The following is a 57028-nucleotide window of genomic DNA, read 5'->3' as shown; positions in this document are numbered from 1 at the left end:
GCCGGGTTTCCAGGGTCCCGGCGATGGCGGCGATGGTGGCGATGACCACGAGTACGACGACCGCAAGAAAGGGTTTGTCCAAGGAGCCCAGCGTCTGAATCGCCCACTCTTTGACGGGCGCCGGTGTCAGGTCGACGACCACGGCGGAGACGGCATTGCGCGCTTTGGCGCGAGCGTCGAACGGGATGCCCACCAGCTCGGCCACCCCGAGCGAAACGGACGCCGCCGCGATGCCGGCGATCATCCACGCATTCAACGGGGCGGCGGTCATCGAACCACTGTACTCGCGCGCCCTTAAGAACGACCGCAAACGCCTTGCCGTGCAGGCGAACCGGCGTGACTGTCGTCGCCCCGCGGTCCGGGTCCTTCGGAGGTCATCGCATACCCGATGACCGCGTGGTGCCAGCCGTGGCAAAGACCAGGGACTTAAGGCTCCGCGCCGCGGGGCGTTAGGCACTCGTTCCCACCCCGCACAGCGCTTATTCTCCCCAGTCATGGCTCATGCAAAAGATCCGATAGAGCCGCATGTCCCTGCACATCGGACTCTGGCGCGCGACGCGCGGTCGAGCTTGCACGGTGGCGCCGACGGCCAATCCTCGATCCCGGCCCGGACCTAGCTGAATCCATTTGTTGCAGAAGCGCTCTCGGAAGGCGACGTGATGTCAGAACATGGCGTAACGGACCTGGTGTCAGGCACGCCCGAGGCTCCCGTCGGCCCGGTTTTGCCGAAAGCTCCGACCGGAATCCGGGGACTCGACGAGATCACCAAAGGCGGATTGCCGCGGGGTAGGACAACGCTGGTGACCGGGGGGACGGGAACGGGAAAGACGCTGCTCGCCTTGCAGTTCCTCGTTGCGGGTGCTCGGGACTACGGGGAGCCGGGCGTGCTACTGACATTTGAGGAGTCGACGGCGAAGGTCACCGCCAATGTCGCCTCACTGGGCTTCGACCTCGATGGGCTGCAGCGGGATCAGCTGCTCGTTGCGGACTCCTTCCGGGTGGATCCTTCCGATTTCAGCGAGGCGGGGGAGTTTGATTTGGAGCCGTTGTTCATCCTGCTCGCCGACTCGATTGAGCGGATCGGGGCTAAGCGTGTCGTCCTGGACACGATCGAGCTGCTGTTCGGCGCCTTTGAAAAGCAGGCGATCGTGCGGGCGGAGCTCCGTCGGCTGTTCAATTGGCTCGAGGAGCGCTCTGTCACCGCGATCGTGACCGGGGAGCGGGACGCCCAGGGGCTCACGCGCCACGGGATAGAGGAGTACGTCTCGGACTGCGTGATCGTTCTCGATCAGCGGGTGCGGGATGAGATCTCCACCCGCATTCTCAGGATCGTCAAGTACCGCGGGTCGGCGCACGAAACCAACGAGTACCCCTTCTTGATCTCGGCCCGTGGTTTCGTGGTGCTGCCGAGCACGTCGGTCGGTCTGGCCTACAGCGTTTCTGAGGAGCGCGTGTCGACGGGGGTGCCGCGACTCGATCACATGCTGGGCGGCGGTCCGTACAGGGGATCGACCATTCTCGTCAGCGGGGCGGCGGGAACGGGCAAGACCACCCTCGGAGCGCACCTGATCGACGCGGCGTGCACGCGCGGTGAGCGGGCGCTTCTGGTCCTGTTCGAGGAGTCGCCCGACCAGTACATCCGCAACATGCGGTCGGTGGGCCTTGAGCTGCGGCGCTGGGTTGATGCCGGCGTGCTGCGCATCTGGGCGGCGCGCCCGGCCGCCTACGGCCTTGAGGCCCATCTGGCGATCTTGGCCAGCTTGGTCGAGGAGGTGGCGCCGTCCGTGGCCGTTCTTGACGGGATGGCCGGGCTCATGCACGGGGCTTCCAGTTCGGAGGTGACCTCGATGGTGGCCCGTGAGATCGACCTGCTGAAGAGCCGGGGTATCACCGCACTGGCGACGACGCTGGCCCGTGAGGAAGATACGAGCACCGTGAGCGTCTCGTCGCTGGTCGATACCTGGCTGCTGCTGCGCAACGTCGAGTCCAATGGCGAGCGAAATCGGCTGCTGTCCGTGCTGAAGTCGCGGGGCAGCCCGCACTCCAACCAGGTGCGCGAGTTCGTGCTGACCGACCACGGCGTCGAACTCGTCGACGTTTACGTAGGCTCGGCGGGCATTCTGACCGGCTCGGCTCGGCTCGTGCAAGAGGCCGAACAGCGCCTCGCGGCCCGGCAGCAATTGGAAGAGTTGCAGCGTCACCGGCGCGAGCTACAGCGGCGCGTCGTTGAGCGCGAGGCGCAGCTTGGCCTGCTGCAAGACGAGATGTCTGCCGACCGGGCCGAGCTGGAGCGGCTTGATGTGCGCGAAAAGAAACAGGTAACCGACGCCGCGGCGGACGAATCGGCCCTAGCGGCATGGCGCTGGGCCGATCCGGGCCTTCCCGAGGAATGAGGGTCACGATGGCCTCACCTCGCGCGGCCGGTGCTGAGATCTGGGAGTTGCGCCTCTACGTCGCCGATCGATCGCCGAACTGCCTGCTGGCGCTCGCGAACCTGGAGGACGCCTGCGAGAAATACCTGGCGGGGCGCTATCAACTCGAAGTCGTTGACCTGCAAAAGGATCCGCGAAGAGCGGCCGACGACCAGATCCTGGCTGTGCCCACGCTTGTTCGCAGGCTCCCCGAGCCCGTCCGCAAGGTCGTGGGCGATCTCTCGGACACCGACCGGCTGCTCGCCGGCCTACAGCTTCGACGAATCGACGGAGCTACGTGACCGGCGCGACGCCCTTCCCAGTGAGGACGTTCCAGTGACGCCAACGCCCGAGGATCCGGAGGAATTGCGCCGAGAACTCGAGGAGGCACAAGAGACCTTGCGCGCGATCCGGTCGGGGGCATTCGACGCCCTGGTCATCGACATCGGTAGCGGCGACGAGTTGTTCGCGCTCAGCCCCGCGGGGCGGCCCCATCAGCTGGTTGGGGTCACGGCCGCGGGGGCACTCGGCTACTTCCGGGCGGTGGCGGTCGATTTCGATGGCACACTCGCCGACGGCGCTGTCGCGTCCGAAACCTTGGCCGCGCTAACCGACGCGCGCGCCCGGGGGATCCGGATAATCCTGGTCACGGGTCGGATCGTGCAGGAGTTGCGGACGGCGTTCGCGGATGTCGAGGATCACGTCGATGCGCTAGTGGCCGAGAACGGCGCGGTATTGGTGACCTCGCTCGGTGTCCGCCGGTTGGCCGCGCCCGTCGATCGGGCTGTGAGCTGGGAGCTCGCCGCCCGCAATGTGGTCCACCGCAGAGGACAAGTTTTGATCGCGTGTAGCGCTGCTGACGAGCCGGTCGCGCTGGAGGTAGTCCGAGGCTTGGGCCACGACTGCCGCCTGGTACGGAACCGGGATCAGCTGATGATCCTGCCGGCGGGGGTGACCAAGGGCACCGGCTTGCTGGAGGCGCTCGCCGATTTGGGCCTTTCCCAACACAACACGTTGGGAATCGGCGATGCCGAAAACGATCACAGCCTGATGGAGGTGTGCGAGGTCGGCGTCGCCGTCGCCAACGCCGTCGAGGCCATCCGCGCCCACGCCGACGTGACGCTCGACCTGCCCGATGGACAAGGGGTGGTCGACCTGCTCCGCGGCCCTATCCTCGCCGGGCGCACCCACGTCCATCCGCGCCGCTGGCAAATCACGCTGGGCATCGACGACAACGGCGATGCGGTGACCGTCCCCGCCTCCCAACTCAACATCGCCGTGTGCGGTGGCACCGGGACGGGCAAGTCCTACCTGACCGGTCTGATGTGTGAACAACTGGTCCGCTACGGCTACGGCGTGGTCGTCATCGATCCAGAAGGCGACCATATCGGCCTGGGCGACTTACACAACGTCCTTGTGACCGGAGGGCGGGACCGCCGCCTCGCCGGGCCCGGCGAAATCGTTCACCTGTTGCGGAACGTGACGGTGGTCGTCGACCTGTCTCACCTGGACCCTGCCCACCAGGGTAAGTACTTGGCGGGCTTACCCGCCGAGATCGAAGCCCAGCGGGCCGCGACCGGCCTACCCCAATGGGTTGTCGTCGACGAGGCCCACGCCCCGTTGGGGCGGGCGGGGTCCTCGTTGAATGTGTTCAACCCCGCCGCAAAGGGTTACTTGCTCGTCACCTGGCGGCCTGAGGAATTCGCCAATCAGGTCCCGGCGGCCCTGGACGCCGTCATTGCGCTGTGCTCACCACAGCCGTCCAAGCACCTCGTCGACCTCACGGCCGCGGTGGCGGACATGCCGCGCGCACAGATCGCCCGCATGCTGGACGGGCCAACTGGCCGAGCGGTCCTGGCCTGGCGAGCGCTCGCCCACCAAGCCGTGGCGTTCACCCTGGGAGCCCGGAGCACCCCGCATCTGCGTCACGAGCACAAGTACGAATTTTCCGGCGTCGATCGCGACCACCGGTTCTTCTTCCGGACCGACAACGACACGCTCACCGGGGCGGTTGCGGCCAACCTCGGCGAACTCGAAGACGAGCTCATCCGTTGCGAGCGCGGGGTGTTCCGCCACCACTGTCCGCGGCGCGACTTCTCCCATTGGGTCACCGGTGTCTTCCATGACGGTCCGCTCGCCGCCGAACTCGCTGCGGCCGAGGCCCAGCTCTCCGCCCGGAGCCCTGCCGCGATCGTGGAACAAGTTCGCCTGGCACTCGTCGCCGCGCTCCAAGCGCGCCCGAGCAGCTCGGCTTAGTGGGGAAGCACCAAGACCGAACGCCAGTCAGCGACCGAACTGTATTGTGCGACTTGTCATTTCACGCACGAAATGCCGTCGGCGGTCATGCGCGTGAGGTTGGTGGGCGCCGGTTCCCGGGTGCCGGTGCCGGTGGCCGGCACGGTGGTGACGGCGGCTGCGGAGGTCGTGGTCGGTGATTCCGACATGACAGCAGCGAGAGTAACCACGTCGCCGCCGTTTAACCATTGTCTGCCCAGGTGGAGGCCGCTTTGGGGCGACGGTCGATCAGGCCGGGCGGTTATCGGTTGAGCAACAAGTCAATGTTGGCGTGAAAGAGGCCGGGCATTTCCGGTTCCTGGCAGTCCATCTTCCGGTAGTCGTTCAGCGGCGTAGCCGTGCCTTCGGAGTGCGGATAGTCGCTGCAGAACATGAATACGTCGCCGGTCAGTTCGGCCAGCTGCTTGGGGTTCTCGTACGAGAAGGAGGACACCCGAACGTGGTCGAGGAAGTATTGGCTCGGTCGCCGCGACAGGTTCGTCGTGGGCTTGCCGTTGAGCTTGGTGGTGAAGTCAAACGCACCGTCCAACATCAGCAGAAACTGCGGGACCCAGGCGGAGCTGAGCTCGACCACCCCGAAGCGCAGACCAGGATGACGGTCGAAGACGCCGTGCAGGATCAGGTCGGACAACGCCAACGCCGGTGGCACCCAAAGAAATACGGCTTCGGTGGCGGGCACCAGGTCCTGCGCCGGATCGTCGTGGTACCAGCAATCGTCCAAGACGCGCACCTGATCCGCGACGTGGAACACCGGCGTGACCGCGTGATCGACGAATGCGGACCAGATCCGGTCGTGCTCGGGGTGCGAGAGTTCCCGCCCGTCCACCGGCCCCGCGCCGACCATGGCCAGCGTGATGCCGGAGCGCGCCAACATATCGAGCTGGGCCTCGAGCCACTCCGGATCGCGCAGCGTCAGATGTGCCACCGGATGCAGCCGCGCGCCACCATCCGCTCGCACGTGGGCGCACCACCGGTTCCACGCCGCCATGTTGGCGGTCATCGCCGGAAGGGACGGCGACAAGCGGCGCTCCCACAGGAGGCCGAAATTGGGAAACAGGACCGCCTCGTCGAGTCCCGCGTCGTCGAGCCAGCGAAGCCGCGACGCGGGCTCCCAGTAGGCGGCAGGCAACGCTTCGTCGTACCGATAGGCGGCCGGTTCGCCGGCCCGGCGACGGATGCGGTGCTCCCCGCAGGATGCGGTATTGCCTGGCAGGTGAACGTCGGCGAGCGCGAGGTGAGCGCCGTGCCAGCTCAGCCAGGTGTAGCCCAGCTCGTCGTCGACCAGGTTCAACGCGTCGGCGCGCACGGCCGGGTCGATGTATTCGCTCCACAGCGAACGGCTCTCGTAGAGGTGCTGGTCCGAGTCGACGATGCGAGCCATACCGCCAGTTGTCCCACCGCCCTCCGGCCGCGTCAAGGGCCGCGGCCCGTAGCGACGCGGCAAACTGGATTGACGATTCGCGACGCGTCACCGTCGAAAGTGATTAGCATTTGTTTGCTTGGCAACAGCGAAGTGGGCGCGTGGAACGGCGACAAGATGACCGTCGTCGGCGATATCGCCGGCCCTTAACCCATGCGGCCCAAGGACTTCGGATTTGGCCGTCTCCGCAACGCATTACTTGTTCTTGCTGAGGTTGGCTCGTCATCGGGTGTGCGTTCTGTACTTTCAGTGTGAGCCACCGACAGCCGCCAGCGCACGATCGAACGCGCCCTAGCCGGGGGCGGGATGCCGCACGAACGTCCGCGGCTGGGTGAACGCGCGGATACCGTCAACGCCGAGTTCGCGGCCGAGGCCGGACTGGCCGCAGCCGCCGAACGGCAGCCGCGGGTCCTGGGCGGCCAGACCGTGGCAGTTGACGCTGACCGTGCCCGCGACGAGCTGCCCGGTGATCCGATCTGCCAGCTCGTCGTCGCCGGTCCAGACCGACGCGGTGAGGCCGAATTCCGTTGCGTTGGCAGCGGTTACGGCGTCCTCGATGGCGTCGTACCCGAAAAGGGGCAGCACCGGACCGAACTGCTCCTCGGTGGCCAGCCGGGAATCCGGCGCCAGGCCGGTGACCACGGTCGGCAGCGCGAAATACCCACCCGAGGCGGCGTCCTCTTCGCGAATCCGTCCGCCGGTGCGCACCGTCGCGCCCCGCGCCTCGGCCTCACCGACGAGCGCCGCGACCCGGTCGCGGCCGGCGGCCGTGTGCAGCGGGCCGAGCGTGGTCTCGTCGGCGAGGCCGTCGCCGATCACCTCGCGTTCGCAGCGGGCCAGCACCGCCTCGGCCAGCTCGCCGACCCGCTCCGCGGGCGCATACAGCCGCTTGATCGCCATGCAGACCTGGCCGCCGGTGGTGTAGGTCGCGGTCACCAACCGCTCGACCAGCTCTTCAGTGACCTCGATGTCGGAGGCGATGATCGCGGCGTCGTTGCCCCCGAGTTCGAGCAGCACCGGGGTGAGGCGCGCGGCGGCCGCCGCCATGACCGCGCGCCCGGTGGCGACGCCGCCGGTCAGAGAGATGAGGTCGATACCCGGGTGGGTGACCAGCGCCTGGGCGAGCTCGCTGCCGGGCCCGGCCAGCACGTTGACCACGCCCGGCGGCAGCGCCGCGGCCAGCGCCCCGGCCAGCCGCAGCGTCGCCAGCGGGCAACTCGGTGGCACCTTGACGACGGCGGTATTGCCCGCGCTCAGCGCCGACGCCAGCTTCGTCATCGTCAGCGCGAGCGGCCAGTTGAACGGCAGCACCAGCGCGGCCACGCCGAACGGCTCCCGGTGCAGGCGCGGGTAGGGGGCGTTCGGGTCGACCTGCTCGGGCGCCACCGCGGCCGCGGCCATCGACCCGATCAGCGCGGCCAGGCCGGGGGCGGTGCTGATCTCGAAGTTGGCCTCGCTCAGCACCTTTCCGTGCTCGCGGGTGTACAGCCGCGCGCCGCCGGCAGCTGTCAGCTGTTCGGCGGCGGTGGCCGCCGCGGCCGTCAGGGCGGCGACCCGCTCGGCGACGCCCAGCGCCCGCCACCCGGGCACCGCCCGCCGTGCCGCCGCCACGGCGGCGTCGAGCTGGGCGCGGTCGGCGGCGGGGGCATGGTCGACGACTTCGCTCGGCCGCGCGGGGTTGCGCACCGCGTAGCTTCCGGCGGCGCCGGCCTGCGGTTGGCCGCCGATCGTCAAAACCGGCTCGTCACCCGCCGTTTGGCTGCCGCGCGCGATCGTCGTTGATCCCGTCATGACCGTCTCCCTTGACCCCGTGCGGTTGTCCAGCCATCGTAGGTCGCTATGACCTGCATCACAGTGTGGACCTTATGAAAGCCATCGTGCTGCGCGAGGTCGGGCAGCCCACCGCGGTGGAGGAGCTCGCGCTGCGGCCCCTCGGCGCCACCGAGGTACGGGTGCAACTGCGCGCCAGCGGCGTGTGCCACAGCGATCTGTCGCTGCGCGACGGGTCGATACCGACGCTGCTGCCGTCCACGCTCGGCCACGAGGGCGCCGGGATCGTCGCCGAGGTGGGCGACGGCGTCACCACGGTCGGCCCGGGTGACCACGTCGTGTTGACGTGGAACGTGCCATGCCGGTCCTGCCCGCATTGCCTGCGCGGCGAGGCCCAGCTGTGCGTGCACGGCTATGACCACGCCTACGGCGGTCCGTATGCGGAAAGCGCCGGCGGCCCGGTTTGGCCCGGCATGGGGGTCGGGTCGCTGGCCGAGGAGACGCTGCTGCCGGCCGCGGCGGTGGTCCCGGTCGACGAGTCGCTGCCGCTCGAGCACGCCGCCCTGCTGGGCTGCGGCGTCACCACCGGCGTCGGCGCGGTGATGCGGACGGCGGCCGTGCGACCGGGGGACAGCGTGCTCGTGATCGGCTGCGGCGGCGTGGGTTTGGCCGCCATCCAGGGCGCGCGGCTGGCCGGCGCCGCGCGCATCATCGCCGCCGACCGGGTGGCCGGCCAGCTTCCCGCCGCTTCGGCCAACGGGGCGACCGACACCATCGACGCCGGCGAGGCCGACCTCGTCGCTGCGGTGCGTGATGTGACCGGGGGCGCCGGCGTCGACCACGGGATCGAGGTGGTGGGCAAGCCCGCCACGATGCGCCTGGCCTTCGAGGCGACCCGCCGCGGCGGCAAGGTCACCCTGGTGGGCGCCGCCGGGATCGCCGAGGAGGTGACGTTCCCCGCGCTGTCGTTGATGGCCGACGGCAAGACGGTGCAGGGCAGCGTCTACGGCGCCAGCGACCCGGCGCGCGACATCCCGGTGCTCGCCGAACTCGCCCGACGCGGCAGGCTGGACCTCGAGGCGTTGGTCACCCGGCGGATCGGCATCGACGACGTCGAGACCGCGTTCAGCGACATGACCGCAGGCCGGGGAGCGCGCAGCGTGGTCTGCTTCGCCTGAACGTGCGCCGCGCGGCAGTTGTCGCGAACGCCGTAAGGAGGACGCTTGTATGGCGCTAAGCCTCAGCCAGGCTCGTCGGGTCTATAACCGCATCGGCCGCGTCCAGGATTGGCAGGCCTTCTATGAGGACGCGGCGACGGACCTTCTCGTGGCAAACGCGGCACTGGCAGGCGAGCAGAAGATCTTCGAGTTCGGTTGCGGCACAGGCCGATTGGCCGCACGCCTGCTGGAGTCGCTGCCTTCTAGCACCACCTACCTCGGCGTGGACATCAGCCCTGTGATGATCGACCTAGCCACCCGTCGGCTCGCCGCGTGGCCCGCGCGCGCCCGGGTCGTGTTGGTGGACGGCTCGCTCCCACTGCCGGCCAACGACGGGTTCGCCGATCGGGTGTTCTCCACGTTCGTCTTTGACTTGCTCGATCCCGACTACGCGCGGGCTGTAGTCGACGATCTGCGGAGGATTCTCCGTCCGGACGGTCGGCTCTGCATCGCCAGCCTCACATCCGGAGACCGGCCGTTTGAACGGGCCGTCTCGCGAACCTGGATGGGGCTGTGGCGGGTGGCGCCTCAGCTGATGGGCGGGTGCCGGCCCATCACGGCAAGCGCATTGCTGGGCCACGACTGGCAGGTCCTGTACCAGTCGCGGGTGCATCGGCTTGGGCTTGTTATCGACGCCCTGATCGCGGCTCCCGGCACCTGACAGCACCGACGGGGTCCTCAGCGCGACAGCGTGATCGCCTGCTCCGGGCAGTTCTGCTCGCCGGCGACGGCCTGCGCCTCGAGGTCACCCGAGACGTCCTCCACGAGCACGACGCAATGACCCACCTCGTCGGCATCGAAGACGTCGGGCGCCAGGGTGTAGCAGCGCCCGTGGCCGGTGCAGCGGTCGGGGTCGACGGCGACGCGAGTCATGGCGCCGAAAAGACCAGTGGTAGCGACTCCACCGACCGCAGCGCGGCGGTGTAGCTCAGCTGGGTGCCGGGCTTGATCTCGTAATCCGGTATGCGCCGGTGGAATTCGCGCAACGCCACCCGCAGCTCCATGCGGGCGAGGTGGGAGCCGAGGCAACGGTGGGGGCCACCGCCGAACGCGCGGTGCCGGTTCGGGTTGCGGGTGAAGTCCACCAGCTCCGGGTCGGCGAACTCGGCCGGGTCGGTGTTGGCCGCGCCGAGCAGCGGGCTGACCCGTTCGCCCTTGCTGATGGGGCAGCCGCCCACCTCGGTGTCGTGCATGGCGACCCGGGCGACCCCGGGCACCGGCGTCTCCCAGCGCAACAGCTCCTCGATGGCGCTCGGCAGCACGTCGGGCTGCTCGACGAGATGGCGGCGGTGGTCGGGATGGCGGGCCAGGTACACGAAAAAGCAGTCCAGCGAGTCGGTCACCGTGTCCAGCCCCGCGATGAGGAACAGGAAGCAGATGTCGAGCAGCTCCTCGCGCGACAGCGGCTGGCCCTCGATGGTGGCCGCGATCATCGCGGAAAGCACATCATCTCGCGGGCTGGCGATGTGGTCGTCGATGGCGCGGTCGAAGTAGTCGTAAATCTGTTGCGCCACCGCTGCGGAGCTTTCGTGGCGGCGGTCGAACCCGGAGTCGCCCTCGGGGCGGATCACTCCGTCCTTCCATTTCAGAAACTTGTCGAGGTCGTCCAGCGGCAACCCGAGCAATTGCAGAAAGACGGTGCAGGGAAGGGGAACCGCGAACTCGGCGTGGAAGTCGCATTCGCCCCGGTCGGCGAAGCGGTCGATCATCTCGTTCACCAGCTCGGTGACGCGGGGTTCGCGCCGGGCCATCTCTCGCGGGGTGAACAGCGGGTCGAGGATGCGGCGGTACTTCGCGTGCTCGGGCGGGTCGATCTGCAGGGGGATCAGCGGCCGAATGTTGCCGAGGTCGACGGCGTCCATGTTCGACGAGAACAGCTCGGTGTGTTTGAGCGCCATCTCGATGTCGGCGAGGCGGCTGAGGACCACCGCCTGCGGGGAGCGGAACACGGGCGTCGTTTCGCGCAGCGCCTTGTACATCGGTTGTGGCTCCGCGAGACCCGTCACCGTCTGGTCAACGAACCCTTCCGTATCTGTCATCTGGTCAGACTGGCACCAACATCCCCGCTGGGCAATGGTCAATGCTAAGCGGTCGCCCAGCCCGGCCCGACTACCCTCAGGCGGCGTCGTGAAAGATCAGCCCCATGGCGTAGCGCTCACCGGAGCGTACGACCGACACCCCGTGCCGTACGGGCGCCGCGGACCAGCCGCGGCTCGAGGGCACCGGCCGCTCCCGCGTGGTGAACGCGAAGCCGTGGCCCTGCGGCAGTTGCGTTGCCGTGCCGCGGGATTGCGCGCGCGGCCGCTGTTCGACGAGCAGGAATTCGCCGCCGGTGTAGTCGGTGTCGGGTTCGCTCAGGTTGATCACCACCTGGAGCGGAAAAACCAAGTCGCCGTAGAGGTCTCGGTGCAGGGCGTTCCAGTCGCCCGGACCGTACTTGAGCATCAGCGCGGTGGACCTGGTCTGGCCGGCCGCATGGCAGGTGGCCAGCCAGTCGTCGAGGCTGTCCGGCCAGGGGGCATCGCGGCCCAGCCTTGCCCACCAGTCGCGGGCGATCGGCAACAGGCGGGGATACAGCGCCTGTTTGAGCTCCTCGATCGGGTCGGGATACGGCGTGTCGAAGTACCGGTACTGCCCGGCGCCGTACCGCCTGGGCGCCATGTCGATGGTCGAGCGGAACAGCGCGTCGTCGCCGTAGAGCTTGCGGAGCCGGGCCGCCTCGCTGGTGGTGACCAGCCGCGGCAGCAGCGCCCCGCCGTACTCGCCGACCGCGGTGGCGACGGCGTCCCAGTCGCCGGAGTCGACGCGCTTCTTCCACCGCGACATTCGCGTCCTTCCGTGTGGGCTGTCTGCGCGGTCCACGATAGAGCCGCCCCGATCCTTCGATAGTTGCTGGCCCCGGCATCGCGCAGGTAGTACCGTGGATCGTCGCGGACGAGTTGGCCGGGCGGCCGCGGACCGTCGCAAGGCGGTTCGAGGAAAGTCCGGACTTCACAGAGCAGGGTGATTGCTAACGGCAATCCGAGGTGACTCGCGGGACAGTGCCACAGAAAACAGACCGCCACCTTCGCGGTGGTAAGGGTGAAACGGTGCGGTAAGAGCGCACCAGCATCCCGGGTGACCGGGGTGGCTAGGCAAACCCCACCCGAAGCAAGGCCAAGAAGGCCGCACCGAAGGGTGCGGCCGCGCAGGCGTCCGAGGGTTGCTCGCCCGAGCCTGCGGGTAGGCCGCTTGAGGCACCCGGTGACGGTGTGTCCAGATGGATGGCCGCCACTGTGCATCTTCGCTACCGGAGGTGTGCAGAACAGAATCCGGCTTACAGGCCGACTCGTCCGCCCTGCTCAGTGTCGGGCCTTGTGCACCGCCTTGGCGAGTTTGCGCAACGCGTCGTCGAGCTGCTGCTCGCACCGCTCGGCCAGGTCCGCCTCCTGCTGGTACAGCAGGCCGTAGGTGAAGGTGTCCTCGCCGGCGGCGTGCGCGGCTTCGGATTCGTGGCGCAGGTGTTCGCGGCTGACCACGCTGTCCTGGTGGTCGCCCAGCAGCGACTGGACGGCCTTCGACTGCTCGGAAACCCTGTCCTCGCCGGTGGCCGCCGCGGTGTAGCGAAGTCGCTTGGCCCGCTTGCGGATCCGGTGGATCGCCGCGTCGCGCTCGTGTTGGTCGTCCGGGTGGTCCCGGTCAACCTGAGCGGCGGCCTTGGCGGCCTTCCGGACCTTCTTGTACGCGGCGTCGATGGTGACCGGCGCGTGCTCCTCGTCCGAGGCGCTGCCGGGGGACTGCGCCGCTATCGCGTCCAGGGCGTCCAGCAACCGGAAATAGCGCTGCGAACGCATGGCCATCAGCGACCGGCGCAGTCCGGTCTGGTAGCGGCGCTGGGCGCCCCCGACCAGCCGCTCGTGCACCGGCCCGCGCACCAAATCCGGTGTCAGCCCGTCTAATTCACGTTCGTAGCGCTCCGCAAGGACCTCGGCGTCGCGCGCGACGCCGAGGATGCCCGCCAGCTCGCGCAGCTCGTCGAGAACCCAGCCCTCGTCGGGCAGTCCGAACGATTCCTGGTAGTCGCGCAGCAGGCTGCGCAGCTTGCGGGTGGTGACCCGCATCTGGTGAATGGAATCGAAGGCATCGGCCCGCACGGCGCGATCCCACACCAACAGTTCGCGAATCTGCTCGGCCACCGCGCGCTGCAGCGGGTGCTCGGCGGGCTGCGCGCCGTCGGGCTGCGGCGTGGTGCCCAGCACGCGTGCCAGCTTGGAGGCATGACCGGCGGGCGCGGCGCCGGCGTCGAGCAGGCGGTTACCCAAGCGGTTCAACAGCTCGGTATCCGGGGCCCCGTTCTTCTCGGCGAGTTCGAGTTCCCACTCGCGCCATTCCTGCTGGGTGGGCTCCAGGTCGGCGTCCTCGGAAGTACGGGCCGACCACGCGGTGACGTGGTCATTGCTGAACTCCGCCAGCGGCGCGCCGTCGGCGGCGTAGAGCACCTGGCTTTCGCGTTGGGTGGTGATCCGCGCGACCGGTACGAGGGGGCGGTCGCGGACGATCGCCAGCACGACGTCCACCAACTCCTCCGGCACGGTGTCGGCGCCGGATGCGTCCAGCGGCACCCGGACCTCGGTGCGGGCCTCGGGACCGGTCGGCAGCTTGAGGTGCCACCCCGCATCCGAGCCGCCGGTACGGCGGCGCAGCGTGATCTTGTTGCGGGCGAGGTCCTGCCCGGGGGTGTCGAAGTACGTCGCGTCCAGTGTCTGAGTCGGCGACTTGTCGACGTGCGACACCGCGGCGATGCCCTCGAACGAAGGTGACACGGTGGAATCGCCGACGTCGAACTTGCGCTCCACCTCTCGATGGCGTGAGGGTTGCGGCGCTTTTGCAGGCATTTTCGGCTCCGTTGCGGCGCGTCGCCGCGGCCTCGAACGTCGTGGACGGTGTGCTGGGTTCTCATAGCCTGCCATACCGCGGCGACGCGGATGGCGGCGATGGCCGCGCGCTGTCGCCGGCCTACGGCGCTACGGCGGGGGCGGTGGCGGATCTTCGCGGAGGTGCATCGCCAGGCCGCCCAGCTCGCGGATGGTCTGCATCTCGGAATCGCGGAACGGCCGCCCGTCGGGCGCGAGCAGGTCGTGGAACCACTCAGCCGGCATAGCCGGGTAGGGGTGCTCCCAGGAATCCCAGGGAAAGAAGGTCTGCGTTTTCCCGGCGACCAGCCCCCAGTTGAACGCGCCGACGTTGTAGCGCTTCGCGATGGGCAGCACACCCTGGACGGTGCTGCCCAATGGCCGGGCCATGTATTCGGTGCACAGGATCGGGCGCCCCAGGGGTGTGAGCTCGGCGATGCGGCTCTCGAACTGCGCGGGCGGGTCATAGGAGTGGAAGGTGATCACGTCGGAGTTGTCCAGCTGAATGCCGGTGATGGTGCTGCGGCGGGCGGGGTCCGCCCACTCGCCGTCCCAGACGGCGCTCGTCAGCGGTTGGGATGGATCGACCGAACGAGCCCAGCCGAACACCTGCGGCAGCAGGTCGGCGACCAGGTCGAGCTTGTCGGCCCGCTCGACCGAGCGGTAGTACTTCGACGGGTTGTCGGGCTCGTTCCACAGGTCCCAGCCCAAAACGCGGTCGTCGGTGCGGAACTGAGTCAGCACCCCGGTTACGTAGCCGCGCAGGGTCGGGATGTAGGTGGGTTCACCCAGGCGTTGCGCACCCGGGCTCTGCACCCAGCCCGAGTTGTGCACGCCGGGCCGCGGCGGGCGCTGCGGACCGGATTGGGGGTGAGGATCCCAGCAGGAGTCGAACAAGACGAACAGCGGCTTGATGTCGTGGCGCGCCGCGATGTCGACGAACTGGGCGAGGCGGACTTGGAACTCTCGAGGGCCCTGCTCCCACAGCAGGTCGTGCAGGAAGACGCGCACCGCGTTGAGGCCGTTGGTGTGGGCCCAGCCCAGCTCGGTGTCGATCCGTCGGGGGTCGAACGTGTCGGCCTGAAACATCTCGAGTTGGTTGACCGCGTTCGATGTGATGTAGTTCGCGCCGACCAACCACCCCTGCGCCTGATACCAACGGTTCGCGCGCTCGGGGGACCAGCGGCTGCCCTGCGGCGAGGTGCCAGGCGCGGGTTGCGCGGCCGCGCGAGGTGCTCGGCTCAGCGCAGCGCCTCCTGCCAGTAGAAGTGGAATCTTGAGCACCGTTCGACGGTGCACGAAGTCACCGCAAATCCCCCGGTCGATGTGTTCACCCTTGCTCTCGGAGTAGAGACTTTATCCAAGAGTGATCGTACCTGCCTGCCACACAAGGAGTTTCGGAATTGACAGGATTCGTGGGGTTGTGGTGGGCGGAAACCTCTGGTCGCGTCCGTCAGAAGCAGTGCTCGTCGGCCGGGAAGACCCCTTCGGCCACTTCTTGCGCATATTGGATTGCGGCCCGGCGCAATTCCCCGCCGATGTCGCCGAACCGCTTGACGAAGCGGGCGGTCTTGCCACTGCTGACGCCGGCCATGTCCTGCCACACCAGCACCTGGCCGTCGCAGTTCGGGCCGGCCCCGATGCCGATGGTCGGGATGGTGAGCTTGCCGGTGATCTGGGTGGCCAGGTCGGCCGGCACCATCTCCATGACGACCGAGAAGGCGCCGGCTTCGGCGACGGCGATCGCGTCGGCGACGGTCTGTTCCGCGGCGTCGCCGCGGCCCTGCACCCGGAAGCCGCCCAAGCTGTTCACGCTTTGGGGCGTGAACCCGATGTGCGCCATCACGGGGATGCCCGCCGCGGTCAGGCAGGCGACCTGCTCGGCTACCCGCTCGCCGCCCTCGAGCTTGACGGCGTGCGCGCCGCCCTCCTTCATGAATCGGGTGGCCGACGCCAGGGCCGCGGAAGGCCCCGCCTCGTAGCTGCCGAACGGCAGGTCCGCGACGACCAGGGCGTGACGGGCGCCCCGCACGACGCCGCGCACCAGCGGGATCATCTCGTCGATCGAGACCGGCACCGTGGTGTCGTAGCCGTACACGACGTTGGCGGCCGAGTCGCCGACCAGCAGGACCGGAATGCCCGCCTCGTCGAAGATCCGGGCGGTCGAATAGTCGTAGGCCGTGAGCATCGCCCACTTGTGCCCTTCGGCCTTCATTTTCTGCAGGTGGTGCGTGCGGATTTTGGTGAGTGGCTGCGCGTGCTCAGACGTGCCTGCGCCGTAGAGGTTTTGCTCAGACATCATTGTCCCTATGGATGGTCGGGTCGATCCTCGTGGCCCTCAGGTTTGGGAAAATCCTGGGCGGGTCCCCGGGTTCGTCTGACGGTGCCATTCTGCCATTTCTTTTCTTCGGTTGCACCGTCCATGTGACGGCCGCCACACTGCGGCGGGGGCGCGAGGGCCAAGCGATGGCCCGGCCGTTCGCCGCGCCGGCCACCGTGTTCAACGCCCGGATCACCGAACGCCGAAACATCGCGTAGGCAGAATTGAATCTCGCCGACATCAAAAGGGTGAAGAACCGTTTCGGGGTCAAAGTCGAAGACGTGGTGATGGCGTTGGTTTCCGCTGTGCTGCGCCAATTCCTGGCCGATCGAATTGCTTTGCCGGATTCGCCGTTGGTGGCGTCGGTGCGGGTTTCCGGGCATGACAAATCCGACCGGCCCCGGCCGCAACCAAATGTCGGCCGTGTTCTCCAGCCTGCATACCGGCATGGGCTGCCCTCGTGCTCGGACCTGTGGGAGGTGGCCGACGAGTTCGCGGTGGGAATGGAGGAACTGTTCGCTGTCACCCGGTGACCGCCGGTGGTGCCGCTCATGAGGATCTCAGGTTTCCTCTGGCAGCATATGTTGGCATGGGTCTGTCTCGCCGCGACAAGATCGCGCGCACGCTGCTGGTTTGGACAACGGTCGCTGCCGTGGCGCTCCTTCTCGCGGGCTGTGTGCGCGTCGTCGACGGCCGCGCCCTCCTGGCGGAGCCGAAGCTCGGGCAGGCCGTGGAGTGGACCCCCTGTCGGACGGCGAACCCAAAGGTCAAGATTCCCGCCGGAGCACTGTGCGGCAAGCTCGCGGTTCCGGTCGACTACGACCACCTCGACGGTGACGTGGCGACGCTGGCGATGATCCGGTTTCCCGCGACGGGGGACAAGATCGGTTCGTTGGTGATCAACCCCGGCGGTCCGGGCGAGTCCGGTATGGAGGCCGCCCTGGGTGTCGTTCAATCGCTGCCGAAGCGGGTCCGCGAACGGTTCGACCTGGTCGGCTTCGACCCCCGCGGGGTGGGATCGTCGCGGCCGTCCATCTGGTGCAACTCGGACGCCGACAACGACCGGCTGCGCACGGAGCCGAACGTCGACTACAGCCCGGCCGGTGTGGCCCACATCGAGAACGAAACCAAGGAATTCGTCGGCCGCTGCGTCGACAAGATGGGCAAGAACTTTCTGGCCAACGTCGGCACGGTCAACGTCGCCAGGGACCTGGACGCGATCCGCGCGGCGCTGGGCGACGACAAGCTGACGTACCTCGGCTATTCCTACGGCACCCGGATCGGCTCCGCCTACGCCGAGGCCTATCCCGACAAGGTGCGGGCGATGATCCTCGACGGCGCGGTCGACCCCAACGCGGATCCCATCGAGTCAGACCTGCGTCAAGCCAAGGGCTTTCAGGACGCGTTCAACGACTTCGCCACCGATTGCGCGAAGCAATCGAGCTGCCCGTTGGGCACCGACCCGGCCAAGGCCGTCGACGTCTACCACAGCCTGGTCGACCCGCTGGTCGACCCCAACAACCCGATGGTCGGCAGGCCCGCGCCCACGAACGACCCACGCGGACTGAGCTATAGCGACGCCATCGTCGGGACGATCATGGCGCTGTACTCGCCGACGTTGTGGCACCACCTGACCGACGGGCTGAGCGAACTGGTCAACCATCGCGGCGACACCCTGCTGGCCCTGGCCGACATGTACATGCGCCGCGACGCGCACGGTCACTACACCAATGCCACCGACGCGCGGGTGGCGATCAACTGCGTCGACCAGCCACCAATCACCGACCGGGCCAAGGTGATTGACGAAGACCGTCGCTCGCGCGAGATCGCGCCGTTCATGAGCTACGGCACGTTCACCGGCGACGCGCCCCTGGGCACCTGTGCGTTCTGGCCGGTGCCGCCAACGAGCAAGCCGCACACCATCTCCGCGCCCGGCCTGGCGCCGACCGTGGTCGTGTCGACCACCCATGATCCCGCGACGCCGTACAAGGCCGGGGTCGATCTGGCCAACCAGCTGCGCAGTTCGCTGCTGACCTACGACGGAACCCAGCACACGGTGGTGTTCCAGGGCGACGGTTGCATCGACAACTACGTCACGGCGTATCTGGTCGGCGGCGCCACGCCGCCCAGCGGCGCGAAGTGCTAGTGCGCGTACAGGTCTGACGCCGGCCGCACGTCAGAGGCACGCCAGACGAGACCAAGGCGTGACCGTTTCGCGCCGCTTCGGGTACCCGGGGCTGACACGATGACAGCCATGTCGCGCCTGAGATCATTGAGCTCGGCGCTGCTGTCATTCGGGCTGTTGGTCGGGCAATCGGCGTTGGGACTGCCGGCGGCCGGCGCCACCCCGGAAGCCGGTGCGGGGCAGACCCCCGCGCCGAAGCCGTCGGCCGCGACGCCACAGGCGTGGGGTAGCTGCGGTCAATTCGCTACGGACACAAAGGATGTCACTACCGCGCAGTGCACCGCAGTCTCGGTCCCGGTCGACTACGACAACCCGGGGGCCGGCCAAGCGAAGCTGGCGGTGATCCGCGTGCCGGCGACCGGCCAACGGATCGGCGCGCTGCTGGTCAATCCGGGTGGACCCGGCGGGTCCGCGGTGGACATGGTGATCGGGATGGCCTCGGATCTGGACGGCACGCCCATAAGGCAGAACTTCGACCTGGTCGGCTTTGACCCGCGAGGGGTGGGCCACTCGACCCCAACGCTGCGCTGCCGCAACGACGCCGAGTTCGACGCCTACCGGCGCGAGCCGATGGTCGACTACAGCCCGGCCGGAGTGGCCCACATCGAACAGCTCTATCAGCAGTTGGCCCAGCAGTGTGTCTCCCGGATGGGGAGCGGGTTTCTGGCCAACGTCGGCACGGCATCCGTGGCGCGCGACATGGACATGGTCCGTCAGGCGCTGGGCGATGATCAGATCAACTACCTCGGTTACAGCTACGGCACCGAACTGGGCACGGCGTACCTGGAGAAGTTCGGTGCCCACGTCCGGACGATGGTGCTCGACGGCGCGATCGACCCGACCGTCGGCCCGGTCGACGAAAACGTCCAGCAGATGGCGGGATTCCAAACCGCTTTCAACGATTACGCCGCCGACTGCGCCCGCTCGGCGGGCTGCCCGTTGGGCACCGACCCGGCCCAGTTCATCAACCGCTACCACGCGCTGGTCGACCCGTTGGTCGCCAAGCCGGGCCGCACGTCGGACCCCCGCGGCCTGAGCTACGCCGACGCCACCACCGGCACCATCAACGCGCTGTACACCCCGGCGCACTGGAAGTACCTGACCAGCGGGCTGCTCGGGCTGCAGCGCGGCACCGACGCGGGCGACCTGTTGCTGCTCGCCGACGACTACGAGGGCCGGGACCGCAGCGGGCACTACACCAACGATCAGGACGCCTTCAACGCGATCCGGTGCGTCGACGCGCCCGCGCCGAGGGATTCGGCGAGCTGGGTTTCCGCCGATCAGCGCATCCGCCAAGCGGCCCCCTTCCTCAGCTACGGGCAGTTCACCGGAAGCGCGCCCCGCGATCTGTGCGCGCTGTGGCCGGTCCCGGCGACGTCGACGCCGCACGCCGCGTCGCCCGCGGCGCCGGGCAAGGTGGTGGTGGTCTCCACCACGCACGACCCGGCGACCCCGTATCAGGCCGGGGTGAACCTGGCGCGCCAGCTGGGCGGCCCGTTGATCACCTACGACGGGACGCAGCACACCGCGGTGTTCAACGGCGACCAGTGTGTGGACGCGGCCGTGATGCGCTATCTCGTTGCGGGCACGTTGCCGCCCGCGTCCTACCGGTGCAAGTCGTGACCGCCTGCGCCCCTAGTCGGCTCCGATACCGACCATGGTGAGCACGACGAGGACGAGGGTGGTCACCGCCAGCACCCCGTGGGCGCCCACGACGGCGACCGGGAAGGAACGCTCGGGCGGGTTGTCACCGGAGCCGACGGCCGCCTGTTGGCTATTGACGGCTGCGGCCTGTCGCGTGCGGTAGCCGGGCACCCATCGCGCAAACATGGTCAAGCCGCCCACCGCGGCCAATGCCAGCAAGATCAAGGCCACCCAGCCGACGGGGCGGTTGGCTACCGCCAGGTAGATGATCCAGAGCACCAGCCCGGCCGCCGCCAGCAGGAAATGCCCGAAGATGAGTACGGGCGGAAACCTGGTGGCGCTGGCGCGCCGATGCCCGCCGCCGCCGACCCACTGGGCCAGTAGGTAGAAGCCGCCGCCGGCGGTCAGGATCCATAAAACGAGTGCTGCGATACCCATGATCGTTACTTCCTGTGTGTGAATCAGGAACGGAAAGCTTCGGTTTGGTCGGCCTCGCGCGCGACGCGGACCCCGTAGCGGTAGGACAACATGCCGCCCAAGGATCCCGACACCATCAGCAGGGCAAGGCTGACCGCCGACAGCACCAGCGGGCCCAGCCCGACGGCGGCGGGGTGGCCGGAGCTGCTGTGGCGCCAGACGAAGTTCACGGCGTAGGCGACGACGATGGCGATGTTGAGCGTCATGTGCAGCAGCGCGACCCGGAACGCCCGGGTGCCGGTGGGGATGGCCAGCAGATCCAGCAACCCGATCATCGCCGCCAGCAGCGCGCCAACGACACCGATCGCGATCAGCCATTCCGAGCCCTGGGCCAAGAAGCCGGGGCTTGCCACGATGCGTGAGGCGATGTCGAACACCAGGCTGCTGACCCAGGCGCCGATCGGCACGGTCACCAGGATCGGATGGAAGGGATGCCCGTAGGGCCCGGCCAACACGGCGCTGACCGGTTCTTTGGCCCGCTCGACTTCGGTGGTCATCGCGCCCTCCGTGTCGTTGGTTTCCTCGCCAGCCGATGTGGGTCCTGCTGCAACAGGCGCTTCACGCGGGAGACGCCTACCCGCTCGGCATCCGGCTAAACGCGGACAGCGATAGAACAGGTGGGGGATAGGGTTCCCGAAATCCCGCTCGCGTGTCTCCCGGTAGTGCCTGGTCAGCGCACACCGGTAGCGGCTCGGTAACACAGAATTAACAGCTGTTGCCTACTGTTTCGGTTATGGATCGCCAGAAGGAATTCGTCCTCCGCACCCTGGAGGAACGGGATATCCGCTTTGTTCGGCTGTGGTTCACCGATGTGCTCGGTTTCCTCAAGTCGGTCGCCATCGCCCCAGCCGAACTCGAAGGCGCCTTCGAAGAGGGCATCGGCTTCGACGGATCCTCGATCGAGGGCTTCTCGCGGGTCTCGGAATCCGACACCGTGGCCAACCCGGACCCGTCGACCTTCCAGGTGCTGCCCTGGGCCTCCGGCGGCCACCACCACTCGGCGCGGATGTTCTGCGACATCACCATGCCCGACGGCTCGCCGTCGTGGGCGGACCCGCGGCACGTGCTGCGCCGCCAGCTGCAGAAGGCCAACGACCTGGGGTTCTCCTGCTACGTCCACCCCGAGATCGAGTTCTTCCTGCTCAAGCCGGGCCCGGACGACGGGTCGGTGCCCGTCCCGGTCGACAACGCCGGCTACTTCGACCAAGCGGTGCACGACTCCGCCTCCAACTTCCGCCGCCACGCGATCGAGTCGCTGGAATTCATGGGCATCTCGGTGGAGTTCAGCCACCACGAGGGCGCGCCCGGCCAGCAGGAGATCGACCTGCGTTTCGCCGACGCGCTGTCGATGGCCGACAACGTGATGACGTTCCGCTACGTCATCAAGGAGGTCGCGATCGAGAACGGCGCCCGGGCGTCGTTCATGCCCAAGCCGTTCGGGCAACACCCCGGCTCGGCGATGCACACCCACATGAGCCTGTTCGAGGGTGACGTCAACGCGTTCCACAGCCCCGACGACCCGCTGCAGCTGTCCGATGTGGGCAAGTCCTTCATCGCCGGCATCTTGGAGCACGCCTCCGAGATCAGCGCGGTCACCAATCAGTGGGTCAACTCCTACAAGCGCCTGGTGCAGGGCGGTGAGGCGCCGACCGCGGCGTCGTGGGGTGCGGCCAACCGGTCGGCGCTGGTGCGGGTGCCGATGTACACCCCGCACAAGACGTCGTCGCGGCGCATCGAGGTGCGCAGCCCTGATTCGGCCTGCAACCCGTACCTGACGTTCGCCGTGTTGCTGGCCGCCGGGCTGCGTGGGGTGGAGAAGGGCTACGTGCTGGGGCCGCAGGCCGAGGACAACGTGTGGGACCTGACGCCCGAGGAGCGGATCGCGATGGGCTACCGCGAGCTGCCGAGCAGCCTGGACAGCGCGCTGCGCGCCATGGAGTCCTCGGAGTTGGTCGCAGAAACCTTGGGGGAGCACGTTTTTGACTTCTTCCTGCGGAACAAGCGCACGGAGTGGGCGAACTACCGCAGCCATGTGACGCAGTACGAGCTGAGCACCTACCTGTCGCTGTAGCCCGCGTCGCTCAGCGGGGCGGCCGCCTTACCACCCCTGCAGCGCAGGGGGTTGCGATACCGTCGTGGCGTGACCAAACCCGCGACGCAGCGCCCCCGGTTGCCCAGCGTGGGCCGCCTTGGTCTGGTCGATCCTCGCGCGGGCGATCGCCTGGCGCAGCTGGGTTGGTACGACCACGACGACCAAGCCCACGTCGACCTGTTGTGGTCGCTGTCGCGCGCGCCCGATCCCGACGCCGCGCTGCGCGCCCTGATCCGGCTGGCGGAGCACCCCGACACCGACTGGGACGAGCTGAACGCCGCGCTGCTCACCGAACGGCCCTTGCGCGGGCGGCTGTTCGCGGTGCTCGGCGCGTCGTTGGCCCTCGGGGATCACCTGGCCGCGCATCCCGAGTCGTGGAAACTGCTGCGGGGCAAGGCCAAACTGCCCACGCACGACGAGCTGCGTGCGGTGTTCGTCGAGTGTGTCGACCGAGCGTCCGACGCGCCGGGTTCGATCGTGCCACGCCTGCAGACCTTGTACCGCGACCAGCTGCTGGTGCTCGCCGCGCTGGATCTGGCCGCGACGGTGGAGGACGAGCCGGTGCTGCCGTTCACCGTGGTGGGTTCCCAGCTGTCGGACTTGGCGGACGCGGCGCTGGCCGCCGCGCTGCGGGCGGCCGAGGCCAGCGTGTGCGGCGACCGCACGCCACCACGGCTGGCCGTCATCGCGATGGGCAAATGCGGTGCCCGCGAACTGAACTACGTCAGCGACGTCGACGTCATTTTCGTCGGTGAACGCGCCGACGCGCTCACCACCCGGCTGGCCGGCGAGATGATGCGGGTCGCCTCGGAGGCCTTCTTCCAGGTCGATGCCGGGCTGCGGCCGGAAGGCCGCAGCGGCGAGCTGGTCCGCACCGTCGAATCGCACGTCGCCTATTACCAGCGCTGGGCGAAGACCTGGGAATTCCAGGCGTTGCTGAAAGCCCGCGGGGCCGTGGGTGATCAGGAGCTCGCCGAGCGCTACCTGACCGCGTTGACGCCGATGGTGTGGGTCGCCTGCGAGCGCGAGGACTTCGTCGCCGAGGTGCAGGCCATGCGCCGCCGGGTCGAGCAGCTGGTGCCTGCCGACGTGCGCGGCCGCGAGATCAAACTCGGCAGCGGTGGGCTGCGCGACGTGGAGTTCGCGGTGCAGCTGCTCCAGTTGGTGCACGGCCGCAGCGACGATTCGCTGCACGTCGCGTCCACGGTGGACGCGCTCGACGCGTTGGGCCAGGGGGGCTACATCGGACGCGAGGACTCGGCGAACCTGACCGCTTCCTACGAATTCCTGCGGCTCCTCGAGCACCGGCTCCAGCTTCAGCGGCTCAAACGCACCCACCTGTTGCCCGAGGCCGAGGACGAGGAGGCCGTGCGCTGGCTGGCCCGCGCCGCGCACATCCGGCCCGACGGACGGCACGACGCCGCCGGCGTGCTGCGCGAGGAGCTGCGGCACCAGAACCTGCGGGTGTCGCAGCTGCACGCCAAGCTCTTCTACCAACCGCTGCTGGAGTCGATCGGCCCGGCCGGCCTGGAGATCGGGCACGGCATGACGGCGGAGGCCGCCGAACGCCAGCTCGCCGCGCTCGGCTACGAGGGGCCGCAGACCGCGCTGAAACACATGTCGGCGCTGGTCAATCAGAGCGGCCGGCGTGGCCGCGTGCAGTCGGTGCTGTTGCCCAGGCTGCTGAACTGGATGTCGTACGCCCCCGATCCCGACGGCGGGCTGTTGGCCTACCGCCGCCTGTCCGAGGCGCTGGCCGCGGAGACCTGGTATCTGTCCACGCTGCGCGACAAGCCCGCGGTGGCCAAGCGGCTGATGCACGTGCTGGGCACCTCCGCGTATGTGCCGGACCTGCTGATGCGCGCGCCCCGGGTGATCGAGGACTACAGCGACGGTGCGGCCGGCCCCAAGCTGCTCGAGACGGACCCCGTCTCGGTGGCCCGGGCACTGATCGCCTCGGCCAGCCGCCACCCCGACGCGGCGCGCGCGATCGCGGCCGCCCGCACGCTGCGCCGCCGCGAACTGGCCCGCATCGGCTCGGCCGATCTGCTCGGCTTCCTCGAGGTCACCGACGTGTGCCGGGGGCTGACCTCGGTGTGGGTGGCCGTGCTGCAGGCCGCGCTCGACGCGATCATGCGTGCCAACCTCCCCAAGGACGGCAAGGCACCCGCGGTTATCGCGGTGATCGGCATGGGCCGGCTGGGCGGCATGGAGCTGGGCTACGGGTCCGATGCCGACGTGATGTTCGTGTGCGAGGCGGCCGCAGGCGTCGAGGACTCGGTGGCGATCCGGTGGTCGACGACGGTGGCCGAGCAGGTGCGCACGCTGCTGGGCACGCCCAGCGTCGACCCGCCGCTGGAGGTCGACGCCAACCTGCGGCCCGAGGGCCGTCAGGGCCCGCTGGTGCGCACGCTGGGTTCCTACGCCGCCTACTACCAGCAGTGGGCGCAGCCGTGGGAGATTCAGGCCCTGCTGCGGGCGCACGCCGTGGCCGGCGACAGGGACCTGGGCGAGCGGTTCTTATTGATTGCCGACCAGACGCGCTATCCGCCCGACGGGGTGTCCGCGGAGGCGGTGCGGGAGATCCGCCGCATCAAGGCCCGCGTCGAGTCCGAACGGCTGCCGCGCGGCGCCGACCCCAACACGCACACCAAGCTGGGCCGGGGGGGACTGGCCGACATCGAATGGACCGTGCAGCTGATGCAGCTGCGGCACGCGCACGAGATTCCCGCCCTGCACAACACCTCGACGCTGGAGTGCTTGGACGCTATCGCCGCGGCCGGCCTGGTGCCCGCCGAAGAGGTGGATCTGCTGCGGCAGGCGTGGTTGACCGCCACCCGGGCCCGCAACGCGCTGGTGCTGGTCCGCGGAAAGCCGACCGATCAGCTGCCGGGGCCGGGACGCCAGCTCAACGCGGTCGCGGTGGCCGCGGGCTGGCCGACCGACGACGGCGGGGAGTTCTTGGACAACTATCTGCGGGTGACGCGGCGGGCAAAAGCCGTGGTACGGAAGGTGTTTGGCAGTTGAGTCAGGAGGCCGGCGCGTTGGACGCCATATTCGAGGTGCTCGACGCGGCGGAGGCTGAACGAGTGACTGCGCTCTACGCCCCGTTGGCCGACGCCGTGCGCGAACTAGTCGACGCGACCATCCGCACCGAGGTCGACGACGACGTCGTCGCCCGGGCGCGGTCCGCGATCGAGGCCGTCACCGAGTCGCTGCGGCAACGGACCCGGCCGGTCGGGGTGAGTTACCGCGTCAACGGCCGACCGCTGCCGCTGGGCAACGCCGCGATCGGCGTGTGCAACCCGATCGCGCCGCCGATCGTCGTCCACCACGACGGCGGTGGTCGCTGCTGGAGCGAGTTCGTCCTCGGCTCGGCCTACGAGGGTCCACCCAAACTGGTGCACGGCGGCGTCAGCGCCCTGGTGCTCGACCACATGCTCGGCGAGGCGGCCAGCGAGGGGCTGTCCAAGGCGCGCTTCACCGGAACCATCACCGTGAAGTACCTGCGCGGCACCCCGCTCGGGCCGCTTCGTTGCGAGGCTTGGGTCGACGGCAAGGAGGGCCGCAAAGTCTTTGCGCGCAGCACGATTTCGGACGCGGCGGGGGTCACGGTCGAGGCAGAGGGCGTCTTCATCGAGCCGGCGTGGGCCCGGGAAGCCGAATGAAGTTCTACATCAGCAGCGCCTTCCTGAACACCCGCGAGATCATTCAGCTCGCCAAGGCGGCCGACGAACTCGGCTACGACGGCATCGGGATTCCCGATCACGTCGTCAACCTGGAGACCCTCGACACCCCGTACCCGTACACCAAGGACGGGGAACGGCGCTGGCAGCCGTTCACCGACTGGCCCGACCCGTGGGTCCTCGTCGGCGCGCTGGCCCAGGTCACCACGCGCCTGCGGTTCGTCACCACCGTCTACATCCCGGCCATGCGCAACCCCTATTCGGCCGCCAAAGCCATTGGCACCGCGGCGGTTCTGGCGTCGGGCCGGGTGGAGCTCGGCATCGGTGTCGGCTGGTGCCGCGAGGAATTCGCGTTGATGGGCGAGCGGTTCGAGGCCCGCGGAAAACGGACCGACGAGATCATCGACCTGATGCGCGCGCTGTGGCGGCCGGGCTGGACGGAATTCGAGGGCACGTTCTACCGCACACCGCGACTGGAAATGGAGCCGACGCCGCCGCCGATACCGGTGTACGTCGGCGGGCTCAGCGACATCGCGCTGCGCCGCGCCGCCCGCAACGACGGCTGGATCGGCGATCTGATCAAGACCGAACGCGCCATCGAGGCCGTGGGCCGCCTGCGCGAATTGCGGGCCGAAAACGGTTTGTCCATGGATGATTTCACCATCCTGACGCCGCTGACCGACGCCTTCACCATCGCCGACTACCAACGCGCCGCCGACGCCGGCATCACGGGCATCATCACCATGCCGTGGATGTTCTACGCCGGTCCGGACGCGTCGTTGACCGACAAGATCGACGGCATGCAGCGCTTCCGCAAGGATCTGGTGCTTGACGGCTAGGTCTCGCCTCCTTGGCACTTTCGGCCTCTTTCGGCCACGACACATAACCTATGGCGAAGATACGCCCCGTAAAAGCCCGCCGTGGTTTATGTCTCGCGGGTCCGATCGCGTTCGGGCGGCCCGTGGTAAGCCGTTGCAAGCCTGAAAGAATGCCGGACATGCCAGCGAACATCGGCCGGGTGCGTCCGGCGTCCGCAGCGGATGCCGTGGCGTGCGTTGCGATCTACCGCCCGTATGTCGAGGACACGACGATCAGTTGGGAGATCGAGGTTCCGAGCGTGGGGGAGATGGCCACCCGCATCCGCGACGCCCACGACTGGCTCGTCCTCGAACGCGACGCTCGGGCCATCGGCTTCGCTTACGGACACGCGCTGCTGCGCCTGCCCAGCTTCCAATGGTCGGTCGAGACCGGAATCTACGTCGACCGCGACCATCACCGCACCGGCGGCGGTCGACAGCTCTACACGCGACTGCTGCGTCGGCTCACGGAGCGCGGCTACCGGAGAGCCTTCGCCGGCATCACCCAACCGAACGAGGCCAGCAACGGTTTTCACCGATCATTCGGGTTCCAGGACGCCGGCCTGTATCGGCGCGTCGAATGGAAGCACGGCCGCTGGCACGACGTCGCGTGGATGCAGCTCGACCTGGGCGGCACAGCCGACCCCGGCGAGCCGCCCGGCCCGATCGTGTGATCGGTTAACGGCCCCCGCCGGCACCGCCACCCACGAAGCCTCCGCCGGCACCGCCACCCACGAAGCCTCCGCCGGCTCCGCCACCGATGCGGCCGCTGCCGCGCCCAACCATTACCTGTGCGGTGCTGATAGTCATGGCCCAGAAGCTAACGCCGTATTCGTTGCCGCCGCAAGACTTTAAATCTGAACTTTTCGCCACATACCCGACCCCGGGCCATGGAAAGAGAGAGCCCACCCGCTCGGCAATCGATGCACGGATCGCGGAGCGGGTGGACTCTTCTCGGAGCTACTGCCGACTTAGACGTCGTAGTAGAGCGCGAACTCGTACGGGTGCGGCCGGATCTGCACCGGCAGGATCTCGTTCTCGCGCTTGAAGCTGATCCACGTCTCGATCAGGTCGGGCGTGAAAACGCCGCCCTCCGTGAGGTATTCGTGGTCCTCTTCCAGCCGGTCGATCACCGCGGACAGCTGTGTGGGCGCCTGCGGGATGTTGGCGGCCTCCTCCGGCGGCAGTTCGTACAGGTCCTTGTCGACCGGGGCCTGCGGCTCGATCTTGTTCTTGATGCCGTCGAGCCCGGCCATCAGCATGGCCGAGAACGCCAGGTACGGGTTGCCCGACGAGTCGGGGCAACGGAACTCGAGCCGCTTGGCCTTGGGGTTGCTGCCGGTGATCGGGATGCGGACACAGGCCGAGCGGTTGCGCTGGCTGTAGACCAGGTTGATCGGCGCCTCGTAACCGGGAACCAGTCGCTTGTAGGAGTTGACGGTCGGGTTGGTGAAGGCCAGCAGCGACGGGGCGTGGTGCAGCAGGCCGCCGATGTAGTGCCGCGCGGTGTCCGACAGCCCGGCATAGCCGGTCTCGTCGTACATCAGCGGGCTGCCGTCCTTCCACAGCGACTGGTGGGTGTGCATGCCGGAGCCGTTGTCACCGAACAGCGGCTTGGGCATGAACGTGACGGTCTTGCCGGCCTGCCAGGCCGTGTTCTTGACGATGTACTTGTAGAGCTGCATGTCGTCGGCCGCGTGCAGCAGGGTGTTGAACTTGTAGTTGATCTCGGCCTGCCCGCCGCTGCCCACCTCGTGGTGCCCCTTCTCCAGGCTGAAGCCGGCCTTGATGAGGTTCGACAGCATGTCGGCGCGCAGGTCGACGTAGTGGTCGACGGGAGCCACCGGGAAGTACCCACCTTTCGGGCGGACCTTGTAGCCGCGGTTGGGGCTGCCGTCGTTCTCCGTCGGCTCGCCGGTGTTCCACCACCCCGAGATCGCGTCGACCTCGTAGAAGGACCCGTTGGTGCGCGAGTCGAAGCTCACCGAGTCGAAGATGTAGAACTCGGCCTCGGCGCCGAAGTAGGCGGTGTCGGCGACGCCGGTGCTGATCAGGTAGTTCTCCGCCTTGCGAGCGATGTTGCGCGGGTCGCGCGAGTACGGCTCGAGGGTGAACGGGTCGTGCACGAAGAAGTTCAGGTTCAGCGTCTTGTGTTCCGTGAACAGGTCGATCTGCGCCGTCGCGGGGTCGGGCAGGAGCAGCATGTCGGATTCGTGGATGGACTGGAATCCGCGAATCGACGAGCCGTCGAAGGCCAGGCCGTCCTCGAAGACGCTCTCATCGAAGAACGAAACCGGAATCGTGAAGTGCTGCATGATGCCTGGCAGGTCACAGAACCGGACGTCGACAAACTCGACGTTCTCGTCCTTGACGAGTTTGAAGACGTCGTCGGGCGTCGTTTCCGTCACAGAAATGCTCCTTTACTTGGTGAGATCCGCGGCCTGACGCTATGGAGCAGATGTTTCCCGCCAGTCAACCCCGTGTTGCGCGCACGTTACGCGACCCATGTCATCCACAAAAGAGGCGGCGTCGGCGGCGGGTTCTATTGTGGGGCCATGGATCGCAAGATCGTATCTGGTCCGGCGCGCAAGCGCAGCGTTCGCTCTGGGTCCCGAGCCGTGCAGGTCAGGGAGCCGAACGCCGGTTTCGGCCGATGATGCCGGAATCGCGATCCGCATACCCCGGCGAAAGGCTGGGCCTGCCGGAAACCGGACCGGGGTCCCTGGCCCCGATGGGGCGCCGGCTGGGCGCACTGATGATCGACTGGCTGATCGCGTTGGGAATTGCGTTTCTGGCCGTGCGCAGCGGTCTGGTCCCGCCGAACCGGTTGCACGAGGCACAGTATGCGACGTGGCTTGGGATGGGCATCGTGGCGGTGCGGCTGTTCGGTATGACGCCGGGTCAGTTGTGCGCGGGCATCGGCGTGGCGGCGCTGGACGGGCGTCCCGTGGTCGGCCTCGGCCGTGCGGTGGTGCGTGCCGTACTCGTCGGAATCGTGCTTCCCGCCTTGTTCACCGACGCCGACGGGCGTGGCTTGCAGGATCGCGTGACCGGGACGGCCGTGATTCGGCGGCGGTAACCGCGAAGCCCGATGGCGGCGACCCGCAGCGGCCGGCTTCGCCGCGCTTGCGATCGCCGCGTTACTTCCGGCGCACGGTGCGCTGCACACCGCGCATCTTGCCGGCGTTGGGCAGCGGCCCCTTCGGCAGGACGGCGGCGCCGGCCCGCGTTCCCAGCGCGGCCAACCGGGATTCCAGCGTGTCCATCTGCTTGGCGGTGATGTTGGCCGGCAGGCGGTTGAGGTGGCGCTCCAGCTTGGACAGCGGAACCTCGTCGTCGGCGTTGCCGACGATGATGTCGTAGATCGGCACGTCGCCGATCAGCCGCGCGGTGCGCTTCTTCTCCTGGGCCAGCAGCGGCCGGACCCGGCCCGACGACCCTTCGCCGACCAAGATGACCCCGGGCCGGCCGATGACCCGGTGCACCGCGTCGAGGTGGCCGGTCGCGGCCACCCCCGGCGTCACCCGCCACTTGCCGCGCAGGTTGTCCAAAGCCCATGCGGCCGCGCCGGTTTGGCCCTCGGCCTTGCTGTAGACGCTCTTCTGGGCGCGGCGGCCGAAGATGATGAAGGCGACCAGCCCGCCCAGCACCACACCCAGCGGGATCAAGGTGATCATTGTCAGCCCGCCGGCCCACACACCGACCGCCACGGAGACGGCGACGATCAGCACGAAGGCGCCGATCATGTAGGGCAGCAGCCGCTTGTCCTCGCGGCGCTGCAGGTTGAACGCCTGCAACAGCTGGGCGCGCCGCTCCTTCGCGGCGGCCTTGCGCGCGGCCTGCGCCTGCGCCCGGGCGGCCTTGTTCTGAGCGGCGGTGCGGGGTTTAGCCATAGTCAAAGAATACGTACCGGCGCCGCTGGCCACCGCGCCGCGGCACCTTCAGGTGCGGGTGCGTGCGGCCTGCTCGTAGAGCCGGCCCGCCCGGTAGGACGACCGCACCAGCGGCCCGGCCAGGACCCCGGCGAAGCCCAGCGCCTCGGCGTGCCGGGCGAACTCGACGAACTCGTCGGGATGCACCCAGCGCTCGACCGGGTGGTGCCGCGCCGACGGACGCAGGTATTGGGTGATGGTGACGATGTCGCAGCCGGCGCCCCGCAGGTCGGCCAGGGCGGTGCGCACCTCGTCGGGGGTTTCGCCCAGCCCGAGTATGAGATTGCTCTTGGTGACCAGCCCGGCGTCGCGCGCCGCGGTGATGACGTCGAGGCTGCGCTGATAGCTGAAGGCGGGCCGGATCCGCTTGAAGATGCGCGGCACGGTTTCGACGTTGTGCGCCAACACTTCCGGGCGGGGTTCGAACACCTCGGCAAGCCGGGCGGGCTCGCCGTTGAAGTCGGGGATCAACAGCTCGACGCCGGTCGACGGGTTGAGTTCCTTGATGGCGCGCACCGTCTCGGCGTAGAGCCACGCCCCGCCGTCGGGCAGGTCGTCGCGGGCCACCCCGGTGATGGTGGCGTAGCGCAGCCCCATGGTCCGCACGCTGTCGGCGACGCGACTGGGCTCGTCGCGGTCCAGGGCGGCCGGCTTTCCGGTGTCGATCTGGCAGAAGTCGCAGCGCCGGGTGCATTGGTCACCACCGATCAAGAAGGTGGCTTCCCGGTCCTCCCAGCACTCGAAGATGTTGGGGCAGCCGGCCTCTTCGCAGACCGTGTGCAACCCCTCGCGGCGGACCAGGCCCTTCAATTGGGTGTATTCGGGCCCCATCCGGGCCCGGACCTTGATCCACGGCGGCTTGCGTTCGATCGGGGTTTGCGCGTTGCGGACCTCGAGGCGCAGCAGTCGCCTGCCTGGCGGAGCCGCGCCAGCGGCGACATCAGGCCTTGGTGCGACAGTCACATCGCCGATGCTACGCGCGTACCCGGGTGTTCCCGGACCGGCAGGGCGCCGTCGAGGGCGTCGCAGACGGTGGCGGCGACGGCCGCACGCACGTCGTCGACGACCACCGGACGGCCCAGCTCGGCGGACAACGACGTCACGCCGGCGTCGCTGATGCCGCACGGCACGATCGTGCCGAACGCGCCGAGGTTGCAGTCGCAGTTGAGCGCGAACCCGTGCAGGGTGGTCGCGCGCGACACCCGGACGCCGATGGCGGCCACCTTGCGGTCGGGCCGGCCTTGGGCGGATCGGTCGCCGGCCACCCACACCCCGGACCGGCCGTGCACCCGGCAGGCCTCCAGGCCCAGGTCGCCGCAGACCTTGATCAGCGCCTCCTCCAGGCGCCGGACGTAGTTCACCACGTCGAGCGGCTCGGCCAGGCCGATGATCGGATAGCCGACCAGTTGCCCCGGGCCGTGCCAGGTGATCTTGCCGCCGCGGTCGGTGTCGACGACGGGGGTGCCATCAACCGGCCGTTCGTGCGCCTCCGTGCGCCGCCCCGCGGTGTAGACGGGTGGGTGCTCCAGCAGCAGTAGCGTGTCGGGTCCGCCGGCGACCCGAGCGTCGGCCAGCTCGCGTTGCAGCTGCCAGGCGGTGCGGTAGTCGACGGTTCCGAGCTGGCGGACGTCGATCGCGGCCCGGCTGGACCGGATGGAATCCATCACGTTGGCGACGGTACTCGCCGGGCAGGCACCTCGCGATGCGGCGTCACGCTGGCGTGACGTTCGGCGGCGACAGCCACGCTGGCGTGACACTCACCGGCCGTACTGGCCCGTACCCGCTAGTCGTGGTCGCGCCGCGCGGTGGCGTAGCCGAGTGCCTCGCCAATCGTGTTGTGGTGGAACTGGAATCCGGCCCGCTCCAGCGCGGACGGGATGGCCCGCTGGCCGATCAGCACGCCCTCGTCGGCGAACTCGCCGAGCGCGGCCCGCACCGCGAAACCCGGCATCATCAACGGCGTCGGCCGGTTGAGCGCCCGGCCGAACGCGGTGGTGAATTCGGCGTTGGTGACCGGCGCGGGCCCGGTCATATTGACCGGCCCGGACAGCGCGGTGTTGGAGATCGCGAACAGCAGCGCCCGCACCTCGTCTTCCAGCGTGATCCAGGACATGTATTGACGGCCGCTGCCAAGCCGGGCCCCGAGGCCCGTCCGGAACAACGGCCGCAAGCGCCCCAACGCGCCGCCCGCGGGGGCGAACACCAGCCCCGTGCGGGCGAGCACCACCCGGGCGCCACCGTATTGGGCCGGCAGCGTGGCGGCCTCCCAGTCTTCGCACAGCTGGGCGAGGAAACCCTTTCCCGCCCGGTCGTTTTCGTCGACCACGCGGTCTTTGGTGTTCCCGTAGTAGCCCACCGCGCTGGCATTGACCAGGGTGCCAACCCCGGCCTCGGCCACGGCATGCGCCAAGACTTCGGTGGGAGCGATGCGGCTGTCCCGCAGGCCCTGCTTGAAGGAGCCCGACCAGCGGCGCTGGCCGACGTTGACACCACACAGGTTGACGACGGCGTCGACATCGCTGATCGCGTCGACGTCGATTTCGCCGCTCTCGGGGTTCCAGTGCAATTCGTCGGAATTCGACGGTGCCCGGCGCACGATGCGCAACACCCGGTGGTCGGCCGCACGCAGCGCCGCAGTCAAAGCGGATCCGATCAAGCCGGACGAACCCGCTATGGCGATGACGCTCTTGACCACGGTTCGCCAGCCCCCTATAGACCCAAGTCGGCCTCGAACGCTCCCTCTTCCAGGCGGTTCTTGATCGTGGTGAGGAAGCGTCCGGCATCAGCGCCGTCGATGAGCCGATGGTCATAGGTGAGCGGGAGATAGCAGACGGAGCGGACGCCGATGGACTCGTTGCCGAATTCGTCGACGATCACCCGGGGCCGCTTCACGATGGCGCCGGTGCCCAGCATGGCGGCCTGCGGCGGGACCAGGATGGGGGTGTCGAACAACGCGCCCTGGCTGCCGATGTTGGTGATGGTGAAGGTCCCACCGGACAGCTCGTCGGGTTTGAGGTCGCCCGAGCGGGCGCGCGCGGCGATGTCGGCGATGGCCCGGGCCAGTCCGGCCAGGGAGAGGTCGCCGGCGTTGTGGATGACGGGCGAGAGCAGTCCCTGTTCGGTGTCGACGGCGAACCCGAGATGCTCGGCGTCGTAGTAGGTGATCTCCTTGGTCTGCTCGTTGTAGCTCGCGTTGATGTTGGGGTGGATCTTCAACGCGTCGATCACCGCCCTGGCGATGAACGGCAGGTAGGTCAGGTTCACCCCCTCGCGTTCGGCGAACGCGGACTTCGCCCGGGCCCGCAACCCGACGATCCTGGTCATGTCGACCTCGTGCGTCTGGGTGAGCTGGGCGGTGGCCTGCAGGGATTCCCGCGTCTTGTTCGCGGTGAGCTGACGGATGCGGCTGGCCTTCTGCGTGGTGCCGCGCAGGTGCGCCAGCGCCGGCGCCGGGGTGGGGGCGGCCGCCGGCGCCGCCTTGCCGTCCGCGGCCGGCGCGGCGGTGGGTGCCTGCGACGGTGCGGGCGCCTTCTGGGCCTGTTGTTTCTTTTCCGCCGCGGCGAGCACGTCTTGCTTGCGGATGCGGCCGCCGACGCCGGTTCCCGCGATCTCGGCCAGATCGATGTTGTGCTCGGTGGCCAGCTTGCGCACCAGCGGCGTCACGTACGGCGCGCCGTTCGGACTCGAGCCGCCGGGCTGGGGCTCCGGTTGCGCCTGCGCCGGTTGGGCTTTCGGCGCCGGCTCGGGCTGCGAAACCGGCTGCGGTTCGGGCTTGGCCGCCTTGGGCGGTTCGGGGGCCGGCTCGGGCTTGGGTTCCGGTTTGGGAGCGGGCGGCGGCGTGGGAGCGGAAGCGGCCTCCGAACCGCTGCCGATGCGCGCCAGCTCGCCACCGACCGGCACGGTGGCGTCCTCGTCGGCGGTGATGCTGACCAGGACGCCGGCCACGGGTGACGGGATCTCGGTGTCCACCTTGTCCGTCGAAACCTCCACCAGCGCCTCGTCAACCTGGACGGAATCGCCGACCTTCTTCAGCCACCGCGTCACCGTGCCCTCGGCCACCGACTCGCCGAGCTCGGGCATCAGCACCGGGGTCGCGTCCCCGCCACCGGAGCTCTGCGGGGCGGGCTCGGGCTTGGGCTCCGGCTGCGCCTCGGGCCCGGGTTCCGGCTGGGCCTGCGGCGCGGATTCGGCCTGCGGCTCGGGCTGGCTGGGTGCCTGCGGGGCAGCCTGCGGGGGCGCCGCCGAACCGCCGCCCTCGGACGAGTCGCCGATCACGGCGAGTTCGCCGCCCACCTCGACGGTGTCGTCCTCCTGGGCGACGATCTTGGTCAGCACACCAGCGGCGGGCGACGGGATTTCGGTGTCGACCTTGTCGGTCGACACCTCGACGAGGGGCTCGTCGAGTTCGACCGTGTCGCCTTCCTGCTTGAGCCAGCGGGTGACCGTCCCTTCGGTGACGCTCTCACCGAGTGCCGGCATCTGGACGGAGAAGGCCATCGTTTTTGACTCCTCGATCGCTCGTGGGTCGGGGTGGGTCGAACATGTCGCTAGCCGTTGAAAAGTAGCTATCCAAAACTATCCTGTCACTGCGTCCGCACCGGAACACATCCAGGGCGGATCGCGCGCGGTTGCCGGGACGGCCCGAACACCCTTGCTACGGTGTGGCCACTGCAGTCGAAGCGGGGAGGTCGGAGATGCCGGCAACACAACAGCTAGCTCAGCATTTCGTCGACAGCGCCGACGGCGCGCGAATCGCCGTCTACGAAGAGGGCAACCCCGAGGGGCCCACCGTCGTGCTGGTGCACGGCTTCCCCGACTCGCATGTGCTGTGGGACGGCGTGGTGCCGCTGCTGGCCGACCGGTTCCGCATTCTTCGGTACGACAACCGTGGCGTCGGTGCGTCCTCGGCGCCCAAGCCGGTGTCGGCGTACAGCATGGACCGGTTCGCCGACGACTTCGCCGCGGTGACCGGCGAACTGAGCCCCGGCCGGCCCGTGCACGTGCTCGCCCACGACTGGGGCTCGGTGGGCGTATGGCACTACCTGAAGCGGCCGGGCGCCGACGACCGCGTCGCCACCTTCACGTCGGTGTCCGGCCCCAGCCAGGACCAACTGGTCGACTACATCTTCAGCGGCCTGCGGCGCCCCTGGCGCCCGCGCACCTTCGTCAGGGCGATCAGCCAGGCGTTGCGGCTGACCTACCTGATCTTCTTCTCGATCCCGGTGCTCGCGCCGCTGTTACTCCGGCTGACGCTGTCGATCCCGGCGCTTCGGCGCAACGCGGTGGACAACATCCCGGTCGAGCAGATCCACCACTCGCCCCAGCTGGCCCGCGACGCCGCCCGTTCGGTGAAAACCTATCCGGCCAACTACTTTCGCTCGTTCTCCGGTCGGGGGCAGGGCGTCCACGTCGTCGACGTGCCGGTGCAGTTGATCGTCAACACCAAGGACAAGTATGTGCGGCCGTACGGCTACGACCACACGCCACGCTTCGTGCCGCGGCTGTGGCGGCGCGACATCAAGGCCGGCCACTTCTCGCCGATGTCCCACCCGCAGGTGATGGCCGCGGCGGTGCACGAATTCGCCGATCTGGCCGAGGGCAAGCCGCCCAGCCGGGCGCTGCTGCGCGCGCAGGTCGGGCGTCCCCGCGGGTCCTTCGGCGACACCCTGGTGTCGGTCACCGGCGCCGGCAGCGGAATCGGCCGCGAGACGGCGTTCGCGTTCGCGCGTGAGGGCGCCGAGCTGGTCATCAGCGACATCGACGAAGCGGCCGTGAAGGCCACGGCCGCCGAGATCGCCACCCGCGGCGGCGTCGCGCACGCCTACGTGCTGGACGTGTCCGATGCCCGAGCCGTGGAGGCGTTCGCCGAGCGGGTCAGCGCCGAGCACGGCGTGCCCGACATCGTCGTCAACAATGCGGGCATCGGGCAGGCCGGTGGATTTTTGGACACCCCGGCCGAGCAGTTCGACCGGGTGCTCGACGTCAACCTGGGCGGCGTGGTCAACGGGTGCCGCTCCTTCGCGCGGCGGCTGGTCGAGCGTGGCACCGGCGGTTACATCGTCAACGTGTCGTCCATGGCCGCCTACGCCCCGCTGCAGTCGCTCAACGCCTACTGCACGTCGAAGGCGGCGACCTACATGTTCTCCGACTGCCTGCGCGCCGAACTCGACGCCGCCGGGGTGGGGCTCACCACCATCTGCCCCGGCGTCATCGACACCAATATCATCAACACCACCCGCTTCGACGCGCCCGCCAAAAAGGGCGAACAGGTCGACGGCCGGCGCGGACAGCTGGGGAAGATGTTCGCGCTGCGGCACTACGGCCCCGACAAGGTCGCCAACGCCATCCTGTCGTCGGTCGAGAAGAAGAAGCCGATCCGACCGGTCGCGCCGGAAGCCTATGCGCTGTATGGCCTTTCGCGCCTGGCGCCGCAAGGCCTGCGCAACTTCGCGCGGATGCGCGTGATCTGAGGCGCCGTTTAGATGCCCGTGCGTGCCGCGCCCTGGCGGCCCGTCAGCAACACCCCGCCAACTGCGAGCAGCCCGATGACCGCGAGCGGAATGGACCACATGCGCCGGCTGCCCACCGACGACTGGCACTGCGCCACATAGTCGGTGTGCGGAACGACCTGATTCAGGATCGGGATGTTCGCCACGCTGTTGTTGTTCGCGCTCCTCGCCGCCGACAGGTCCGTGGCGACGGCGTTCCCGCACCCGATCGAATGGCCGTTGCCGTCGGAGATCGACACCGGCGCCAATAGCCCGATCACACCGGCCAGCAAAAGCACCGCGCCCACACCCAGGATCAATCGTCGCACCGTCACGATCTCGCCTTTCGCCGTCCGGATTTTGACCGCTACAAGACTAACCACTGTTGGGGCCGGGTAAACCCGAATTTGGCCGGTAAGACGCCCGCTACGTGGGTATTCCGCCGCGGGAGCCGAAAGGGGAATTGGTTGTGGTGCTGAGTGCGACGCGGGACGTGGCCGCGCCTTGCGAGCGGGTGTGGGAAGTGCTGGCCCAGGGGTGGACCTACACCCAGTGGGTGGTGGGCAACAGCCGCATGCGGGCCGTCGATCCGAACTGGCCGGAGCCCGGCTCCTCGATCAGGCACTCGATCGGGATCTGGCCGCTGGTGATCAACGACGCGACCCTGGTCGAGGAGTCCGAACCCCCGCACAAGCTGGTGCTGTGCGCCCGCCTGGGGCCGCTGGGCGCCGCGCGGATCACGATGCTGCTGCACGAGACCCCGACGGGGTGCCGGGTGGAGATGATCGAAGTGCCCGTCGAGGGCCCGATGGCGGCCGTGCCGAACTCTCTCGCGTTGGCCGCGGCCTACCCGCGCAACAAGGAATGCCTGTGGCGCCTGGGGGCTCTGGCGGAGCGCAAGGAGCCGAGCCAGGTGAAGTGATCGTGCGGGACACCGCGGACGCCGTCGTCATCGGGGCCGGACACCACGGGCTGGTTGCCGCCTCGATGCTGGCCGACGCCGGATGGGACGTGCTGGTGCTCGAAGCCCAGCCGGAACCGGGCGGCGCGGTCCGCAGCGCGGAGTTGACGCCGGGCTACATCACCGACCTGTTCAGCTCCTATTACCCGATGACGGTGGCCTCACCGGCGATGGCGGCGCTGCAGCTCGAAGACCACGGGCTGCGGTGGTCGCACGCGCCGGCGGTGGTCGGGCATCCGCGCAGCTCCGCCGATGACGACCCGCCCGTCGTCTACCGCGACCCTGCCCGCACCGCAACGGAATTCGCACGGCGAGAACCCGCCGACGGCGATAACTGGTGGCGACTGGTGGACTTGTGGCAGCGGATCAAGGCTCCGCTGCTCGACGCCATGCTGGCGCCCTTCCCGCCCGTGCGCCCAATGCTGCGACTGCTCACCAAACTCGGCACGGCCGAGGCGATTCGGGTGGCCCGCCTGCTGGTGCAGCCGGCCAACACCATGGCGAGCGAGCTGTTCGCCGGCGAGGCGCCTCGAGTGTTGTTGCTGGGCAACGCGATGCACGCCGACGTCCCGCCCGACGCGCCCATCAGCGGCGCCATGGGGTTCCTGATGACGATGCTGGCCCAGGACGGCGGCTGGCCCGTGCCCGTCGGGGGTTCCGGTCAGCTGACGGCCGCCCTGGTCAACCGTGCCCGCTCCGCGGGCGCGCGAATCGAATGCAACCAGAACGTTTCTCGCATCCACGTGCGGGACGGGCGCGCGGTGGGCGTGACGACCGCCGAGGGCCGCACCGTCCAGGCCCGGCGCGCGATCGTCGCCGACGTGACGGCACCGCGCCTGTTCCGCGACATGCTGCCCGCGGATGCGCTGCCGCCCAAGCTGCTGCGCGACCTCGAGCACTTCATGTGGGACCCACCGGTGGTGAAGGTCAATTACGCGCTTGGCGGGCCGGTTCCCTGGCGGGCCAAGAACCTGCACGGCGTCGGCACCGTCCATCTGGGGGCCGACGGCGACGGGCTGGTCCGTTGGATGGCCGACCTGAACACCCGGGTGGTGCCCGAGCATCCGTTCATGCTGTTCGGGCAGACCACCACCGCGGATGCGAGCAGATCTCCGGCCGGCACCGAAAGTGTTTGGGCCTATACGCATTTGCCGCGTGATGTCGCCGACGACGCGTCGGCCGACCGGCTCGCCGAAGGGATGGACCGGGTCATCGAGGAACACGCGCCGGGCTTCGGTTCGGCGGTCATCGACCGATTCGTGCAGCGGCCGTCGGACCTGGAGGCCAGCGACGCCAACCTGCACATGGGGGCGCTCAACGGCGGCACCGCGCAACTGCAGCAGATGCTGATCTTTCGCCCGGCGCCCGGCATGGGCCGGGCCGAAACCCCGGTGCAGGGGCTGTATTTGGGCAGCGCCTCGGCGACCCCGGGGGGGTCCGTGCACGGTGCCTGTGGGCGCAACGCGGCCAACGCCGCGTTGGCCGCCGACGGCGCGACCGGCTGGCCCCGCCGCCAGGTGAAGCGGGCCGTCTTCTCGCTGCTGACGAAGTGAGACGCTCGACGCCCACCGCCACGCTGGCGTGACGTTCGCGAGCGGGCGGTGCCCCCAGCCCGGCGCGTCAGCCGTGCGCTAGCCGTTTTCGGCGATGTCCTCGAGCACCGCGAACATGGTGCGGGTCGGCACACCCGTGCCGCCCTTGGGCGTGTAGCCCCACGGGCTGCCGGTGTTGTACGCCGGGCCGGCCACATCGATATGCGCCCAACCCACGCCGTCGGCGACGAATTCGCGCAGGAACACCCCGGCCACCAGCATGCCGGCGTAGCGCTGGCCGCTGATGTTGGACAGGTCGGCCACCGTCGACTTCAGGTCGTCCTTGAGTTCGTCGGGCAGCGGCATCGGCCAACCGTTCTCGCCCACCCGCTGCGAAATCGCGGCGACCCGGTCGCGGAACTCGTCGCTGCCCATCACCCCGGGGATCCGGGCGCCCAGCGCCACCGTTTGCGCGCCGGTCAACGTGGACGTCTCGATCAGGTAGTCCGGGTTGTCCTCGCACGCCCGCACGATCGCGTCGGCCAGGATGAGCCGGCCCTCGGCGTCGGTGTTCTGCACCTCGACCGTGATGCCGCCGTATTGCGTCAGCACGTCGCCCGGACGCTGCGCCGTGCCCGACGGCATGTTCTCGGCCATCGGCACGGTGGCGATCACGTCGATCGGCAACCGCAGCTGCGCGGCCAGCGCCACAGTGGCGATGACCGCGGCCGCGCCGCCCATGTCGGAGGTCATGTAGTGCATCGACGCGGCCGGCTTGATCGAGATGCCGCCGGTGTCGAACGTGATGCCCTTGCCGACCAGCGCCACCTTCTTCGCCTGCTTCGGCTTCTTGGCCAGCTTCGCACCTCGGTGGCTGAGCCGCACCAGCCGCGGCGGCCGCGACGAGCCCTGGCCGACACCGATCACGCCGCCGTAGCCGCCCTTCTGCAGCGCCTTCTCGTCGAGCACCTCCACCTCGAGACCGACCGATTCACCCAAAGCCCTTGCGCGCCGCGCGAATTCGGCGGGGAAGAGGTGACTTGGGGGCGTGTTGACGAAGTCGCGAGCGGTGGCCACCGCGGTCGCCACGGCAGTGCCGTGCGCGCTGGCCCCTTTGGCGTCCTTGGAGGCGGACAGCACGGTGATCTTGCGCAGCCCTTTGTCTTTCGGCGCGGTCTTGCCGCTGCGGAATTCGCTGAACCGGTAGCTGCCCAGGATGAGCCCTTCGACGGCCGCCGAGCACACGTCGGCGCTGAAGTCGCCGGGCAGCGTGAGGATCACCGCCTCGGCGGTGCCCAGCGACCGCGCCGCCACACCCGCGGCGCGCCGGACCGTGTCGGCCGGCCACTCGGGTCGCGGTTTACCCAGGCCGATCGTCAGCACGCTCGATACGGGCAGTGACGGCACCACCAGGCGGTGAACCTGCTCACAGCCACCCGTGGCATCGAGTGCCCGCAGGCCGGATTCGATTTCGGCGACCGCGTCCGCGGCCAGCGGCGACTCGCCCTGCGCAACCGCCGCGCCCGGCCTGTCCTCGTCGCCGGTCGAGACGACCGGCACGATCAATACCGAAGAGCCCGCCCCGCGTTTCGGCAGCGATGTGGCGACGTTGACGGATGGGCTTGCATAGCTCAATTCGGTGCTCACAGGCATTTACCCTAATCGCCGGAGCGCGCGCCGAGCTCGGCGGCGCCCCCACCGTGCAGCTCGAAGGCGACGACCGGCGCGTCAAAACCCTTGAGATCAAAGGGTCCACGCGCCGTCGCCGGCCAGTCCGGCAATTGCTCGCGCAGGGCCGAATCGGCCAGGATCTGGCACGGGGCCGCGGCCCCGACCAGGCGCGCCGCCAGGTTGACCGGGCTGCCGAAGTAGTCCCCGTTGATCGCCAGGACGCTGCCGTACGCAAGGCCGGCGCGGACCTGCAGACCCTCCTCGCGCGCCCGCGGGTGGTCGACGAGATCGACCGCCGCCCTGGCCAGGCGTTCGGGCGACGCGCTCACCCACATCACCTCGTCGCCGATGAACTTGATCACCCGGCCGCCGTCGCGGTGCACCACGTCCGCGACGGTCCCGGCGAACTCGTTGAGCAGATCCGAAAGCTGCGCGGGTGTCAGCGCGCGGGTGAGCACCGTGAAGCCGGACAGATCCGCAAAACCGATGCCGCACACCACGCTTGCCGAGGCGTCGCGAAGAACGCCTTCGAAGTGGGTTCGGGCGCCGGTCAGATGGTGGCGGTGTACGACGTCGATCAGCGCCGAAATCCGGGGGACGAACTCCGCGACCGCCCGATACGCCTGCGCCGTGGCGAGCTCGTCGTTGGTGTAGGTCATCTGGATGTCCGGTGTTCCGGCCCGGATCGCGGTCGACTCGGCCTCCGCGAGCCGGGCCATCGCGGCGCCGAGCACCCGCAGCAGCCCGAAGGCGCCGTCCTCGCCGACCACCGTCTTCAGGGCAACCCAGGTCGCCAGCGCGTCGACGTCGGCCTGGCTCAGCGCCGGAACGTCCGGGCCGGCGACGGTCAGGCCCAGCAAACCCCACGCATGGGTGACTTCCTCGGGCGACAAACCGAGCTGCTCGGCGGCCGTCGCCATCGTGTGGGTCGGGCGGCCCGACCATTGCAGGACGTCACCGGCAAGCCCGAACAGCCGCCCGCGCCGTTCGGCCTCCACCATTTCGTCCACGGTGAAGCCGAGTTCGTCGAGGTACTTGATCAGGTCGGCCCGCTCGCGCGGACGTGCGATTCCGGCGGCCTCAAGCGCTTCGAAGTCCGGGGAATCGACCACCCACCCAAGTGTGCCAGCAGCCGCGATTAGGGTGAACCGTCGTGACCGATGAACTACAGCACGGCCCGTTGGAAGACCGCCACCGCGACCTGGGGGCCAGTTTCGCCGAGTTCAGCGGCTGGCTGATGCCGGTGTCTTACGCGGGCACCGTCAGCGAGCACAACGCCACCCGAAACGCGGTCGGCCTGTTCGACGTCAGCCACCTGGGCAAGGCGTTGATCCGTGGGCCGGGTGCCGCCGAATTCGTCAACTCGACGCTCACCAACGACCTGAGCCGTGTCGGGCCGGGCAAAGCTCAATACACTCTGTGCTGCACCGAATCCGGCGGCGTCATCGACGATTTGATCGCCTACTACGTCGCCGACGACGAGATCTTTCTGGTGCCCAACGCGGCCAACACCGCGGCGGTGGTCGAGGCGCTGCGGGCGGCCGCCCCGGCGAGCCTGACCATCACCAACGAGCATCGTTCCTACGCGGTGCTGGCGGCGCAGGGCCCGCGCTCGGCGGAGGTGCTGGGCGAGCTGGGCCTGCCGACCGGCATGGATTACATGGGCTACGCCGACGCCTCGTACTCGGGGGTGCCGGTGCGGGTGTGCCGGACCGGATACACCGGAGAGCACGGCTACGAACTGCTACCGCCGTGGGAATCCGCGGGTGTGGTGTTCGATGCGCTCGCGGCGGCGGTCCGCGCCGCCGGCGGCGAGCCCGCCGGCCTGGGCGCCCGCGACACGCTGCGCACCGAGATGGGTTACCCGCTGCACGGGCACGAACTGGCGCTGGACATTTCGCCGCTGCAGGCCCGATGCGGCTGGGCTATCGGCTGGAAGAAGGACGCGTTCTTCGGCCGCGACGCGCTGCTGGCGGAGAAGGCGACGGGGCCCCGACGACTGCTACGCGGCCTGCGGCTGGTCGGCCGCGGCGTGCTGCGTCCCGGCCTGACGGTGCTCGCCGGCGAGACCCCGGTGGGGGTCACCACGTCGGGGACTTTCTCCCCGACGCTGCAAGTCGGCATCGGGCTGGCGCTGATCGACGCCGACGCCGGCGTCGAGGACGGGCAGCGAATCACCGTCGACATCCGCGGGCGCGCCGCCGAGTGCGAAGTCGTGCGGCCGCCCTTCGTCGAAGCGAAAACCCGTTAGTGCCGCCGGTTCAGATGAAAAGCCCGGTCGCAGGCGGATATACAATCAGCCGCATGACCAGCGGCTCCCTCGAGTTCACGGTTTCCCGTTCGACCAACCCCGCGACCGACGCCGAACGTGAATCCATCCTGGCCGAGCCGGGTTTCGGCAAGTACTTCACCGACCACATGGTGTCGATCGACTACGACGACGGACGGGGTTGGCACAACGCGCGCGTCATCCCGTACGGCCCGATCGAGCTGGACCCGTCCGCGATCGTGCTGCACTACGCGCAGGAGATCTTCGAAGGGCTCAAGGCCTACCGCTGGGCGGACGACTCGGTCGTGTCGTTTCGCGCCGAGGCCAACGCCGCGCGGTTGCGGTCGTCGGCGCGGCGGCTCGCGATGCCCGAACTGCCGGACGAGCTGTTCATGCGCTCGCTGTGTCAGCTCATCGCCGTCGACAAGCCCTGGGTGCCCGCCGCCGGCGGCGAAGAGGCGCTCTATCTGCGGCCGTTCATCATCGCCACCGAGCCCGGATTGGGCGTTCGGCCGTCCAAGCGGTACCGGTATCTGCTGATCGCCTCACCGGCCGGGGCGTATTTCAAGGGCGGCGTCAGCCCCGTCACCGTGTGGGTGTCGACGGAGTACGTGCGGGCCAGCCCGGGTGGCACCGGCGCGGCCAAGTTCGGCGGCAATTACGCCGCCTCCCTGCTGGCGCAGGCCGAGGCCGCCGCGCACGAGTGCGACCAGGTGGTGTGGCTGGACGCCGTCGAACGGCGCTTCGTCGAGGAGATGGGCGGCATGAACATCTTCTTCGTGTTCGGCAGCGGCGGGTCGGCGCGCCTGGTCACCCCGGAGCTGTCCGGTTCGCTGTTGCCCGGTATCACCCGGGATTCGTTGCTGCAATTGGCAATTGACGCCGGATTCTCGGTCGAGGAACGCAAGATCGACATCGACGAGTGGCAGAAGAAGGCCGCCGCCGGCGAGATCACCGAGGTGTTCGCCTGCGGCACCGCCGCCGTCATCACCCCGGTGTCGCACATCAAGTACGGCGACACCGACTTCACCGTCGCCGACGGCCAGCCCGGCGAAGTGACGATGGCGCTGCGCGACACGCTGACCGGGATCCAGCGCGGCACCTTCGCCGACACCCACGGCTGGATGGCGCGCCTGGGCTGAGCGGCCCGGCTGTCGAACGTGAGGTTAGTTTCACGTTCGGCCGCGAGCGTGAAGATAACTACTCGCGGCTGGAACCGCGTTAGAACCGCACCAGTGCGGCGAGCGCGACGGCGCTCACCGTCGTGGTCAGCTCGATCGCGGCGCCCAGCACGTCGCCGGTGATGCCGCCGAATCGGCGCACGCAGTGCCGTACCAACACCGCGCCGCAGCACAGCGCCGCCAGCACTGCGACCGGCCCCTGCCACGGCCGCGGTCCCGCCGCCAGCGCAACGACGAGCAGCACCGCGACCCAGGCCGCCGCCACCATCGCCGGCTGGCTGCCGGCGACCCGCGCGCCCAAGGCGCTGCCCGCGGCCGCCGGCACCGACCGCCGACTCGCCAGCACCGCGGCGACCCGGCCGGCGGCGACGGCTACGGCAATGCCGATCAGCCCCGGCTTGCCCGCCGCCCCGAGCGCCGCGAAGGCCAGCCCCTGCAGCGCGATCACCAAGACGACGGCCGCCGCGCCGAACGGGCCGGTCGACCCGTCGCGCATCACCGCCAGCGCGCGCTCCGGGGGCCCGTAACAGCCCAGCCCGTCGGCCGTGTCGGCGACACCATCGAGGTGCAGGCCGCGGGTGGCCAACAGCAGCACCGCCACCGCGAGGAGGCCGGACAGCGCGCTGGACGCGCCGAAGGCCCACGCCCCGCCCCTCGTTACGGCCGCGGCCAGCGCGCCCAGGGCGGCGCCGACCACCGGCAGCGCCGTCATGGCCCCGCGGCCCATCGGCGCGTGCTGTGAACGCGGGACGGGAAGCGCCGTGCCGAACGCGAAAGCCGTTGCCAGCGAACGCATCACAGTGGGGGAGAGGCCTGGTCGGACACACCGGCCTGCGTGAATGTGGCCATCGACGACAGCGTCGCCACCGCGGCGCGCAGGACCGGGAGCGCCAGCGCGGCGCCGCTTCCCTCGCCCAGCCGCATCCGCAGGTCCAGGATCGGCTCCAGGCCGAGCTCGGTCAGCGCCAGGGCATGACCGGGCTCGGTGGACCGATGACCGGCCTGCCACCACAGCCGGGCGCCGGGCGCGAGCCGCTCGGCGACCAACGCGGCGGCCGTCACCGCCATCCCGTCGAGCAGCAGCGGGGTGCGCCGCACCGCGGCCTGCGCGCAAAAGCCCGCGATCGCGGCCAGGTCGGCGCCGCCGCCGCTGCGCAGCAGCGCGACCGGGTCGGGGAGCACGCGCCGCGTCCGGAACAGGGCATCGCGCACCGCGGCCGTCTTGCGCGCCCAACCGGCGTCGTCGATCCCGGTGCCGAAGCCCACCACCGCGACCGGTTCGGCGTTGGTCAGCGCTGCCACCAACACCGCGGCCGGGGTGGTGTTTCCGATCCCCATGTCGCCGGCGATGAGCAGGTCGGCGCCGGCGTCGACCTCTTCGTCGGCGATGGCCCGGCCCGCCGCGATCGCGGCGGCAGTCTCGTCGTCGGTCAGCGCGTCCTCAACGGTGATGTCGCCGCTGCCGCGCCGCACCTTGTGGCCGCCGATTCGGTCGGCCGCCGCATCGCCCGCCACCGCCAGGTCCGCGACCCGCACCGTCGCGCCGGCGAGATCGGCCAGCACATTGATCGCCGCCCCGCCGGCATCGAAGTTGGCGACCATCTGAGCGGTCACCTCCGGCGGGTAGGCCGACACTCCGGCGCGCGCGACGCCATGGTCGCCGGCGAACACCACCACCCGGGCGCGCTCGAATTGCCTTGGCGGGCAGTGCCCTTGGCACGAGGCGACCCACACCGACAGGTCCTCGAGGCGGCCCAGGGCGCCCCGCGGCTTGGTCAGCGTGTCTTGGCGGGCGCGGGCGGCCGCGGCGACGCCCGCATCGGGCGGCGATACCGGGGCGAATTCCATCAGGCCCCCGGCGACTTGATCGGCACCGCTTGCCCGGCCACCACCAGCACCACCCGGTCGCACAGCTCGGCGACGCGCTGGTTGAGGCTGCCCAGTTCGTCGGCGAACCGGCGCCCGGACGCGGTGGCCGGGACGACGGCCAGCCCCACCTCCGGGCTGACCAGCACGAGCGTGGAGCCGAATGCGCCGACCGCCCCGAGCATCTCATCGACCGGGGCCGCCACCGATCCACCGTCCCAACCGCCGTGGCGATCCAGCGTGCCGGTCAGCCAAGTGCCCAGATCGTCGACGAGCGTCGGGGTGTCCGGGGAGCCGCGCAATTGGCTTGCGACGTCGTCGGATTCGACCGTCGACCAATGCGCCGGCCGACGGCTGCGGTGCTCGGCGACCCGGTGCGCCCAGGCCGTGTCGCCCGCACCGGCGGGCCCGGGGGCCAGGTAACGGACCGGCTGGCCGGCCGGCAGCGCCTCGGCGATGGCGTCTTCCGCCCACCGGGATTTGCCCGACCGGATCCCGCCGAGCACCAAAGTGCGCACCGTGCTCAGGCGGCTTTCCCGCGTCTAACCGACATCGCTGCCGCGCTCGACCTGGGGCCGCGGTGTGCGCATCCGTCGCATCTGCGAGGCCCGGCCGGCCGCGTACAGGCCCAGCTTCCAGCGGCTTTCGGTGTTGTCCGGGAACTTCGCGTCCACCAGCTTGCTCACCTTGCGGCCCAGCAGCACCCCGTCGATACCCATCACGGCCATCAGCACCAGCATCGCCGGGGAGACCCAGAGCTGCAGCTGTGGCGTGGTGAACATGGCGAACATCAGGAACAGCGTCGCCGGCATGAACAGGCCGAGCAGGTTGCGCCGAGCGTCCACCACGTCGCGCGCGTAGCGCCGTACCGGGCCCTGGTCACGTGGCAGCAGGTACGCCTCTTCGCCGGCCATCATGCGCTGCCGGCGATCCGTCATCCGGGCGCGGCTGGCGGCCCGGTCGGCCTTGCGCTCCTCGCGGCTGAGCTTGGGACCGGCCAGCGTCTTGCGCCGGGCCCGCGCCTCCGACGCGGTCATCGGCGCGGGCGCCACCGGCCCCTTGCGCCGCGTCTGGCTGCGCTTGGGCGTGGGCCGGCCCTTGGGGCTCGTCCCGCGCGACCCGCGGGAGGTCGTCTCGGGGGCGCCGGCGGCATTCACTGCGGCCGTGCCCTCGTCAAGGTCCTCGTCCTGGCCCTTCTTGCGGCCCATCAGCTTCACAGAGGCCAGGTTACTTCGCGCATGGCTCGTCCCGGAATTGGCTTGGAATGCCTTGCTATTAGACCTGCGTCAGCACCTCCCTTGGCCCTACTCTTACCAGTGATGAACGGCTGCCTGTGATGGACGACGGGTCAATGGCCTCGGATGATGCTGCCTCTGGCCTCGCTCCCGGGCGTCTGCAGCTGCCCGCCATGCTCGTCCTGGTGGCTCCGGATTGCTACGGCGACAGCATGACGGCCGTCGAGGCGGCCGCGGCCATCGCGACCGGCTGGACCCGGTGCCGTCCGGGCGATCGGTTCATCGTCGCCCCGCAGTCCGACGGCGGCCCCGGCTTCGTCGAGGTGCTCGCCAGCCGGCTGGGCAAGACGCGGCGGCTGCGGGTATCCGGGCCGCTTTCCACCATGGTCGAGGCCAAATGGGTGTTCGACCCCACCACGACCACCGCATACCTGGAATGCGCGCAGGCGTGCGGCCTGGCCCTGCTGGGCGGTCCGCCCACCCCGGAGACCGCGATGGCGGCCCACAGCAGGGGAGTGGGGCAGCTGATCGCCGAGGCGATGCGGGCCGGGGCGACGCGGATCGTGGTCGGCCTCGGCGGCAGCGCCTGCACCGACGGCGGGCAGGGGATGATCGCCGAGCTCGGCGGCCTGGACTCCGCCCGCCGCCAGCTGGGCAACGTGGAGCTCATCGCCGCCTCGGACACCGAATACCCCCTGCTCGGGCCGTGGGGGGCTGCCAGGGTGTTCGGGCCGCAGAAGGGTGCGGACACGGTCACCGTCGCGGCCCTGGAAGTCCGCCTCCAGGCGTGGGCGCTGATCCTGGAAGCGGTGGCCGGACGCGACGTGAGCGCCGAACCGGGCGCGGCCGCCGCCGGCGGGATCGGCGCCGGGCTGCTGGCGCTCGGCGGCCGCTGCGAGTCGGGCGCGGCCATCATCGCCCATCACACCCGTTTGGCCGACGATCTGGACATGGCGGAGCTCATCGTCACCGGTGAAGGCCGCTTCGACGAGCAGTCCCTGCACGGCAAAGTGGTGGGCTATCTCGCGGACGCGGCGCGGCCGCGGGGAGTGCCGGTGATCGTGCTGGCCGGGCAGGTCGACCTGGACAACGCCACGGTGCGCTCGGCGGGCATCATGTCCGCCCTGTCGATCGCCGAGCACGCCGGATCGGCGCGGCTGGCACAGGCCGACGCGGCCAATCAGCTCATGGGTCTGGCATCTGTAGTGGCGGCGCGACTCGGGAATAGCGGTCCTGCAAGGTACCGTTGATCAAGTGGGCTTTTTCCGGGCGGATCTGGCCGCTTAACGCGAGTCCAGGGGCTCGAACCTGAACGGACCCACCCAACGATGAGGCATGTAGGAGAAGCAATGACGGTGCAAAACGAGTCGACCGCCAAGACGCACGGCGTGATCCTGACCGAGGCCGCCGCCACCAAGGCAAAGTCCCTGCTCGACCAGGAGGGCCGGGATGACCTGGCCCTGCGTATCGCGGTCCAGCCGGGCGGGTGCGCGGGCCTGCGCTACAACCTTTTCTTCGACGACCGGACGCTGGATGGCGACCTGACCGCGGACTTCGGCGGTGTGACGCTGACCGTGGACCGGATGAGCGCGCCCTACGTGGAGGGCGCGTCCATCGATTTCGTCGACACCATCGAGAAGCAGGGCTTCACGATCGACAACCCGAACGCCACCGGCTCGTGCGCCTGCGGCGACTCGTTCAACTGACCGGGTAGGGCCCCTAACTCAGTACGAGCCCCCGGTGCGGAGCACGTACGAGCACACCATGATCTGACCGCGCTGGAACAGCAGCTGGGCGATGCCCTGCAATTGACCGCGCATCGGGCCGCCGGTGGCCGGCGACGCCCGCATGGTGAACAGCGCCTGGGCCTGGTACTGCGACAGGTAGACGATCTTGTCGATCGAGGTGACCTCGACCTGGGAGAACTGCTTGCGGAACGCGTCGCTGCTCAGCTTGGCCAACGCCTGGTCAGACCGTTTGTCGCGGACGGCGTCGTACATCCCGCACAGCGCGTTGCGTTCGATCTCCTCGGTGTCGCGGTGGTCGAGCGCGTCCAGGTACCCCTGGATGGCCGTCTTGGCGGCGCCCTCCGAGAACGTGGTCCCGGTGTTGGCCCCGTTGGTGCGGACGCCGTAGACGATCGCCACGGTCAGCGCGGCCACCACCGCGATGGCCAGCAGCATGCCGATGAACAGCCGGCGCTTGGAGCGTCGCGGCGGGTAGGGCATCGGTGGGGGAGGCGGCCCGGCATAATTGGCCCTTGTCGGGCCGCCGGCCCGCGGGTCGTCGGGGAACTCAAGCGGCTGAGATTCGGCCGAGCGCTCGGGTCCGCTGGGTCCGCTGCCGCCGACGGTGTGGTTCGGCGAGTGCGGACCTGCCATCCTGGTTCTCCTACGGTGGTAGACGGGACCTGTACCGGGGCTGGGTGCGGGATACCCCGATCGAGCATCGTGGTCCCGGCGACTTGAGCGAGTTCCCTAGGGAGGCTAGCGCACCGCTTCGCACCGACCGTGGACACAGCGACGGTCCGGACGCGTGCGTAAGCTAGATAACCTTACTAACGAAGGGCGGAGACATTCGTGACGATCGCGGTGACAGGTTCGATTGCGACCGATAATTTGATGCGGTTCCCCGGCAAGTTTTCCGAGCACCTGCTGGCTGAACACTTGCAGAAGGTATCGCTCAGTTTTCTGGTCGACGACCTGGTGATCCACCGCGGCGGCGTGGCGGGCAACATCGCCTTCGCCATCGGCGTGCTCGGCGGTGACGTGGCCCTGGTCGGCGCGGCCGGCGACGACTTCGACGACTACCGGCAGTGGCTGCAGTCGCACGGCGTCAACTGCGACAACGTGCTGATCTCGGAGACGGCGCACACGGCCCGATTCACCTGCACCACCGACGTCGACATGGCCCAGATCGCCTCGTTCTACCCGGGCGCCATGTCGGAGGCCCGCAACATCAAGCTCGCCGACGTGGTGTCGTCCATCGGTGAGCCGGACCTGGTGATCATCGGTGCCAACGACCCCGACGCGATGGTGGTGCACACCGAGGAGTGCCGCAAGCTGGGCCTGCCCTTCGCCGCAGACCCTTCTCAGCAGCTGCCCCGCCTCTCCGGCCAAGAGATCAACAAGCTCGTCGACGGCGCCGCCTACCTGTTCACCAACGACTACGAGTGGGAGCTGCTGCTCAACAAGACCGGCTGGTCGGAGTCCGACGTGCAAGGCAAGGTCGGCCTGCGGGTGACCACGCTGGGCCCCAAGGGCGTGGACATCGTGGAGTCGGATGGCACCACGACCCACGTGGGCGTGGTGCCCGAGACCAGCCAGACCGACCCCACCGGCGTCGGCGACGCGTTTCGGGCCGGTTTCCTCACCGGGCGCAGCGCCGGCCTGAACCTGGAACGCTCCGCGCAGCTGGGCTCCCTGGTGGCGGTGCTGGTGCTGGAATCGACCGGTACCCAGAACTGGGACTGGGACCGCGAGACCGCGGTGAGCCGGTTGTCCGGCGCCTACGGCGACGACGCGGCCCACGAGATCGCCGCGGTGCTGGCCTGACGGCATCCGGCGTGAGCTGAGGGCGGCGACACGCCGAAAATCTCCGCCCAGGGTTCACACTCGAAGCTCGCGAGCCCGGCTTACAGCTGCACGGGATACACCGGCTCGCTGATCTGCGGCACCACGCTGCGCTCGACGAAGATCGCGTGCCAGAGCATGAAGATCAGCAGCGTCCACAGCCGGCGGCTGTGATCGCTGACGCCGTTGCGGTGCTCGTCGAGCATCCGCCGGACGGCGGCCAGGTCGACGAGGTGACCGGCCTGCGAGGACGCCGCCAACCCGTAGGCCCAGTCCAGCAGTTCGCCCGCGCGCAGCCAGTGCCGGATCGGCACCGGGAACCCGAGCTTGGGCCGGTGCAGCACGTGCGACGGAACGATCGGCTCGAGGGCCCGCCGCAGCGCGTACTTGGTGGTGGTGCGGGTGATCTTGGCCTCGACGGGCAGCCGGGAGGCGACGGCGAACACCTCGGGATCGAGGAACGGCACCCGCAGCTCCAGCGAGTTGGCCATCGTCATCTTGTCCGCCTTGACCAGGATGTCGCCGCGCAGCCAGGTGAACAGGTCGATGTGCTGCATGCGGGCCACCGGGTCCCAGCCGGCTGACTGGGCGTACACGGAGGCGGTGACGTCGGTGTGGGTCCATTCCTCGCGAAAGCCCGGCAGCACGTCGCGCAGCTGGGCGTCGGAGAAGCTGCGGGCGTTGCCGTAGTAGCGCTCCTCGAGCGTCAGCGAGCCGCGGTGCAGCAGGCTCTTGCCCCGCATCCCCTCCGGCAGCGGCTTGGACACCTTGCCCATCGAGCGCCGCAGCGGCCGCGGCAAATAGTTGAAAGGCTTGAGCGACAACGGTTCCCGGTAGATCGTGTAGCCGCCGAAGAGCTCGTCGGCGCCCTCCCCGGACAGCACCACCTTGACGTGCTTGCGAGCCTCCCGGGCGACGAAGAACAGCGGCACCAGGGCGGGGTCGGCCACCGGTTCGTCCAGGTACCAGACGATCTCGGGCAGGGCGGCGACGAACTCGCCCGGATGGACCACCTTGGCGATGTGCCGGGCGCCGATCGCCTCGGCCGAGGCGATCGCGACGTCGATCTCGGAAAACCCCTCCCGTTCGAAACCGGTGGTGAAGGTGATCAGGTTGGGGTTGTGCCGGATGGCCAGCGCCGCGATGGCGGTGGAATCGATGCCCCCGGACAGGAACGCCCCGACGGTGACGTCGGCGCGCATGTGCTTGGCCACCGAGTCCTCGAGCACCGCCGTGATCTCGTCGTAGCGGGCCTGCTCGGTGCCCGGGGTGATGGGTGTGGCGGCGAACCGTGGCACGAAATAGCGGGTCACCTCCGGCTGCCGCCCGGGCCGGATCCGCGCGTAGCAGCCGGATTCGAGCCGGCGCACCCCGCGATGCAGCGTCTCGGGCTCGGGCACGTACTGCAGCACGGTGTAGTGCTGGACGGCACGCTCGTCGATCCCGGTGTCGAATCCGCCCAACTCCGCGAGGTCCAGCAGGCACTTCTTTTCGCTGGCCACCGCCGTGCCGCCGGCGCCGGTCGCCATGAAGAGCGGCTTGATGCCGAACGGGTCTCGGGCGCAGAACAATTCGAGGGTGACGGTGTCCCACAGGGCGAAGGCGAACATGCCGCGCAGCCGGGTGAGCACGTCGGTGCCCCAGTAGTGGTAGCCGGCGACGATGGCCTCGCCGTCGCCGTCGGTCGCGAACACCGCACCGTGCGCGGTGGCGAGCTCGTCGCGCAGCTCGAGGTAGTTGTAGATCTCCCCGTTGAACACCAGCACGTAGCGGTCGGGCGCTTCCGGCGGTCCCCACCGCAGGGGCTGGTGCGAATGCGCGATGTCGATGATCGACAGCCGGTTGAAGCCGAACACGACCGATCCGTCGGCACCGGGGTCCGTCCACGTGCCGGGCTCGTCGGGGCCGCGGTGGCGCATCAGATGCGACGCGCGCGCGATGGCATCGTCGGCCCGGGCGGCAGCGTCGTCAGTGGCACCGTCCGGGGCGGCGACGAACGCCAGCAGACCACACACGGCGCCCCAGTATGCCGCACGTTGGGCAGGTCCGTTGCGGTCGCACCCGGCACGTCCACAAATGGCCGGGCGGCCCAGCGGGCCGGGGTTTCGTCGCTCGGGTCAGCGGCGTGGTCTACGCTGCGTAGTATTCGATATCCGAGCAGGAGGCGCCAACGTGACACCTCGCGAGCAGGTCCGTTCGCAACGTATGTCGCAGGGCAGGTTTCGGCAGGGTCCGTCCCGTCGTCGGCGGCCGCTGGCGCTGGCCGCGACGTTCGGCGTGTTGGCATTGACCCTGAGCGGATGCGGTTGGTCGGACGTGCTGGGTCTGGGCTGGCCCAAGGGCATCACCCCGCAGGCCCAGCTCAACCGCGAGCTGTGGATCGGAGCGACGATCGCCTCGCTGGTGGTCGGCGTCATCGTGTGGGGCCTGATCTTTTGGGCGACCGCCTTCCACCGCAAAAAGGCCACTGACACCGAGCTGCCCCGCCAGTTCGGCTACAACATGCCGCTGGAGCTGGTGCTCACCGTGACGCCGTTCCTGATCATCTCGGTGTTGTTCTACTTCACCGTGGTGGTGCAGGAGAAGATGCTGCACATCGACAAGGACCCCGAGGTGGTGGTCGATGTCACCGCCTTCCAGTGGAACTGGAAGTTCGGCTACCAGCGCGTCGACTTCAAGGACGGCACGCTGACCTACGACGGTGTGGACCAGGCGCGCAAGAAAGCCATGGTCTCCAAGCCCGAAGGCAAGGACGCCCACGGCGAGGAGCTGGTCGGACCGGTGCGCGGGCTCAACACCTCCGACCGCACCTACCTGAACTTCGACAAGGTCGAAACCCTGGGAACCAGCGACGAGATCCCGGTGCTGGTTCTGCCCACAAGCAAGCGCATCCAGTTCCGCCTGGCGTCCGCGGACGTCGTCCACACCTTCTGGGTGCCGGAGTTCCTGTTCAAGCGTGACGTGATCCCCAACGCCGAGGCGAACAACTCGATCAACGTCTTCCAGGTCGACGACATCAAAAAGCCCGGGGCGTTCGTCGGGCACTGTGCCGAGTTCTGTGGCACGTATCACTCGATGATGAACTTCGAGGTTCGGGTGGTGCCGCCCAACGACTTCAAGGCTTACCTGCAGCAGCGGATCGATGGCAAGAGCAACGCCCAGGCATTGCAGGCGATCGGTCAGGCGCCGCTCGCGGTGACCACTCACCCGTTCGACACCAAGCGCGGCCAGTTGGCCGGAAGCCAGTAGGTTAGGACACCAAATGCATATCGAAGCCAGGCTTTTCGAATTCGTCGCCGGGTTCTTCATTGTGGTTTCGGTGCTTTATGGGGTGCTGACGGCGCTTTTCGCCACCGGCGGTGAGGAGTGGGCCGGGACCACCGCGCTGGCGCTGACCGGGGGACTGGCATTGATCGTGGCCACCTTCTTCCGGTTCGTGGCGCGCCGCATCGATACTCGGCCCGAGGATTACGAGGGCGCCGAGATCAGCGACGGAGCAGGTGAATTGGGCTTCTTCAGCCCGCATAGCTGGTGGCCGATCCTGATCGCGCTGTCGGCGTCGGTGAGCGCGGTGGGCATCGCGCTGTGGCTGCCGTGGCTGATCGCCGCGGGGGTGATGTTCGTCCTCGCTTCGGTTGGTGGACTGGTCTTCGAGTACTACGTCGGGCCCGAGAAGCACTGATCGCCAGCCGTTAAGGTCACAATCCGATCACGTGATCTGTGGCCGGTTCGCCAAGACTTCTTTGCCCCTCTCGGTTCGGTAGTGTTTTGCCCAGGCAAATGACAATTTCTCAAGCGCGCGCGCAACGATATGGCCCCGGGGCCCCGCGCGCTGGTGAGGCAGTCGGACAGGGCAGGCAGAGATGAACGGGCCGAAACCACCGGAACGGGATCCTGAGGAACCCGGTCCCGTGAACGAGGCTCCCCACCAACCGGATTCCGACATCGAGCCCGCGGACGCCCCCGAATCCGGGCACGTCGACGAGATCGAACCCTTCGATGACGGCGCCGAGCCGGCGGCCGACCAGACGGGCCAGACCGACGCCTATTCGCGGGCCTACTCGGCTCCGGAGTCCGAGCACTTCATCAGCGGCCCGTACCTGCCGGCCGACCTCAGGCTCTACGACTACGACACCTTCGACGAGTCGGCCGACGCCGAGGACGAACACGGTGCTCCGCGCTGGCCGTGGGTGGTCGGGGTCGCCGTGGCCACCGCGACCAGGGCCGCGCCCATCGCGGCGACCAACAGCACGGTACCTCGCAGCCACACCCGATCGACCGCCTCACCCGACCACTCGGAGTCGGCCACATGAACCGGCGCCTGCACCCGGGGTTGCCGCGCCCGTTCGGCCGCGGTGCGCGGCGCCTGGGACATCAGGCGCACCGGGGGCCGGTTGGGCGCCGTCATACCCCGGGCGGCCGGCTCGTCCTGTGCCATCCGGCGGGCCCGCAACAGCATCGGGATCGCCCCGGCGATGATCAGCGCGGACACGATGATCACGGCGTACAACACCCACGAGGTGCCGTGGGTGCCGCTCGCCGCTTTGTGAAAGCCCCGCCCCAAGTCAGTCAGCGCGACGGCCGCGGCCACACTCACGCCCAGCAATACCAGCCAGATGGCGGCGCACGCCCCGATCAGTATGCGGTCGATGACGTCGGGCGAGATGGTGTCGTCCCCCGCCCCGCGGCGGTACGCCGAATACCTGCTGACCATCAGCAGCTCGTCTGCGGTGAGTCGTTGGTGTTCGACGAGAGGACCGTTCCGTCGCTGGTCGTGATCGAGCAGTTGAGCCGGCTGACCCGGAAGAGGCTGGACGCCTCGACGGAGCCCACGTCGGACTGCGAGATCGGCGTGACGGTCATCGACCACGGGATGTACACGTTGTGCTGCGTGCGGCGTCGACCGGACGCATCGACGTAGGTCACCGAGATGATGTCACCGGGCGCCTTGGTGCCGGTCACGGAGTAGGTCACCTGCCGCGGCCCGGCCGGTGTACTGGGTGTGCTTCTGGAACCAGACCATCGCCAGGTGCAGCCCGATCAGCGCCAGGATGA

At 69.0% G+C, this 57028-nt stretch carries 51 protein-coding genes, 1 other RNA gene and 3 pseudogenes (1 of these 55 cut by a window edge); 26 read left to right on the top strand and 29 right to left on the bottom strand.

Going from position 1 to position 57028, the window contains the following annotated elements; translation table 11 throughout:
- Nucleotides 1-244, bottom strand: partial view of a molybdopterin-dependent oxidoreductase gene (locus A5678_RS18985; protein WP_082945624.1) — the start only. It extends 1259 nt beyond the left edge of the window; 244 of the gene's 1503 nt are visible here — the first part of the coding sequence; it begins with the start codon at nt 242-244; the stop codon falls past the left edge of the window.
- Between the two features lie 415 nt (nt 245-659).
- Here A5678_RS18985 and kaiC point away from each other — a divergent pair, with 415 nt between their 5' ends.
- From kaiC to A5678_RS18970, 3 genes are read left to right on the top strand one after another with little or no spacing between them, the layout of a single operon-like run.
- The gene (gene kaiC / locus A5678_RS18980) at nt 660-2393 is read left to right on the top strand and encodes a circadian clock protein KaiC (RefSeq protein ID WP_068045129.1); all 1734 of its coding nucleotides are present in this window, start codon (nt 660-662) and stop codon (nt 2391-2393) included.
- Between the two features lie 8 nt (nt 2394-2401).
- Nucleotides 2402-2713 carry a circadian clock KaiB family protein gene (locus A5678_RS18975; RefSeq protein ID WP_231983715.1) on the top strand — a complete coding sequence of 104 codons (312 nt, stop codon included), beginning with the start codon at nt 2402-2404 and terminating at the stop codon, nt 2711-2713.
- Nucleotides 2714-2747: 34 nt separating this feature from the next.
- Entirely contained in the window at nt 2748-4667 is a 1920-nt protein-coding gene (locus A5678_RS18970) for an HAD hydrolase family protein (protein WP_197502194.1), read from the top strand.
- Between the two features lie 56 nt (nt 4668-4723).
- Here the strand turns inward: A5678_RS18970 and A5678_RS28205 are convergent, their stop codons facing one another.
- From A5678_RS28205 to A5678_RS18960, 3 genes are all read right to left on the bottom strand, one after another.
- Nucleotides 4724-4855, bottom strand: coding sequence for a hypothetical protein (locus tag A5678_RS28205; RefSeq protein WP_255396926.1), 132 nt, complete (start codon nt 4853-4855; stop codon nt 4724-4726).
- Between the two features lie 92 nt (nt 4856-4947).
- A complete protein-coding gene (locus A5678_RS18965; RefSeq protein WP_068045125.1) occupies nt 4948-6087 on the bottom strand; it encodes an amidohydrolase family protein in 1140 nt (379 codons plus the stop codon).
- A 330-nt stretch (nt 6088-6417) separates the two neighbouring features.
- The gene (locus tag A5678_RS18960) at nt 6418-7917 is read right to left on the bottom strand and encodes an aldehyde dehydrogenase family protein (protein WP_068045124.1); all 1500 of its coding nucleotides are present in this window, start codon (nt 7915-7917) and stop codon (nt 6418-6420) included.
- A gap of 74 nt (nt 7918-7991) precedes the next feature.
- Here A5678_RS18960 and A5678_RS18955 point away from each other — a divergent pair, with 74 nt between their 5' ends.
- Together A5678_RS18955 and A5678_RS18950 are read left to right on the top strand one after the other, a co-directional pair.
- On the top strand, nt 7992-9074 hold the full coding sequence (locus A5678_RS18955) for a Zn-dependent alcohol dehydrogenase (protein WP_068045123.1): 1083 nt from the start codon (nt 7992-7994) through the stop codon (nt 9072-9074).
- Nucleotides 9075-9123: 49 nt separating this feature from the next.
- A complete protein-coding gene (locus tag A5678_RS18950) occupies nt 9124-9774 on the top strand; it encodes a class I SAM-dependent methyltransferase (RefSeq protein ID WP_068045122.1) in 651 nt (216 codons plus the stop codon).
- Between the two features lie 17 nt (nt 9775-9791).
- On the opposite strand, the gene A5678_RS18945 is transcribed toward A5678_RS18950, so the two are convergent.
- From A5678_RS18945 to A5678_RS18935, 3 genes are all read right to left on the bottom strand, one after another.
- The gene (locus A5678_RS18945) at nt 9792-9986 is read right to left on the bottom strand and encodes a ferredoxin (protein WP_068045120.1); all 195 of its coding nucleotides are present in this window, start codon (nt 9984-9986) and stop codon (nt 9792-9794) included.
- The gene (locus tag A5678_RS18940) at nt 9983-11152 is read right to left on the bottom strand and encodes a cytochrome P450 (RefSeq protein ID WP_068045118.1); all 1170 of its coding nucleotides are present in this window, start codon (nt 11150-11152) and stop codon (nt 9983-9985) included. Before A5678_RS18940 ends, A5678_RS18945 begins: the two co-directional genes overlap by 4 nt.
- Before the next feature lie 76 nt (nt 11153-11228).
- Nucleotides 11229-11939, bottom strand: a complete 711-nt coding sequence (locus A5678_RS18935) for a 2OG-Fe(II) oxygenase (protein WP_068045116.1) — start codon at nt 11937-11939, stop codon at nt 11229-11231.
- Between the two features lie 109 nt (nt 11940-12048).
- Between A5678_RS18935 and rnpB the strand changes: the two genes are divergently transcribed.
- Nucleotides 12049-12448, top strand: an RNA gene (gene rnpB, locus A5678_RS18930) — RNase P RNA component class A.
- 6 nt (nt 12449-12454) lie between these two features.
- Here the strand turns inward: rnpB and A5678_RS18925 are convergent.
- The 3 genes from A5678_RS18925 to panB form a co-directional block, all read right to left on the bottom strand.
- The gene (locus tag A5678_RS18925) at nt 12455-13987 is read right to left on the bottom strand and encodes a CYTH and CHAD domain-containing protein (protein ID WP_068045114.1); all 1533 of its coding nucleotides are present in this window, start codon (nt 13985-13987) and stop codon (nt 12455-12457) included.
- 129 nt (nt 13988-14116) lie between these two features.
- Nucleotides 14117-15304, bottom strand: coding sequence for a 1,4-beta-xylanase (locus A5678_RS18920; protein ID WP_082945622.1), 1188 nt, complete (start codon nt 15302-15304; stop codon nt 14117-14119).
- A 154-nt stretch (nt 15305-15458) separates the two neighbouring features.
- Complete coding sequence (panB, locus tag A5678_RS18915; protein WP_068045146.1) at nt 15459-16304, bottom strand: 3-methyl-2-oxobutanoate hydroxymethyltransferase; 846 nt, start codon at nt 16302-16304, stop codon at nt 15459-15461.
- 134 nt (nt 16305-16438) lie between these two features.
- On the opposite strand from panB, the pseudogene A5678_RS18905 reads away from it, so the two are divergent.
- The 3 genes and pseudogenes from A5678_RS18905 to A5678_RS18895 form a co-directional block, all read left to right on the top strand.
- A pseudogene (locus A5678_RS18905) lies at nt 16439-16769 on the top strand (wax ester/triacylglycerol synthase domain-containing protein); the annotation flags it as partial.
- Between the two features lie 145 nt (nt 16770-16914).
- Nucleotides 16915-18471 carry an alpha/beta hydrolase gene (locus A5678_RS18900; RefSeq protein ID WP_068045109.1) on the top strand — a complete coding sequence of 519 codons (1557 nt, stop codon included), beginning with the start codon at nt 16915-16917 and terminating at the stop codon, nt 18469-18471.
- A 99-nt stretch (nt 18472-18570) separates the two neighbouring features.
- Nucleotides 18571-20133 (top strand): alpha/beta hydrolase, encoded by a 1563-nt coding sequence (locus tag A5678_RS18895; RefSeq protein WP_156746989.1) that lies wholly within the window; start codon nt 18571-18573, stop codon nt 20131-20133.
- Between the two features lie 12 nt (nt 20134-20145).
- Here A5678_RS18895 and A5678_RS18890 read toward each other — a convergent pair whose 3' ends face one another.
- Together A5678_RS18890 and A5678_RS18885 are read right to left on the bottom strand one after the other, a co-directional pair.
- Nucleotides 20146-20592 carry a hypothetical protein gene (locus A5678_RS18890; RefSeq protein WP_068045107.1) on the bottom strand — a complete coding sequence of 149 codons (447 nt, stop codon included), beginning with the start codon at nt 20590-20592 and terminating at the stop codon, nt 20146-20148.
- A gap of 23 nt (nt 20593-20615) precedes the next feature.
- On the bottom strand, nt 20616-21128 hold the full coding sequence (locus A5678_RS18885; RefSeq protein ID WP_068045105.1) for a DUF2231 domain-containing protein: 513 nt from the start codon (nt 21126-21128) through the stop codon (nt 20616-20618).
- A 236-nt stretch (nt 21129-21364) separates the two neighbouring features.
- Between A5678_RS18885 and A5678_RS18880 the strand changes: the two genes are divergently transcribed.
- The 5 genes from A5678_RS18880 to A5678_RS18860 all read left to right on the top strand — a co-directional run bounded on the left by A5678_RS18880 (nt 21365) and on the right by A5678_RS18860 (nt 27940).
- The gene (locus A5678_RS18880) at nt 21365-22702 is read left to right on the top strand and encodes a glutamine synthetase family protein (RefSeq protein WP_068045103.1); all 1338 of its coding nucleotides are present in this window, start codon (nt 21365-21367) and stop codon (nt 22700-22702) included.
- 69 nt (nt 22703-22771) lie between these two features.
- On the top strand, nt 22772-25750 hold the full coding sequence (locus tag A5678_RS18875; RefSeq protein WP_068045101.1) for a bifunctional [glutamine synthetase] adenylyltransferase/[glutamine synthetase]-adenylyl-L-tyrosine phosphorylase: 2979 nt from the start codon (nt 22772-22774) through the stop codon (nt 25748-25750).
- Nucleotides 25747-26391, top strand: coding sequence for a PaaI family thioesterase (locus A5678_RS18870; RefSeq protein ID WP_068045099.1), 645 nt, complete (start codon nt 25747-25749; stop codon nt 26389-26391). Before A5678_RS18875 ends, A5678_RS18870 begins: the two co-directional genes overlap by 4 nt.
- Nucleotides 26388-27248, top strand: coding sequence for a TIGR03619 family F420-dependent LLM class oxidoreductase (locus A5678_RS18865; protein WP_068045097.1), 861 nt, complete (start codon nt 26388-26390; stop codon nt 27246-27248). Before A5678_RS18870 ends, A5678_RS18865 begins: the two co-directional genes overlap by 4 nt.
- A 158-nt stretch (nt 27249-27406) precedes the next feature.
- On the top strand, nt 27407-27940 hold the full coding sequence (locus tag A5678_RS18860) for a GNAT family N-acetyltransferase (RefSeq protein WP_068045144.1): 534 nt from the start codon (nt 27407-27409) through the stop codon (nt 27938-27940).
- 297 nt (nt 27941-28237) lie between these two features.
- Here A5678_RS18860 and glnA read toward each other — a convergent pair whose 3' ends face one another.
- Entirely contained in the window at nt 28238-29674 is a 1437-nt protein-coding gene (gene glnA, locus A5678_RS18855; protein ID WP_068045094.1) for a type I glutamate--ammonia ligase, read from the bottom strand.
- Between the two features lie 245 nt (nt 29675-29919).
- Between glnA and A5678_RS18850 the strand changes: the two genes are divergently transcribed.
- Nucleotides 29920-30345: an RDD family protein gene (locus tag A5678_RS18850; RefSeq protein WP_068045093.1), complete on the top strand. Its 426-nt coding sequence runs from the start codon at nt 29920-29922 to the stop codon at nt 30343-30345.
- Nucleotides 30346-30406: 61 nt separating this feature from the next.
- Here the strand turns inward: A5678_RS18850 and A5678_RS18845 are convergent, their stop codons facing one another.
- The 5 genes from A5678_RS18845 to sucB form a co-directional block, all read right to left on the bottom strand.
- A complete protein-coding gene (locus A5678_RS18845; protein ID WP_068045091.1) occupies nt 30407-31159 on the bottom strand; it encodes a DUF4191 domain-containing protein in 753 nt (250 codons plus the stop codon).
- Between the two features lie 48 nt (nt 31160-31207).
- Entirely contained in the window at nt 31208-32161 is a 954-nt protein-coding gene (gene lipA / locus A5678_RS18840) for a lipoyl synthase (RefSeq protein ID WP_068045089.1), read from the bottom strand.
- Nucleotides 32158-32865, bottom strand: coding sequence for a lipoyl(octanoyl) transferase LipB (gene lipB / locus A5678_RS18835; RefSeq protein WP_156746988.1), 708 nt, complete (start codon nt 32863-32865; stop codon nt 32158-32160). The genes lipA and lipB overlap by 4 nt, the downstream gene beginning before the upstream one ends.
- Nucleotides 32866-32981: 116 nt before the next feature.
- The gene (locus A5678_RS18830) at nt 32982-33893 is read right to left on the bottom strand and encodes a TIGR01777 family oxidoreductase (protein WP_068045085.1); all 912 of its coding nucleotides are present in this window, start codon (nt 33891-33893) and stop codon (nt 32982-32984) included.
- A 14-nt stretch (nt 33894-33907) separates the two neighbouring features.
- Nucleotides 33908-35695, bottom strand: a complete 1788-nt coding sequence (sucB, locus tag A5678_RS18825; protein ID WP_068045083.1) for a 2-oxoglutarate dehydrogenase, E2 component, dihydrolipoamide succinyltransferase — start codon at nt 35693-35695, stop codon at nt 33908-33910.
- Between the two features lie 197 nt (nt 35696-35892).
- On the opposite strand from sucB, the gene A5678_RS18820 reads away from it, so the two are divergent.
- Complete coding sequence (locus A5678_RS18820) at nt 35893-37668, top strand: SDR family oxidoreductase (RefSeq protein WP_068045081.1); 1776 nt, start codon at nt 35893-35895, stop codon at nt 37666-37668.
- A gap of 8 nt (nt 37669-37676) precedes the next feature.
- Here A5678_RS18820 and A5678_RS18815 read toward each other — a convergent pair whose 3' ends face one another.
- Entirely contained in the window at nt 37677-38021 is a 345-nt protein-coding gene (locus A5678_RS18815) for an aminopeptidase (RefSeq protein WP_068045079.1), read from the bottom strand.
- A 137-nt stretch (nt 38022-38158) separates the two neighbouring features.
- Here A5678_RS18815 and A5678_RS18810 point away from each other — a divergent pair, with 137 nt between their 5' ends.
- Nucleotides 38159-38608, top strand: coding sequence for an SRPBCC family protein (locus tag A5678_RS18810; RefSeq protein ID WP_068045143.1), 450 nt, complete (start codon nt 38159-38161; stop codon nt 38606-38608).
- Nucleotides 38605-40200: an NAD(P)/FAD-dependent oxidoreductase gene (locus A5678_RS18805; protein ID WP_068045078.1), complete on the top strand. Its 1596-nt coding sequence runs from the start codon at nt 38605-38607 to the stop codon at nt 40198-40200. Before A5678_RS18810 ends, A5678_RS18805 begins: the two co-directional genes overlap by 4 nt.
- Nucleotides 40201-40278: 78 nt before the next feature.
- Here A5678_RS18805 and A5678_RS18800 read toward each other — a convergent pair whose 3' ends face one another.
- Nucleotides 40279-41826 carry a leucyl aminopeptidase gene (locus tag A5678_RS18800; RefSeq protein WP_156746987.1) on the bottom strand — a complete coding sequence of 516 codons (1548 nt, stop codon included), beginning with the start codon at nt 41824-41826 and terminating at the stop codon, nt 40279-40281.
- An 11-nt stretch (nt 41827-41837) separates the two neighbouring features.
- Nucleotides 41838-42962 carry an adenylate/guanylate cyclase domain-containing protein gene (locus A5678_RS18795; RefSeq protein ID WP_068045074.1) on the bottom strand — a complete coding sequence of 375 codons (1125 nt, stop codon included), beginning with the start codon at nt 42960-42962 and terminating at the stop codon, nt 41838-41840.
- Between the two features lie 41 nt (nt 42963-43003).
- On the opposite strand from A5678_RS18795, the gene gcvT reads away from it, so the two are divergent.
- Together gcvT and A5678_RS18785 are read left to right on the top strand one after the other, a co-directional pair.
- Nucleotides 43004-44101, top strand: a complete 1098-nt coding sequence (gene gcvT, locus A5678_RS18790; protein ID WP_068045073.1) for a glycine cleavage system aminomethyltransferase GcvT — start codon at nt 43004-43006, stop codon at nt 44099-44101.
- A gap of 53 nt (nt 44102-44154) precedes the next feature.
- Nucleotides 44155-45261, top strand: coding sequence for a branched-chain amino acid aminotransferase (locus A5678_RS18785; RefSeq protein WP_068045142.1), 1107 nt, complete (start codon nt 44155-44157; stop codon nt 45259-45261).
- 79 nt (nt 45262-45340) lie between these two features.
- On the opposite strand, the gene A5678_RS18780 is transcribed toward A5678_RS18785, so the two are convergent.
- The 4 genes from A5678_RS18780 to A5678_RS18765 are packed head-to-tail and all read right to left on the bottom strand — an operon-like array spanning nt 45341 to nt 48383.
- Complete coding sequence (locus tag A5678_RS18780; protein WP_068045071.1) at nt 45341-46099, bottom strand: adenosylcobinamide-GDP ribazoletransferase; 759 nt, start codon at nt 46097-46099, stop codon at nt 45341-45343.
- On the bottom strand, nt 46096-47151 hold the full coding sequence (gene cobT / locus A5678_RS18775; protein WP_156746991.1) for a nicotinate-nucleotide--dimethylbenzimidazole phosphoribosyltransferase: 1056 nt from the start codon (nt 47149-47151) through the stop codon (nt 46096-46098). Before cobT ends, A5678_RS18780 begins: the two co-directional genes overlap by 4 nt.
- Nucleotides 47148-47684 (bottom strand): bifunctional adenosylcobinamide kinase/adenosylcobinamide-phosphate guanylyltransferase, encoded by a 537-nt coding sequence (locus A5678_RS18770; RefSeq protein ID WP_068045067.1) that lies wholly within the window; start codon nt 47682-47684, stop codon nt 47148-47150. The genes cobT and A5678_RS18770 overlap by 4 nt, the downstream gene beginning before the upstream one ends.
- A 24-nt stretch (nt 47685-47708) precedes the next feature.
- Nucleotides 47709-48383: a DUF3043 domain-containing protein gene (locus A5678_RS18765; RefSeq protein WP_068045065.1), complete on the bottom strand. Its 675-nt coding sequence runs from the start codon at nt 48381-48383 to the stop codon at nt 47709-47711.
- 191 nt (nt 48384-48574) lie between these two features.
- Here A5678_RS18765 and A5678_RS18760 point away from each other — a divergent pair, with 191 nt between their 5' ends.
- Together A5678_RS18760 and A5678_RS18755 are read left to right on the top strand one after the other, a co-directional pair.
- On the top strand, nt 48575-49651 hold the full coding sequence (locus tag A5678_RS18760; RefSeq protein WP_066951824.1) for a glycerate kinase: 1077 nt from the start codon (nt 48575-48577) through the stop codon (nt 49649-49651).
- Nucleotides 49652-49750: 99 nt separating this feature from the next.
- Complete coding sequence (locus A5678_RS18755; protein ID WP_066951784.1) at nt 49751-50107, top strand: iron-sulfur cluster assembly accessory protein; 357 nt, start codon at nt 49751-49753, stop codon at nt 50105-50107.
- A gap of 18 nt (nt 50108-50125) precedes the next feature.
- On the opposite strand, the gene A5678_RS18750 is transcribed toward A5678_RS18755, so the two are convergent.
- Complete coding sequence (locus A5678_RS18750) at nt 50126-50782, bottom strand: hypothetical protein (RefSeq protein ID WP_068045063.1); 657 nt, start codon at nt 50780-50782, stop codon at nt 50126-50128.
- A 198-nt stretch (nt 50783-50980) separates the two neighbouring features.
- Between A5678_RS18750 and A5678_RS18745 the strand changes: the two genes are divergently transcribed.
- Nucleotides 50981-51955: a carbohydrate kinase family protein gene (locus A5678_RS18745; RefSeq protein WP_068045061.1), complete on the top strand. Its 975-nt coding sequence runs from the start codon at nt 50981-50983 to the stop codon at nt 51953-51955.
- 80 nt (nt 51956-52035) lie between these two features.
- Here the strand turns inward: A5678_RS18745 and asnB are convergent, their stop codons facing one another.
- The gene (asnB, locus tag A5678_RS18740) at nt 52036-53988 is read right to left on the bottom strand and encodes an asparagine synthase (glutamine-hydrolyzing) (protein WP_068045058.1); all 1953 of its coding nucleotides are present in this window, start codon (nt 53986-53988) and stop codon (nt 52036-52038) included.
- A 157-nt stretch (nt 53989-54145) separates the two neighbouring features.
- On the opposite strand from asnB, the gene A5678_RS18735 reads away from it, so the two are divergent.
- From A5678_RS18735 to A5678_RS28025, 3 genes and pseudogenes are all read left to right on the top strand, one after another.
- The gene (locus A5678_RS18735) at nt 54146-55222 is read left to right on the top strand and encodes a cytochrome c oxidase subunit II (protein WP_068045055.1); all 1077 of its coding nucleotides are present in this window, start codon (nt 54146-54148) and stop codon (nt 55220-55222) included.
- Nucleotides 55223-55235: 13 nt separating this feature from the next.
- Nucleotides 55236-55655, top strand: coding sequence for a cytochrome c oxidase subunit 4 (locus A5678_RS18730; RefSeq protein ID WP_068045052.1), 420 nt, complete (start codon nt 55236-55238; stop codon nt 55653-55655).
- A 181-nt stretch (nt 55656-55836) separates the two neighbouring features.
- Nucleotides 55837-56178 (top strand): annotated as a pseudogene (locus tag A5678_RS28025) (hypothetical protein); the annotation flags it as partial.
- Here A5678_RS28025 and A5678_RS18725 read toward each other — a convergent pair.
- A complete protein-coding gene (locus A5678_RS18725) occupies nt 56100-56687 on the bottom strand; it encodes a DUF2561 family protein (protein ID WP_368664901.1) in 588 nt (195 codons plus the stop codon). The pseudogene A5678_RS28025 and the gene A5678_RS18725 overlap by 79 nt on opposite strands.
- A pseudogene (locus tag A5678_RS18720) lies at nt 56687-56971 on the bottom strand (MmpS family transport accessory protein); the annotation flags it as partial. The gene A5678_RS18725 and the pseudogene A5678_RS18720, both read right to left, overlap by 1 nt.
- Nucleotides 56972-57028 lie beyond the last annotated feature (57 nt).

Source organism: Mycobacterium sp. E2733, assembly GCF_001667585.1.
In the GTDB taxonomy this organism is placed as follows: Bacteria; Actinomycetota; Actinomycetes; order Mycobacteriales; family Mycobacteriaceae; genus Mycobacterium.
Note: the sequence above shows the minus strand (reverse complement) of the source record. Positions and strands in the feature narration are given on the sequence as shown.

Bases quoted from the DNA above. Each gene is read 5' to 3' on its own strand.
- A5678_RS18965 (WP_068045125.1), bottom strand. From the start codon at position 6,087: ATGGCTCGCATCGTCGACTCGGACCAGCACCTCTACGAGAGCCGTTCG.
- A5678_RS18895 (WP_156746989.1), top strand. From the start codon at position 18,571: ATGACAGCCATGTCGCGCCTGAGATCATTGAGCTCGGCGCTGCTGTCA.
- A5678_RS18860 (WP_068045144.1), top strand. From the start codon at position 27,407: ATGCCAGCGAACATCGGCCGGGTGCGTCCGGCGTCCGCAGCGGATGCC.
- A5678_RS18940 (WP_068045118.1), bottom strand. From the start codon at position 11,152: ATGACAGATACGGAAGGGTTCGTTGACCAGACGGTGACGGGTCTCGCG.
- A5678_RS18750 (WP_068045063.1), bottom strand. From the start codon at position 50,782: ATGGCAGGTCCGCACTCGCCGAACCACACCGTCGGCGGCAGCGGACCC.
- A5678_RS18955 (WP_068045123.1), top strand. From the start codon at position 7,992: ATGAAAGCCATCGTGCTGCGCGAGGTCGGGCAGCCCACCGCGGTGGAG.
- A5678_RS18845 (WP_068045091.1), bottom strand. From the start codon at position 31,159: ATGGCTAAACCCCGCACCGCCGCTCAGAACAAGGCCGCCCGGGCGCAG.
- A5678_RS18950 (WP_068045122.1), top strand. From the start codon at position 9,124: ATGGCGCTAAGCCTCAGCCAGGCTCGTCGGGTCTATAACCGCATCGGC.
- A5678_RS18935 (WP_068045116.1), bottom strand. From the start codon at position 11,939: ATGTCGCGGTGGAAGAAGCGCGTCGACTCCGGCGACTGGGACGCCGTC.
- A5678_RS18900 (WP_068045109.1), top strand. From the start codon at position 16,915: ATGGGTCTGTCTCGCCGCGACAAGATCGCGCGCACGCTGCTGGTTTGG.
- A5678_RS18820 (WP_068045081.1), top strand. From the start codon at position 35,893: ATGCCGGCAACACAACAGCTAGCTCAGCATTTCGTCGACAGCGCCGAC.
- A5678_RS18880 (WP_068045103.1), top strand. From the start codon at position 21,365: ATGGATCGCCAGAAGGAATTCGTCCTCCGCACCCTGGAGGAACGGGAT.
- panB (WP_068045146.1), bottom strand. From the start codon at position 16,304: ATGTCTGAGCAAAACCTCTACGGCGCAGGCACGTCTGAGCACGCGCAG.
- A5678_RS18785 (WP_068045142.1), top strand. From the start codon at position 44,155: ATGACCAGCGGCTCCCTCGAGTTCACGGTTTCCCGTTCGACCAACCCC.
- kaiC (WP_068045129.1), top strand. From the start codon at position 660: ATGTCAGAACATGGCGTAACGGACCTGGTGTCAGGCACGCCCGAGGCT.
- A5678_RS18755 (WP_066951784.1), top strand. From the start codon at position 49,751: ATGACGGTGCAAAACGAGTCGACCGCCAAGACGCACGGCGTGATCCTG.
- A5678_RS18885 (WP_068045105.1), bottom strand. From the start codon at position 21,128: ATGACCACCGAAGTCGAGCGGGCCAAAGAACCGGTCAGCGCCGTGTTG.
- A5678_RS18925 (WP_068045114.1), bottom strand. From the start codon at position 13,987: ATGCCTGCAAAAGCGCCGCAACCCTCACGCCATCGAGAGGTGGAGCGC.
- A5678_RS28205 (WP_255396926.1), bottom strand. From the start codon at position 4,855: ATGTCGGAATCACCGACCACGACCTCCGCAGCCGCCGTCACCACCGTG.
- A5678_RS18865 (WP_068045097.1), top strand. From the start codon at position 26,388: ATGAAGTTCTACATCAGCAGCGCCTTCCTGAACACCCGCGAGATCATT.
- A5678_RS18725 (WP_368664901.1), bottom strand. From the start codon at position 56,687: ATGGTCAGCAGGTATTCGGCGTACCGCCGCGGGGCGGGGGACGACACC.
- A5678_RS18730 (WP_068045052.1), top strand. From the start codon at position 55,236: ATGCATATCGAAGCCAGGCTTTTCGAATTCGTCGCCGGGTTCTTCATT.
- A5678_RS18890 (WP_068045107.1), bottom strand. From the start codon at position 20,592: ATGGGTATCGCAGCACTCGTTTTATGGATCCTGACCGCCGGCGGCGGC.
- A5678_RS18975 (WP_231983715.1), top strand. From the start codon at position 2,402: ATGGCCTCACCTCGCGCGGCCGGTGCTGAGATCTGGGAGTTGCGCCTC.
- A5678_RS18960 (WP_068045124.1), bottom strand. From the start codon at position 7,917: ATGACGGGATCAACGACGATCGCGCGCGGCAGCCAAACGGCGGGTGAC.
- A5678_RS18760 (WP_066951824.1), top strand. From the start codon at position 48,575: ATGCTCGTCCTGGTGGCTCCGGATTGCTACGGCGACAGCATGACGGCC.
- A5678_RS18945 (WP_068045120.1), bottom strand. From the start codon at position 9,986: ATGACTCGCGTCGCCGTCGACCCCGACCGCTGCACCGGCCACGGGCGC.
- sucB (WP_068045083.1), bottom strand. From the start codon at position 35,695: ATGGCCTTCTCCGTCCAGATGCCGGCACTCGGTGAGAGCGTCACCGAA.
- A5678_RS18850 (WP_068045093.1), top strand. From the start codon at position 29,920: ATGATGCCGGAATCGCGATCCGCATACCCCGGCGAAAGGCTGGGCCTG.